At 65.6% G+C, this 55,030-nt stretch carries 57 protein-coding genes, 2 tRNA genes and 2 pseudogenes (2 of these 61 only partly in view); 29 read left to right on the top strand and 32 right to left on the bottom strand.

The features are described 5' to 3' along the window. The 5 genes in view from ACVWWN_RS18515 to ACVWWN_RS18495 are tightly spaced (each overlapping or abutting the next) and all read left to right on the top strand, a layout consistent with a single transcriptional unit that may run on beyond the window. Positions 1-310, top strand: partial view of an APC family permease gene (locus ACVWWN_RS18515; protein WP_457145162.1) — the final stretch only. The gene continues 1,166 nt to the left of window position 1, outside the view; only the last 310 of its 1,476 coding nucleotides appear in the window; its start codon lies beyond the left edge, outside the window; it ends in the stop codon at positions 308-310. After that, positions 310-993 carry an SDR family NAD(P)-dependent oxidoreductase gene (locus tag ACVWWN_RS18510; RefSeq protein ID WP_457145161.1) on the top strand — a complete coding sequence of 228 codons (684 nt, stop codon included), beginning with the start codon at positions 310-312 and terminating at the stop codon, positions 991-993. Before ACVWWN_RS18515 ends, ACVWWN_RS18510 begins: the two co-directional genes overlap by 1 nt. Then, a complete protein-coding gene (locus ACVWWN_RS18505) occupies positions 993-1,754 on the top strand; it encodes an SDR family NAD(P)-dependent oxidoreductase (RefSeq protein WP_457145160.1) in 762 nt (253 codons plus the stop codon). The genes ACVWWN_RS18510 and ACVWWN_RS18505 overlap by 1 nt, the downstream gene beginning before the upstream one ends. Continuing rightward, the gene (gene speB, locus ACVWWN_RS18500) at positions 1,733-2,707 is read left to right on the top strand and encodes an agmatinase (protein WP_457149179.1); all 975 of its coding nucleotides are present in this window, start codon (positions 1,733-1,735) and stop codon (positions 2,705-2,707) included. The genes ACVWWN_RS18505 and speB overlap by 22 nt, the downstream gene beginning before the upstream one ends. Beyond that, positions 2,704-3,588 (top strand): polysaccharide deacetylase family protein, encoded by an 885-nt coding sequence (locus tag ACVWWN_RS18495; RefSeq protein WP_457145159.1) that lies wholly within the window; start codon positions 2,704-2,706, stop codon positions 3,586-3,588. Before speB ends, ACVWWN_RS18495 begins: the two co-directional genes overlap by 4 nt. 700 nt (positions 3,589-4,288) lie before the next feature. On the opposite strand, the pseudogene ACVWWN_RS18490 reads toward ACVWWN_RS18495, so the two are convergent. Continuing rightward, a pseudogene (locus ACVWWN_RS18490) lies at positions 4,289-4,828 on the bottom strand (type 1 glutamine amidotransferase domain-containing protein); the annotation flags it as partial. Between the two features lie 164 nt (positions 4,829-4,992). On the opposite strand from ACVWWN_RS18490, the gene ACVWWN_RS18485 reads away from it, so the two are divergent. From ACVWWN_RS18485 to ACVWWN_RS18470, 4 genes are all read left to right on the top strand, one after another. Next, entirely contained in the window at positions 4,993-5,385 is a 393-nt protein-coding gene (locus ACVWWN_RS18485) for a hypothetical protein (protein WP_457145158.1), read from the top strand. Positions 5,386-5,390: 5 nt separating this feature from the next. After that, positions 5,391-6,083: a hypothetical protein gene (locus ACVWWN_RS18480; protein WP_457145157.1), complete on the top strand. Its 693-nt coding sequence runs from the start codon at positions 5,391-5,393 to the stop codon at positions 6,081-6,083. A 37-nt stretch (positions 6,084-6,120) separates the two neighbouring features. Then, on the top strand, positions 6,121-6,315 hold the full coding sequence (locus ACVWWN_RS18475) for a helix-turn-helix transcriptional regulator (protein WP_457149178.1): 195 nt from the start codon (positions 6,121-6,123) through the stop codon (positions 6,313-6,315). 371 nt (positions 6,316-6,686) lie between these two features. After that, a complete protein-coding gene (locus ACVWWN_RS18470; RefSeq protein ID WP_457145156.1) occupies positions 6,687-6,926 on the top strand; it encodes a hypothetical protein in 240 nt (79 codons plus the stop codon). 425 nt (positions 6,927-7,351) lie between these two features. Here the strand turns inward: ACVWWN_RS18470 and ACVWWN_RS18465 are convergent. After that, a tRNA-Ile gene (locus ACVWWN_RS18465) sits at positions 7,352-7,425 on the bottom strand. A 688-nt stretch (positions 7,426-8,113) separates the two neighbouring features. Here ACVWWN_RS18465 and ACVWWN_RS18460 point away from each other — a divergent pair. Beyond that, positions 8,114-9,043: a hypothetical protein gene (locus tag ACVWWN_RS18460; protein WP_457145155.1), complete on the top strand. Its 930-nt coding sequence runs from the start codon at positions 8,114-8,116 to the stop codon at positions 9,041-9,043. A 264-nt stretch (positions 9,044-9,307) separates the two neighbouring features. Here the strand turns inward: ACVWWN_RS18460 and ACVWWN_RS18455 are convergent, their stop codons facing one another. From ACVWWN_RS18455 to ACVWWN_RS18445, 3 genes are all read right to left on the bottom strand, one after another. Continuing rightward, complete coding sequence (locus tag ACVWWN_RS18455) at positions 9,308-9,586, bottom strand: hypothetical protein (RefSeq protein WP_457145154.1); 279 nt, start codon at positions 9,584-9,586, stop codon at positions 9,308-9,310. A gap of 182 nt (positions 9,587-9,768) precedes the next feature. Then, positions 9,769-11,142 (bottom strand): metallopeptidase TldD-related protein, encoded by a 1,374-nt coding sequence (locus ACVWWN_RS18450; protein WP_457145153.1) that lies wholly within the window; start codon positions 11,140-11,142, stop codon positions 9,769-9,771. Positions 11,143-11,144: 2 nt separating this feature from the next. After that, the gene (locus ACVWWN_RS18445; RefSeq protein WP_457145152.1) at positions 11,145-12,662 is read right to left on the bottom strand and encodes a TldD/PmbA family protein; all 1,518 of its coding nucleotides are present in this window, start codon (positions 12,660-12,662) and stop codon (positions 11,145-11,147) included. Positions 12,663-12,707: 45 nt separating this feature from the next. Here ACVWWN_RS18445 and ACVWWN_RS18440 point away from each other — a divergent pair, with 45 nt between their 5' ends. Together ACVWWN_RS18440 and ACVWWN_RS18435 are read left to right on the top strand one after the other, a co-directional pair. Further along, a complete protein-coding gene (locus tag ACVWWN_RS18440; RefSeq protein ID WP_457145151.1) occupies positions 12,708-13,580 on the top strand; it encodes a carbohydrate ABC transporter permease in 873 nt (290 codons plus the stop codon). A 61-nt stretch (positions 13,581-13,641) separates the two neighbouring features. Beyond that, positions 13,642-13,899, top strand: a complete 258-nt coding sequence (locus ACVWWN_RS18435; RefSeq protein WP_457145150.1) for a hypothetical protein — start codon at positions 13,642-13,644, stop codon at positions 13,897-13,899. Between the two features lie 270 nt (positions 13,900-14,169). Here ACVWWN_RS18435 and ACVWWN_RS18430 read toward each other — a convergent pair whose 3' ends face one another. Then, positions 14,170-14,481 carry a hypothetical protein gene (locus ACVWWN_RS18430; protein ID WP_457145149.1) on the bottom strand — a complete coding sequence of 104 codons (312 nt, stop codon included), beginning with the start codon at positions 14,479-14,481 and terminating at the stop codon, positions 14,170-14,172. A gap of 430 nt (positions 14,482-14,911) precedes the next feature. On the opposite strand from ACVWWN_RS18430, the gene ACVWWN_RS18425 reads away from it, so the two are divergent. Next, complete coding sequence (locus ACVWWN_RS18425; RefSeq protein WP_457145148.1) at positions 14,912-15,472, top strand: hypothetical protein; 561 nt, start codon at positions 14,912-14,914, stop codon at positions 15,470-15,472. Between the two features lie 206 nt (positions 15,473-15,678). Here ACVWWN_RS18425 and ACVWWN_RS18420 read toward each other — a convergent pair whose 3' ends face one another. Further along, entirely contained in the window at positions 15,679-15,861 is a 183-nt protein-coding gene (locus ACVWWN_RS18420; protein WP_457145147.1) for a hypothetical protein, read from the bottom strand. A gap of 151 nt (positions 15,862-16,012) precedes the next feature. Here ACVWWN_RS18420 and ACVWWN_RS18415 point away from each other — a divergent pair, with 151 nt between their 5' ends. After that, on the top strand, positions 16,013-16,708 hold the full coding sequence (locus ACVWWN_RS18415; protein WP_457145146.1) for a GAF and ANTAR domain-containing protein: 696 nt from the start codon (positions 16,013-16,015) through the stop codon (positions 16,706-16,708). A gap of 302 nt (positions 16,709-17,010) precedes the next feature. Here the strand turns inward: ACVWWN_RS18415 and ACVWWN_RS18410 are convergent, their stop codons facing one another. The 8 genes from ACVWWN_RS18410 to ACVWWN_RS18375 all read right to left on the bottom strand — a co-directional run bounded on the left by ACVWWN_RS18410 (position 17,011) and on the right by ACVWWN_RS18375 (position 23,250). Next, the gene (locus ACVWWN_RS18410; RefSeq protein ID WP_457145145.1) at positions 17,011-17,235 is read right to left on the bottom strand and encodes a hypothetical protein; all 225 of its coding nucleotides are present in this window, start codon (positions 17,233-17,235) and stop codon (positions 17,011-17,013) included. Positions 17,236-17,306: 71 nt separating this feature from the next. Further along, positions 17,307-17,552: a hypothetical protein gene (locus ACVWWN_RS18405; protein WP_457145144.1), complete on the bottom strand. Its 246-nt coding sequence runs from the start codon at positions 17,550-17,552 to the stop codon at positions 17,307-17,309. 89 nt (positions 17,553-17,641) lie between these two features. After that, the gene (locus ACVWWN_RS18400) at positions 17,642-18,397 is read right to left on the bottom strand and encodes a hypothetical protein (protein ID WP_457145143.1); all 756 of its coding nucleotides are present in this window, start codon (positions 18,395-18,397) and stop codon (positions 17,642-17,644) included. A gap of 108 nt (positions 18,398-18,505) precedes the next feature. Then, on the bottom strand, positions 18,506-20,035 hold the full coding sequence (locus tag ACVWWN_RS18395; RefSeq protein WP_457145142.1) for a hypothetical protein: 1,530 nt from the start codon (positions 20,033-20,035) through the stop codon (positions 18,506-18,508). A 774-nt stretch (positions 20,036-20,809) separates the two neighbouring features. Further along, complete coding sequence (locus ACVWWN_RS18390) at positions 20,810-21,658, bottom strand: hypothetical protein (RefSeq protein ID WP_457145141.1); 849 nt, start codon at positions 21,656-21,658, stop codon at positions 20,810-20,812. After that, the gene (locus tag ACVWWN_RS18385; RefSeq protein ID WP_457145140.1) at positions 21,655-22,668 is read right to left on the bottom strand and encodes a hypothetical protein; all 1,014 of its coding nucleotides are present in this window, start codon (positions 22,666-22,668) and stop codon (positions 21,655-21,657) included. The genes ACVWWN_RS18390 and ACVWWN_RS18385 overlap by 4 nt, the downstream gene beginning before the upstream one ends. Continuing rightward, on the bottom strand, positions 22,649-22,822 hold the full coding sequence (locus ACVWWN_RS18380; protein WP_457145139.1) for a hypothetical protein: 174 nt from the start codon (positions 22,820-22,822) through the stop codon (positions 22,649-22,651). The genes ACVWWN_RS18385 and ACVWWN_RS18380 overlap by 20 nt, the downstream gene beginning before the upstream one ends. Beyond that, positions 22,819-23,250: a hypothetical protein gene (locus ACVWWN_RS18375; RefSeq protein WP_457145138.1), complete on the bottom strand. Its 432-nt coding sequence runs from the start codon at positions 23,248-23,250 to the stop codon at positions 22,819-22,821. Before ACVWWN_RS18375 ends, ACVWWN_RS18380 begins: the two co-directional genes overlap by 4 nt. A 117-nt stretch (positions 23,251-23,367) precedes the next feature. On the opposite strand from ACVWWN_RS18375, the gene ACVWWN_RS18370 reads away from it, so the two are divergent. The 4 genes and pseudogenes from ACVWWN_RS18370 (at position 23,368) to ACVWWN_RS18355 (ending at position 26,613) form a co-directional block, all read left to right on the top strand. Further along, complete coding sequence (locus ACVWWN_RS18370; protein ID WP_457145137.1) at positions 23,368-23,835, top strand: hypothetical protein; 468 nt, start codon at positions 23,368-23,370, stop codon at positions 23,833-23,835. 153 nt (positions 23,836-23,988) lie between these two features. Then, positions 23,989-25,351 (top strand): annotated as a pseudogene (locus ACVWWN_RS18365) (IS21/IS408/IS1162 family transposase). After that, on the top strand, positions 25,348-26,205 hold the full coding sequence (gene istB / locus ACVWWN_RS18360) for an IS21-like element helper ATPase IstB (RefSeq protein ID WP_457144319.1): 858 nt from the start codon (positions 25,348-25,350) through the stop codon (positions 26,203-26,205). Before ACVWWN_RS18365 ends, istB begins: the two are co-directional and overlap by 4 nt. A gap of 216 nt (positions 26,206-26,421) precedes the next feature. Continuing rightward, a complete protein-coding gene (locus ACVWWN_RS18355; protein ID WP_457145136.1) occupies positions 26,422-26,613 on the top strand; it encodes a hypothetical protein in 192 nt (63 codons plus the stop codon). Here the strand turns inward: ACVWWN_RS18355 and ACVWWN_RS18350 are convergent, their stop codons facing one another. Next, complete coding sequence (locus ACVWWN_RS18350; RefSeq protein ID WP_457145135.1) at positions 26,614-28,218, bottom strand: recombinase family protein; 1,605 nt, start codon at positions 28,216-28,218, stop codon at positions 26,614-26,616. A 46-nt stretch (positions 28,219-28,264) separates the two neighbouring features. Here ACVWWN_RS18350 and ACVWWN_RS18345 point away from each other — a divergent pair, with 46 nt between their 5' ends. Next, positions 28,265-29,092: a carbohydrate ABC transporter permease gene (locus tag ACVWWN_RS18345; protein ID WP_457145134.1), complete on the top strand. Its 828-nt coding sequence runs from the start codon at positions 28,265-28,267 to the stop codon at positions 29,090-29,092. After that, entirely contained in the window at positions 29,089-30,426 is a 1,338-nt protein-coding gene (locus tag ACVWWN_RS18340) for an ABC transporter substrate-binding protein (RefSeq protein WP_457145133.1), read from the top strand. Before ACVWWN_RS18345 ends, ACVWWN_RS18340 begins: the two co-directional genes overlap by 4 nt. A gap of 204 nt (positions 30,427-30,630) precedes the next feature. Here the strand turns inward: ACVWWN_RS18340 and ACVWWN_RS18335 are convergent, their stop codons facing one another. After that, entirely contained in the window at positions 30,631-31,464 is an 834-nt protein-coding gene (locus ACVWWN_RS18335) for a CbiQ family ECF transporter T component (RefSeq protein ID WP_457145132.1), read from the bottom strand. Further along, the gene (locus ACVWWN_RS18330) at positions 31,461-33,509 is read right to left on the bottom strand and encodes an ATP-binding cassette domain-containing protein (RefSeq protein WP_457145131.1); all 2,049 of its coding nucleotides are present in this window, start codon (positions 33,507-33,509) and stop codon (positions 31,461-31,463) included. The genes ACVWWN_RS18335 and ACVWWN_RS18330 overlap by 4 nt, the downstream gene beginning before the upstream one ends. Positions 33,510-33,657: 148 nt before the next feature. Between ACVWWN_RS18330 and ACVWWN_RS18325 the strand changes: the two genes are divergently transcribed. Both ACVWWN_RS18325 and ACVWWN_RS18320 read left to right on the top strand, forming a co-directional pair. Then, positions 33,658-34,098 (top strand): MarR family winged helix-turn-helix transcriptional regulator, encoded by a 441-nt coding sequence (locus ACVWWN_RS18325; RefSeq protein ID WP_457145130.1) that lies wholly within the window; start codon positions 33,658-33,660, stop codon positions 34,096-34,098. 22 nt (positions 34,099-34,120) lie between these two features. Then, complete coding sequence (locus tag ACVWWN_RS18320; RefSeq protein WP_457145129.1) at positions 34,121-35,341, top strand: MFS transporter; 1,221 nt, start codon at positions 34,121-34,123, stop codon at positions 35,339-35,341. A 4-nt stretch (positions 35,342-35,345) separates the two neighbouring features. On the opposite strand, the gene ACVWWN_RS18315 is transcribed toward ACVWWN_RS18320, so the two are convergent. Both ACVWWN_RS18315 and ACVWWN_RS18310 read right to left on the bottom strand, forming a co-directional pair. Further along, positions 35,346-36,458, bottom strand: coding sequence for an esterase-like activity of phytase family protein (locus tag ACVWWN_RS18315; protein ID WP_457145128.1), 1,113 nt, complete (start codon positions 36,456-36,458; stop codon positions 35,346-35,348). Beyond that, complete coding sequence (locus tag ACVWWN_RS18310; RefSeq protein WP_457145127.1) at positions 36,455-37,186, bottom strand: VIT1/CCC1 transporter family protein; 732 nt, start codon at positions 37,184-37,186, stop codon at positions 36,455-36,457. Before ACVWWN_RS18310 ends, ACVWWN_RS18315 begins: the two co-directional genes overlap by 4 nt. A gap of 103 nt (positions 37,187-37,289) precedes the next feature. On the opposite strand from ACVWWN_RS18310, the gene ACVWWN_RS18305 reads away from it, so the two are divergent. Both ACVWWN_RS18305 and ACVWWN_RS18300 read left to right on the top strand, forming a co-directional pair. Continuing rightward, on the top strand, positions 37,290-39,278 hold the full coding sequence (locus ACVWWN_RS18305) for an acyl-CoA dehydrogenase family protein (RefSeq protein ID WP_457145126.1): 1,989 nt from the start codon (positions 37,290-37,292) through the stop codon (positions 39,276-39,278). 45 nt (positions 39,279-39,323) lie between these two features. Further along, positions 39,324-40,097, top strand: coding sequence for an SDR family oxidoreductase (locus ACVWWN_RS18300; protein WP_457145125.1), 774 nt, complete (start codon positions 39,324-39,326; stop codon positions 40,095-40,097). Here the strand turns inward: ACVWWN_RS18300 and ACVWWN_RS18295 are convergent, their stop codons facing one another. From ACVWWN_RS18295 to ACVWWN_RS18280, 4 genes are all read right to left on the bottom strand, one after another. Beyond that, complete coding sequence (locus ACVWWN_RS18295; protein WP_457145124.1) at positions 40,098-40,586, bottom strand: LppP/LprE family lipoprotein; 489 nt, start codon at positions 40,584-40,586, stop codon at positions 40,098-40,100. A gap of 60 nt (positions 40,587-40,646) precedes the next feature. After that, positions 40,647-41,036 (bottom strand): nuclear transport factor 2 family protein, encoded by a 390-nt coding sequence (locus ACVWWN_RS18290; RefSeq protein ID WP_457145123.1) that lies wholly within the window; start codon positions 41,034-41,036, stop codon positions 40,647-40,649. 194 nt (positions 41,037-41,230) lie between these two features. After that, positions 41,231-42,643, bottom strand: coding sequence for an FAD-binding oxidoreductase (locus tag ACVWWN_RS18285; protein WP_457145122.1), 1,413 nt, complete (start codon positions 42,641-42,643; stop codon positions 41,231-41,233). Between the two features lie 320 nt (positions 42,644-42,963). Then, positions 42,964-43,039 (bottom strand) — tRNA-Asn (locus ACVWWN_RS18280). Between the two features lie 146 nt (positions 43,040-43,185). Here ACVWWN_RS18280 and ACVWWN_RS18275 point away from each other — a divergent pair. Next, complete coding sequence (locus ACVWWN_RS18275) at positions 43,186-43,437, top strand: hypothetical protein (RefSeq protein WP_457145121.1); 252 nt, start codon at positions 43,186-43,188, stop codon at positions 43,435-43,437. A gap of 9 nt (positions 43,438-43,446) precedes the next feature. On the opposite strand, the gene ACVWWN_RS18270 is transcribed toward ACVWWN_RS18275, so the two are convergent. The 3 genes from ACVWWN_RS18270 to ACVWWN_RS18260 form a co-directional block, all read right to left on the bottom strand. Then, entirely contained in the window at positions 43,447-43,728 is a 282-nt protein-coding gene (locus ACVWWN_RS18270; protein WP_457145120.1) for a DUF7155 family protein, read from the bottom strand. A 119-nt stretch (positions 43,729-43,847) separates the two neighbouring features. Further along, positions 43,848-45,764 carry a DNA primase gene (dnaG, locus tag ACVWWN_RS18265; RefSeq protein WP_457145119.1) on the bottom strand — a complete coding sequence of 639 codons (1,917 nt, stop codon included), beginning with the start codon at positions 45,762-45,764 and terminating at the stop codon, positions 43,848-43,850. 31 nt (positions 45,765-45,795) lie between these two features. After that, entirely contained in the window at positions 45,796-47,052 is a 1,257-nt protein-coding gene (locus ACVWWN_RS18260; protein WP_457145118.1) for a deoxyguanosinetriphosphate triphosphohydrolase, read from the bottom strand. A gap of 73 nt (positions 47,053-47,125) precedes the next feature. Between ACVWWN_RS18260 and ACVWWN_RS18255 the strand changes: the two genes are divergently transcribed. Continuing rightward, positions 47,126-49,135: a TPM domain-containing protein gene (locus ACVWWN_RS18255; RefSeq protein ID WP_457145117.1), complete on the top strand. Its 2,010-nt coding sequence runs from the start codon at positions 47,126-47,128 to the stop codon at positions 49,133-49,135. A 62-nt stretch (positions 49,136-49,197) separates the two neighbouring features. Here ACVWWN_RS18255 and ACVWWN_RS18250 read toward each other — a convergent pair whose 3' ends face one another. Continuing rightward, positions 49,198-50,085, bottom strand: coding sequence for a DUF559 domain-containing protein (locus ACVWWN_RS18250; RefSeq protein WP_457145116.1), 888 nt, complete (start codon positions 50,083-50,085; stop codon positions 49,198-49,200). Between the two features lie 170 nt (positions 50,086-50,255). Then, complete coding sequence (locus ACVWWN_RS18245) at positions 50,256-51,674, bottom strand: glycine--tRNA ligase (RefSeq protein ID WP_457145115.1); 1,419 nt, start codon at positions 51,672-51,674, stop codon at positions 50,256-50,258. A gap of 30 nt (positions 51,675-51,704) precedes the next feature. Between ACVWWN_RS18245 and ACVWWN_RS18240 the strand changes: the two genes are divergently transcribed. Then, the gene (locus ACVWWN_RS18240) at positions 51,705-52,067 is read left to right on the top strand and encodes an ArsR/SmtB family transcription factor (RefSeq protein ID WP_457145114.1); all 363 of its coding nucleotides are present in this window, start codon (positions 51,705-51,707) and stop codon (positions 52,065-52,067) included. Continuing rightward, on the top strand, positions 52,064-52,468 hold the full coding sequence (locus ACVWWN_RS18235) for a Fur family transcriptional regulator (protein ID WP_457145113.1): 405 nt from the start codon (positions 52,064-52,066) through the stop codon (positions 52,466-52,468). Before ACVWWN_RS18240 ends, ACVWWN_RS18235 begins: the two co-directional genes overlap by 4 nt. Here ACVWWN_RS18235 and ACVWWN_RS18230 read toward each other — a convergent pair. From ACVWWN_RS18230 to recO, 3 genes are read right to left on the bottom strand one after another with little or no spacing between them, the layout of a single operon-like run. Further along, the gene (locus tag ACVWWN_RS18230; RefSeq protein WP_457145112.1) at positions 52,465-52,881 is read right to left on the bottom strand and encodes a hypothetical protein; all 417 of its coding nucleotides are present in this window, start codon (positions 52,879-52,881) and stop codon (positions 52,465-52,467) included. The genes ACVWWN_RS18235 and ACVWWN_RS18230 overlap by 4 nt on opposite strands. A 23-nt stretch (positions 52,882-52,904) precedes the next feature. Continuing rightward, a complete protein-coding gene (locus ACVWWN_RS18225) occupies positions 52,905-53,819 on the bottom strand; it encodes a decaprenyl diphosphate synthase (RefSeq protein WP_457145111.1) in 915 nt (304 codons plus the stop codon). Continuing rightward, positions 53,737-54,609: a DNA repair protein RecO gene (gene recO, locus ACVWWN_RS18220; RefSeq protein WP_457145110.1), complete on the bottom strand. Its 873-nt coding sequence runs from the start codon at positions 54,607-54,609 to the stop codon at positions 53,737-53,739. Before recO ends, ACVWWN_RS18225 begins: the two co-directional genes overlap by 83 nt. A 62-nt stretch (positions 54,610-54,671) precedes the next feature. Here recO and ACVWWN_RS18215 point away from each other — a divergent pair, with 62 nt between their 5' ends. Beyond that, positions 54,672-55,030, top strand: partial view of an amidase gene (locus ACVWWN_RS18215; protein WP_457145109.1) — the beginning only. 1,189 nt of this gene lie beyond the right edge of the window; the window shows 359 of its 1,548 coding nt (coding positions 1-359); it begins with the start codon at positions 54,672-54,674; its stop codon lies beyond the right edge, outside the window.

The raw sequence follows: 55,030 nt of genomic DNA, 5'->3' as shown, positions 1-55,030 counted from the left end.
CGTGCCGGTGATCGGCGCCGCCATCGCGCGGCTGACCGGCAAGTGGAAGCCGGGGCCGTTCACCCTCGGAAAATGGGGCGGCCCGGTCACCTATATCGCGTCGGTGTGGGTCATCTTCGAGACGGTGAACGTGGCGTGGCCGCGCACCCAGCCCGACCAGCCCTGGTACATCAACTGGGCGAGTGTGCTGACCACCGTCGTGCTGGCCGTCGTCGGCATCGTCGTCTTTCTGTCGGTGCGCCGCGGTATCCAGGCGCCGATCGGCGACCGGTTCGCCGACGAAGGACGCATCACGGAACCCCGGAATTGATGTCGCGCAACGTAGTTGTCACCGGGGCGGCCTCCGGTATCGGCGCCGCGGTGGCGGACTCACTCCGCGCGGACGGCTGGACTGTGGCGGGAATCGACATGGCCGACGGCGCCGACCACATCGCCGACGTGTCGGACCGCGCCGCCGTCGACGCGGCCTTTGCGGCGATCACCGCCGAGGTCGGCCCGGTCGACGCCCTGATCTCCGCGGCGGGGCACTACGCCATGACACCGGTCGCCGAGATCACCGCTGACGCACTGCACCGCATGCTGCGCGTCCACCTGGGCGGCTTGCGCAACACCAGCAGCGCGGTACTGCCGTCGATGCTGGCGCGGGGCGCGGGCGCGATCGTCGCCGTCACGTCGGAACTGGCCATCGGCGGCGGCGACACCGACGCCCACTACGCGGCGGCCAAGGGCGCCGTGATCGGCCTGGTGCGCAGCCTGGCCGCCGAGGTCGCCGCCGCCGGGGTGCGGGTCAACGCGGTGGCACCCGGGCCGACCGACACGCCCTTGCTCGATGTCGACTCGCCTTGGCGGTCAACGGAATTCCTGGCGACGGTACCGAACCGTCGGCTCACCCGGCCGGACGAGATCGCACAGGTGGTGCGGTTCCTGCTCGCCGACGACGCGGGCTTCTGCACCGGCGAAGTGATATCGCCCAACGGCGGGGTGGTGATCTGATGAAACCACAGGCCGGCCGGCTGGCGCTGGTCACCGGGGCCACCCAGGGTATCGGCGCGGCGATCGCACGCCGGCTCGCCGCCGAGGGCGCGACCGTCGGCATCAACGGCCCGGCCGACGATCCGCGGATGGCCCAGGTGGTCGCCGACACCACTGGATTTTCTGCAGTGGCCGATGTTTCGAGTCGTGACGCGGTCTTCGCGTTGGCGGCGGATATCGAGCGTGACCACGGCCCCGTGGACGTGCTGGTCTGCAACGCCGCCTACATGACCATGGCCCGTTTTCTCGACCACGATGACGACGACTGGTGGAAGATCGTCGACACCAATCTCACCGGCACGTTCCACCTCATCCAGGCCGTGCTGCCGGGCATGCGTCGGCGCGGTGGCGGCAACATCGTGGTGATCGCGTCCGAATGGGGTGTCATCGGCTGGCCCGAGGCGTCGGCGTACTCGGCGTCCAAGGCCGGGCTGATCGCGTTGACCAAGACGCTGGGCCGCGAGTTGGCGCGCGAGAACATCAGCGTCAATGCGGTGGCGCCCGGGGTAACCGACACGCCCCAACTCGAGGTGGATGCCGGCGCCGCGGGGCTCGGCCTCGACGAAATGCACCGGCGCTACGGCGAAGCCATCCCCATCGGGCGGATCGGCAGGCCCGAGGAGATCGCCGCGGCGGTCGCGCTGCTGGCCCGCCGCGATCTGGCCGCCATGGTGGGTCAGACACTGCAGATCAACGGAGGATCGACACGGTGCCGAGTTTGACCAGCGACGACGACATCCGCGGACCGGTGGACGGCCAGGTGGTCCCGCGCTACGCGGGGCTGACGACGTTCGCGCGGCTGCCCCGACGTGAGGACGTCACGCGTTGCGACGTGGCCGTCGTCGGGATTCCCTTCGACACGGGCGTCACGTACCGGCCCGGTGCCCGGTTCGGGCCGGCCCACATCCGGCAAGCGTCGCGGCTGCTGCGCCCGTACAACCCCGAGCTCGCGGTGTCACCGTTCGCGGGCCAGCAGGTCGTGGATGCAGGCGATTTCATCGTCAACCCGTTCGACATCACCACCGCCGTCGCGCAGATCGAGGAGCAGGCGACCGAACTCATCGACGCCGGCGCGCGAATCATCTCGCTGGGCGGCGATCACACGATCGCCTACCCGCTGCTGCGGGCACATCACCGCAAGTACGGTCCGGTGGCACTGGTGCACTTCGACGCCCACCTCGACACCTGGGACACCTATTTCAACGAACCCGTCACACACGGTAGCCCGTTCCGCCGCGCCGGCGAGGAAGGATTGTTCGTCCCCGGGCACAGCGCCCATGTAGGCATCCGCGGATCGCTCTACGCCGCAAAAGATCTCGATGACGACGCCGAGCTCGGTTTCACCATCGTGCACTGTCGTGCGTTCCAGCACCGCAGCGTCAGCGACGTCGTCGAGCAGCTTCGCAACGCGATCGGCGACCGCCCCCTTTATGTGTCGATCGACGTCGACGTGATGGACCCCGCTCACGCGCCAGCCACCGGCACCCCCGAGGCCGGCGGCATGACGAGCCGCGAACTGCTGGAGGTGTTGCGGGGCTTTGACGGCCTGCAACTGGTCGGAGCCGATATCGTCGAGGTCGCGCCCGCCTACGACCATGCCGAGATCACCGGGGTGGCCGCGGCCAACCTGGCATACGAGTTCGTATCCCTCTTCGCGCGAAACAGGAACCCATGAACCATGATTCGGCGGTACCCGCCACGGGTGTGCAATGGCCGGGCAATGCCGTCTGCGCCGCGTCGTTCAGCTTCGACGTCGACGCCGAATCGGCGATGCTGGCGGTGTCGCACGCCAGCGCAAACCGGATGTCGGCGATCAGCCACCAGGCCTACGGTCCGCTGGTCGGCGTGCCGCGGATCCTGAACATCCTGGCATCACACGACATCACGTCGACGTTCTTCGTCCCGGGCTACACCGCTCTGCGCTACCCGGATGTCGTTCGCGCCATCGCCGCCGCCGGCCACGAGATAGCCCACCACGGATATCTGCACGAGGCGATGGCGGGTCTGACCGCCGAGCAGGAGGCCGCGATCCTCGACCGCGGATCAGCGGTTCTCGAGCAGGTTACGGGTGCTTGCCCGACCGGCTACCGCGCGCCCATGTGGGAGCTGAACTGGCATTCCCCGACGTTGCTGCGCGACAGGGGGTTTCTGTACGACAGCTCGCTGATGGATGCAGACCATCCCTACGAGCTGGCGGTCGACGGTGGTGGCCCGCTGGTGGAGATCCCCATCCAGTGGGCGCTCGACGACTGGGAGCAGTACTGCTTCGTGCCGGACTTCTCGGGCAGCGGGCTCATCGAGAGCCCGCTGAAGGCCACCGAGATGTGGCGTCTGGAGTTCGACGCGATGCGCGCAGCGGGCGGCTGCTGGGTGTTGACCAACCACCCGTTCCTTTCGGGTCGCCCCTCGCGGGCGGCCGCGCTGGACGCGCTGATCGACTACGTGTGTTCGCATGACGACGTCTGGGTGACGAACCTCGGGGCGATCGCCGAGCATGTCCGCGGCCTCGGGCTGAAGCCGCGATCGGTGGCCCGGCCTGATCCGAAAGACTTCTGACCGTTCCGGTTATGTCGCGTGTTGTGCCAACAACTCTTGGGCCCGCGCGCGTTCGGGGGCTCCCCCGCCGCTCATCGAGATTGCCTGGCCGACAGCCCCTGATGGCAGTACACGAAAGTGTGCGGCCATGAAACCTCGCACAACTAGTGCAAATGTGCCATAGCAGAATTAGGACACCTATAACCAGTTGCTTTAAGCAGGAGCAGGTTTGGCTTGATGTATCGAGATTCGTTGGGATCTATGGGAATCAGTCAGATGCTAACGGTAATGATTACGTGTTGGCGGGCCTGTATGCCGGACTGGCAAGCCCGGAAGTCGCGATGGAGTCGAAGGGGCCGCCTCAGCCAAGCGGATGCGCGTCCCGAGTCGGCTGCCGCGCACGTCGACAGGGCGGCGCGGAGTGCGACCGAGCGCGGTGGGGTCCAACGTCAAAGCGATTCGGCTGCAATGCCGCCAACAAAAGGCCCAGCACCGCTCGTACGCCTGAATGTAAGCGCGGCGTCAGGCCGATTCAGGAGAAGACTTTTAGCAGCGGCGGTTTTGGTGACAAGCGCACACCGGCCATCAGACCGGCGAGGGCGCCAGGTATCGATGGCTTGGGGGCCCAGCGCAGGACGGTGACGGCCCAACCGACGGGTGAGTTCAGTTGCGGATCGGACTGCTGGGCCGGCGCCGCGGCGGGTGCCTCCGGCGCGGTGTCCGCGAAGTGGTCAAGGATGGCGGGAACGAAGGACGTCATGTCCTGGGGCCCGCGGCTGGTGAGCAGGTTTCCGTCCTTGACGACGTCGCGGTCGAGCCAGGTGGCGCCGGAGTTCACCAGATCGTCGCGGATGCCGGGCCATGAGGTGAGAGTTCGCCCGTTGAGCAGTCCCGCCGAAGCGAGCACCCACGGGCCGTGACACAGCGTGGCAATCGGCTTCTCACTGTCAGCGAACTCGCGCACGAACTGCCGTGCTTCGGCGGACTGCCGCAAAAGGTCGGGATTGATAAATCCGCCCGGCAGCAACAGACCGTCGTAGTCGCTCGAGTCGGCCTCACTGATCGTCTTGTCCACACCGATCCGCGTGGCCGGAATGTGCAGGTTCACTCCCCGTATCCGTCCGTGCCGCAGAGAAATGACATCGACCTTCGCGCCCGCAACTTGCAACGCGCGCATCGGTATCGTCAACTCGACCTTCTCGAAGCCGTCGGCCGCCAGGGCGGCGATTCTGCGGCCGTGTAGCCGTCGCATATTGGGCATGGGTTCCTCCCGTTGCTCGTTGGCGCCTCAAGCGGGCTGACTGGCTGGTCAGCCGACAATCGCGTACCCGGATACGACGTGTGCACACATGGTTCCGATGCAGTAGTCGAGTCAATCCCGTGGTGTCAACGTTTGGCCGTGTGGGGTGCGGGTACGCGATTCCGATGCCAGGCGAACCATCATCAATCCTGCTTATCGCCGATCCCGGCGCTCCTGCGGTGATCGCCGAGCGTCTGTCTGATTCGCTACCGGAGGCGCTCATCGAATGGGCTCCCGCAGATGACAACTGGAACGTGTCGGTGCGACGTCACGCCTATCCGATCGATGAGCATGCCGAGGTTTCAGAGGTGGTCAGCACGATTGACCCGAGTGGTGAGACAAAGGACATCGTCATCTACCTAACGGATTTGCCCCGACGTCAGGGGACGACGCCGGTGATAGCCGACATCAGCGTGCCTGACCGACTTGGAGTGATTTCGATCCCCGGGGTCGGCGGTGTCTTCATCGACCGCCGAGTGAGGAGTTTGGCGGCGGTGTCTTCATCGACCGCCGAGTGAGGAGTTTGGCGCAGACCGTCGTAGCCGAAGTCACGGACCAGTCGGACAAGCACAACCCGTCGGTGAAGCGGCTGACGCGAACGCAGGACGATGACGTCGTCCGCTACGTCGCTCCGTCAGCCCTTTCACGCCTGCGACTGCTGGCGGGCATGGTCTACGCCAACCGACCGTGGCGATTGGTTACCGGCATGTCCAAGGTGATGATGGCGGCGTTCGCCACTGGTGCAGTAAGCCTTGCATATCCGACGATTTGGCAGTTGTCCGCCAGTATGGGCCCCTGGCGATTGGGCACGGCAACGATCCTGTCGATCGCAGCGCTGATCGCGTGGCTCATCATTGAACACAAATTATGGGAACGCCCGCATTCGGCCGACGAACGTGAACGCGCGGTGTTGTACAACGCTTCGACTGTCGTCACCATGCTAATCGGCGTCATCATTTTTCACGCTGGGCTGTTTATCCTGCTGCTGCTGACCGCCTGGTGGACGCTTCCTCCACAAATGGTTGCGAAAAACATCGGGCAAGCCGTCGGCCTCTCTACCTTGTTGTTGATGGCCTGGCTGGTGGCTGCGGTCGCCACCTTGGGCGGTGCGCTGGGCTCGGGGATGGAGGACGACGAGGCGGTGAAGTCGGCGACATACGGAGCTCGACAACGCGAGCGATTCGACAAGCGAACTGACGCACAGCCCCATGGGTGAGTCGGCCTCTTAGCCCGACATCAGTGGCGCCGTGGAGATGCCAATTAGGATCACCCGCCAAGAGCTCGCTGATCGTTATGGTGTGCCGGTGAAGACGCCGGCCGAATGGGCGCTGAGGAGTACCGGCCCGCCGTATGCCAAGTTCGGCCGTCACGTTCGGTACCGGCTGCGCGATGTCGTCGCCTGGAAGGCAAAACAGCTCGACGACCACAACAGCCGCGACTCCGCATAGGCGCCCTCTTGTCGGATACAAGGGGAACTCTCCGAGTACCTAGCTCGACTCATGGCCATGGAATCGCTTCAGATGGAACTTCTTTCGCTGCAGGACAGACCTCTCACCGCTGATCCGCGGGGTTGTGGAGATGGCCGGCAGACCGCAGCTCTGGATCGCCACCCACGGCAAGACCAAACGCATCGACCAGGCCGGCGGCGTCTGCTCGCCCGGTGTCGGTACCGGGACACCGACGGAGTCAGCCCCATTGTCAAAGCTCGGTCCCGGACGAATAAGACAAGTCCGGCAAGCTGGCCGAGGATGCGCTGATTGCCGTCCTCGCAGAACGGAAACGCGCCGGATCCACGGCGAGATCCGGGCCCGACACCAAGGTGGCCGAATTTGTCGAGCAGCACCTTGCGCAGCTTGAAGCGGACGGTCGTTCACCCGTCGAGATGTCGACCTACCGCTTCACCAATACCAAGCTGAAGAAGTTCGTCGGCGGCTTACGGGTGCGAGAGGCGGCGCCCGCGCGCATGGACGCCGCGCTGCGATCCATGCGAAACGCTCACGCCGCCGCGATGGCCGTCAATCCAAGTCGCTCCTGCGTGGCGCCCTACAGCCTGCGGTGATGGTCAGTGTGATCAACGCCAATCCGGTACGGGACGTGCGGCCCGTGCCGGTCCAAGAGCCAACCCGAAGGCGCCGTCAGCGCCGGTCGTCGCACCATTGCCCTGCCCCGGTTCGCCGTCGAGATGCTCAACGAGCGTCGGCACCTGCCCTACCTCGGCGAGCAGACGGTCATCTTCCCGTCTACTCCCGGCACCCTCCGCGACCCCAACAACTCCCTAAGTTGTGGCGCTCGGTAAGAGAGGAACTCGGCGTCCCGGACGCAACCACTCATGGCTTCCGCAAGACCGTCGCGACCCTCATCAACGACGAAAGGACTATCAGCGAAGATCGGCGCCGACCAGCTCGGCCACAGTCACGTCAGCATGCCCCAGGACCGCTGTATGACCCGCGGCCGCATCCACATACGGGAGGCGGACCTCTGAAGTGGGGCGGGCGGGGCTCGAACCCGCGACCAACGGATTATGAGTCCGCAGCTCTAACCGACTGAGCTACCGCCCCGCTCGCAGGAATGCGGCACCAATCGTCGCACACCCTCTACCGGCTGAAACCTCGGCGGCAGGTGTGCCGACGCTGACCGGCCACGCCGATATGATCGCGCCGGCAATTTTCGTCGGCACATTCCCTGAAGCGTTTGCTGCTATTCATCTTGCGCAGGATTCTTCCGTGAAATGGAGATAGCTACTACTCGGTCTATGCAAGAATGGCGGATAACTGTAATGTTCCGGTGAGGTCTCTTGCGGGACGGGGGGCGATCATCTCTACATCAAATCTGCGCATCGCCGCTGGTGCTTGCGCCATTTCTGCTGGTCTTCTCATCGCCAGCAGCGGGGGCGCGATCGCCACGGCCGAACCCGACGCAGGCGCGTCGGCGGGCGCCACCTCGGGGTCGGACGGATCGGGCCCGGGCGCAGCCTCTTCGGGCGCCGACGGTAGCGCAACCTCTGCGGGCGCGGCTCAAGGCGCGGCTGGGGCCGCCAGCCCCGACCCGACCGCACCTATTCGTCAAGCGCTTCGGGACACCATCTGGACGATAAGCGGAACGCTCAAACACCTTGGACAGCCACTCCAGCAGTCCAGGATCCCGCGCCCCAAGACCACGGTCAGTGCCACCGAGGTGAAAGGCACCCTCTCGACCGTCTCTGATCCGGCCCCAGCGCCCGTTGATCCGGTTGCGGACGCTCCGGCCGTGAGCCCCCCGGCACCCCAGCCCGATCCCGCGCCGGCGTCCGACACCGTCATGGCGCTGACGAACGCCGTCGCACCGGCGTCGAATCCGGCCCCACCGACCGGCCCCATCGTCACCGTCACCAACAAACCCGCGCCGATCAAAGATCCGCTGTCGGTGGTCATGCAGCCCGTCAGCAACGCGGTCGCAACGGTCGCAACCGTCATCGGGTCGGTGCCGGGCACCCTCATCGCGCTACCGGCCTCCCAGACACCGGTCACAGATGCCATCGCCGCCGTTCAGCAGATGCTGACCACGGTCTACTACGGCGCGCTGGTCCCGCTGGTAGCGATGCCGTCGGACATCTTGTCGTTGATCGCCGCGTCAGGAGCCACTCCCGGGATGATCGCTCCCACGGTCACCGCAGGCACTTCGCTTTCCGCCGCGGGTGCGCCCCTTCTCGGGCCACCGCTCCCATCGCCGCCGGCGGTCCTGCCGCCCACGACCGACGTCTTCAACCTGCCACTGCTCACCACAGGCGCTGCCCTTCCGGTGCTGGGTGGAACCGCAGCCGCCGGCCCGACTCATGAGCTGTCGCTTTCCGGGCTGGCACCCGCTGCCCCCGAGGCCGTCAGTTCGTCAACCGCTCTGACCTTCCTCGAGCATGCCGTGCGGGCCGTCGTGGTACCCGCCTCGCTGTCGGCGCTGGCGGCCCTGGCGCTGCCGGGCGTCGGCGCCCTCCTGATCGTGTGCGCAGCCGGGGTGCGATTCGGCTACCGCCAGGCCAAGGCGGGTCTGGCGCTGCGCGTGGCGGGAATCGCACGCTTCGCGGGCGCGGGCCCACTGGGTGTGGTCCGCTCGGGCTCCCTGATTGCGCTGCGGCCGCGCGGCCCGCATGCCGTCCAGTCTGAGGTGCCGCACGCGACAGGCCTCGTGGATCAAGTCGCCTAGCCGGCGAAGATCGTCTGCCCTCGGCGTCGATCGAATACTCCTCGGTGCCGTCACTGGCCCGCGGCTTATCGGCGGCCAGCGACACCGCGATCTTGTTGGCGGCGTGCGCATCACGTCGTACGTCAGTTCGACCGCCTCGGCTTCAGAGAAATTCGCCCACACTCCGGCGGCGACCCGCGGATCGATTCGCGATGGCGACCAGATCAGTGCATCGACATACCGCAGCGCCGCCTTGTGCCGGTCGGACAACTCGGTCGACGTCTCCTAATCCTCGATTCCGCCGTACAAGGATTCCGAACCGCCCGCTTGCAATGCGGCGCTGTCCCGCAGCGACCTGCACAGCCGGCAGTTGTGCTGCGTCGCCCCGCGCAACCGGACCACCTCCGTCGTCACGGCATCGAGCCGGCGCATCCGGGCCACCGCCGGGACGAAACCGTTGAGCAGTGCATCCGCCGGGTCGGTGTCGTGGTCCCAGTCGACCACCGGCCGGTGGCCAGCCTTCCCCAGCCCCAGCGCCTCGAACCCGGCCCACACCCTGGGCACGAAGTCGGCGATGAAGATTGCAGCCGCTACGCGAAAGCGTTGTCGCCCATGGTCGAGAGGAATTGCTTGCGCTGATGCTGCCCGATCCCCGACACGTCGACAGCGAACTGTTCGGCGAACCGGAGGACATCACGACGAGTCGGGCCAGGCGTTCGGGCACTCCTTCAGCGGTCACCCCAGGATTATTGCGCCTGGCTCACCGAGGACATGTGAAAGTCGGGTATCCGCAGCGACGGCATGGCAGCGCGGGTAGCCCAGTCGCCCCATTCGCGCGGCAGTGTCACCTCGCTGACCCCGGCCTCCGTGGCTCGCCGCAGCAGGTCCAGTGGGCTCTCGTTGAACCGGAAATTGTTGACGGCCGCCGTCACCGCACCGTCTTCGACCAGGTAGACGCCGTCACGGGTCAGCCCCGTCAGCAGGAGGACGGCAGGGTCGACCTCGCGGATGTACCAGAAGGTGGTCAACAGCAATCCCCGCTCGGTGCCCGCGATCATGTCCGCCAAGCTCCCCGACCCTCCAGTCATCACCAGGTTGTCGGCCGACACCGCGACGGGTGCCCCGAACTCCGCGGCGGCGGCGCGCGGATACGCCAGCGCGTTCACGGTGCCGTTGCGGATCCAATCCACCCGCCCGATGTCCATGCCGTTGTCGAACACCGACATCCGTTCCGTCGAATTCGGCACCGCGACGAAAGGCGTGCAGGCCAAGCCCGCGGTGGCCGGATCGGAGTACAGCGTCAGCGGCAGATCGGTGAGTTTCTCCCCCACCCGCGTGCCGCCTCCTGGTGCCGAGAGCGCTGTCCGTCCTTCTTGCGCGCCACGGCCATCCATCGTCCAACTCAGGTAGATCATCAGGTCGGCCACCGTCGACGGCGGCAGGATCGTCTCGTAGCGGCCTGCCGGCAGCAACACGCTGCGTTGTGCCCACCCGAGCCGTGTCGAAAGCTGGTGGAGCAGCGATTCCATGGGTACGTCGATGAAATCGGGCGTGCTGATTCCGGCCCACGCGCTGGCCCCGTCGCGTTTGGCATTGACCTCGACCGAACCGGTCGGCTGGGTATACCGCCGCCGCAGACCGCCGGACGTGGCCACAAACGTGGTCTCGACAATGTGCCGGGCGTAGCCATAGAGCTGATCAGCACCGCGGAACCCTCGCGACAGGCCGTCCGCCAGACCCGTGAAGACCTGTGCGCCGGTCGCCGGGACCGGCGCGTCCCAATCCGGCGGTGGGTCCGCGCCGGGCAAGGACGGCGCAGCGTCGCCCGCCTCGGGCGCGGAGCGCGCGGCGTCCTGGGACGCCGCGACGAGATCGGCGATCACCGTCGGTTCCACGTCACTGGATCGAACCGATCCGACCTGCGCTTTATCCCCTTGGCGCACAATCGAAATCACGGTCGTATAGCGGCTCACCGATTCGCCGTTGGTGGTCATCGAATTGCCCGCCCAGCGCAATGCGGCGTCGGCACGCTCGGTGACGAGCACGATTGTCTCGTCGGCCTTACCCAGCGTGCGGGCCTCCGTCAGCGCCAGATCGACGACCTTCTGTGCCCCGATCATCGTCAGCGTCCCGCCTCGGTCCTCGTGTTGAGCACGGTGATGCCGCGGAAGAGCGCCGACGGGCAGCCGTGACTCACTGCCGCGACCTGGCCGGGCTGCGCCTTACCGCAGTTGAACGCTCCGCCTAGCCGCCACGTCGACGGGCCGCCGACCGCCTCCATCGCGCCCCAGAAGTCGGTGGTCGTGGCCTGATAGGCGACGTCGCGCAGTTGACCGTCGAGGCGTCCGTCGCGGATCCGGAAGAACCGCTGACCGGTGAACTGAAAGTTGTAACGCTGCATGTCGATCGACCATGATTTGTCGCCGACGATGTAGATGCCGTTCTCCACTCGGGCGATCAGGTCCTCGGTGCTCAGGTCATCGGGCCCGGGTTGCAGAGACACGTTGGCCATCCGCTGGATCGGCACATGATGCGGCGAGTCGGCGTAGGAGCAGCCGTTGGAGCGCGGCACTCCGAGCCTCGGCGCGAACACCCGATCCAGCTGGTAGCCGACGAACATTCCGTTGCGCACCAGATCCCAGCTCTGGGCGCGCACACCCTCGTCGTCGAAACCCACCGTCGCCAGGCCGTGGCTCACGGTGCGGTCGGCCGTCACGTTCATCACCGGCGAGCCGTAGTGCATGGTGCCCAACTTGTCCGGCGTCGCGAACGACGTCCCCGCGTAGGCCGCCTCGTAGCCGATCGCCCGGTCGTATTCGGTGGCGTGCCCGACGGATTCGTGAATCGTCAGCCACAGGTTGGACGGGTCGATCACCAGGTCGGTCGGACCCGGCGTCACGCTGGGCGCCTTGGCCTTCTGCGCCAGCAGCGACGGCAGCGCCGCCAATTCCTCCGACCAGTTCCACACGTCATCGCCGCCGACCGCCTCCCAGCCTCGCCCGGTCGGCGGGGCCAGCGTACGCATCGTCTCGAACGATCCGGCGGCGGCGTCCACGGTCACCGCTTCGAGCCGCGGCAACACCCGGACCCGCTGCTGCGTGATCGTCGAGCCGAACGAGTCGGCGTAGAACGTCTGCTCTTTCGCCGCATGCAATCCCGCCGAGACGTGGTCGATGCCGTCGGACGCCAGCAGGCGGTTCGAGTACTCCCCCAGCACGGCGATCTTCTCGGTCTGCGGGACCGCGAACGGATCGATCTCGTAGTCCGACACCCAGCTCACCCCCGAATAGACTGGTTCGGGGGCCAGCTCGATGCGCTCGGCGTTCAGCGCAGCCAGCGCCGTCGCCACCTGCACCGCCCGTCGCGCGGTTTCGGCCGCCACGGCGGTGTCGAGTTCGGCGTGCGAGGCAAAACCCCAGGTGCCGTCGACGATCACCCGCACCGCCAAGCCGATCTCCCGGTCCAGCATCGCGGTTTCGAGCTCACCGTCGCGCAGCTGTACGAGCTCACTGGTGATCGCGTGAATGCGCAGGTCGGCATAGCTCGCCCCGGCCTCCATCGCGGCGGACAGCGCCGCCTCGGCGAGCCGGGATCGCGCCAGCGAAAGGAAGTCGGCATCGACCCGTCGGAGCGCTGTCACGCCACCACCGTAACGGCAGCGCGCCCGGCCAGCTTTAATGACTCGATGGCCGCCAATCGTGTCCGGTCCGCGGTGCTGGGGTACGTCCTGCTCGCTCCCAGCTTGTTCGGGGTGGTCACGTTCCTGCTGCTACCGATGCTGGTGGTGCTCTGGCTGAGCCTGCACCGCTGGGATCTGCTGGGCCCCATTCGGTTTGTCGGACTGGACAATTGGCAGTCGGTGCTGACCGATCCGTCATTCGGCACCTCACTGCTGGTCACGCTGCTGTTCATCGCCATCGTGGTGCCCGTACAGACCGTGCTGGGCCTGTGCGCCGCGGCCATGCTGGCCCGCGGACTGCCCGGGACCGGGTTCTTCCGCACGCTGTACGTGCTGCCGTGGATCTGCGCGCCGCTGGCGATCGCCGTGCTGTGGCGCTGGATCCTGGCACCCTCCGACGGCGCGGTCAGTACCCTGCTCGGGCACCGCATCGAATGGCTGACCGATCCCGGACTGGCGCTGCCGGTCGTCTCGGCGGTGGTGGTGTGGACCAACGTCGGCTACGTGACGTTGTTCTTCCTGGCGGGCATCCTGGCCATCCCCGAAGACATTCACAACGCCGCCCGAACCGACGGCGCGAACGCATGGCAGCGGTTCCGCCGCATCACCCTGCCGATGCTGCGGCCGACGTTGTCTTTCGTGCTGGTCACCGGAATCGTCAGCGCGGCGCAGATATTCGACACCGTGTACGCGTTGACCGGCGGAGGACCGCAGGACCGGACCAATCTGGTCGCCCACCGCATCTATCAGGAGGCGTTCGGTGCTGCGGCCGTCGGTCGGGCGGCAGTGATGGCGGTGGTGCTGTTCGTCATCCTGATCGGTGTGACCATCGCGCAGCACCTGTACTTTAGGAGACGTAGTACATACGACGTGGTCTGACTGATCTTGGTACTTGACATTGAACAAACACGCAGGTCAGAAGCTGCGCTACGGTCGGCTCATGAAAACCCAAGAGCAGTTCATTGCACAGGCGCTCTCCATCCCGGGAGACGGGTTCAAACATAAAAACGGGATCATCACCGATGAGGCCGGCGCAATGGAGTGGGCCGCCAACAAGGCAGCGGAGATGCGCCGCGATGCCTCAGCCTCTCCTATCCGATGGGTAAGGGTACGTAGGTGGTACGACCGGCCCGTTTGGGACCCTAAGCAAGACAAGCTCGTCTACCTGTATCCGCCCATCTTCGAGGCTCTTGCATGACTCAGGGCGTCTAAGAACCCCTGACGCACCTTGTCGCGCTCCTCTGTGTCATCGAGTAGGCCTTTGACGTTCGTGCACCCTTCTGGGTGCTCGTTGTTGTACTGGCAAGCCCGTGCCTGCATCCTGAGCACCTCGTCCGGGGAAACGCGGCGCGGCAAGTCTCCGCTTCTCCGCGGATGCGGATACAGATAGACAGCCCCTTCACCGAAGGTGCAGAACGTATCTCGGTGCTGAACCATCTCGGCCAGCTCGGCCCCGACACGGTAGGCATCAGCGGCCACGGGTCACCACCAGTCCACGAGACCTAAGGTCACGGCGACGGGAGATCGCTAGCCATGTCTCGGGGTTGTTGTCTCTCCATCGCTTCTGACGGCCGGCTTGCTTGTCCGGTGTCTGCTTCTGGCGTTCTAGGTTGTCGTCGTTACGGCATCCACGGCAAGCTCCGTACAGGCCCATGTAGCCGTCTGGCCTGGGCGCGAATTCGTCCAGCGGTAACGCCTGGTCGCAGCGCGTGCATTGCTTCACGCCGTACACGTACAGCCGATCGCGGCGCTCGCGCTCGGCCTGCGGAATTCCTGCCATTTGTTGCATCCTCTTTCCTGCGAAAATAGCCCCTGACCAGGGGAAAGTATGTGTGGTATAGACCAGATCGACTTCCAAACCCGTACAGAGAGGGGTAGACGGATTACGTGCCGATCCCGCAGGCGCCCCGTGGGCACCCTCCCCTGGGTACCCGGGCACGCCTGCCGGCATCCGAACCCGCAGGCCAGCGGCTAAAGCCCTGCCCTGCGCACCCTGCCTGGCCCTGCCCGAGGGCAGTGCCCTGCCTGTGCCTACCCCTGCGCCCTGCCCTACCTCTGCACCCCTAGCTACCCAGTGCCCCTCCCCACCCAGGCGGGGAGTGGGCTGTGCACCCACACCCGCTGTGCTGCAACGCAACCCAGCACACCGACGAAAACACAACCAATCAGGCGTACTGTCCGCTCCATCCGCTTCGGAAAGAAGAGCCGACATGACTGTGACCGATCAGACCTGGACCCATCCCGCCGCCATGGCGATCCCGAAGGAGGGTTACTTCGAAGAAGAGCGGGGGCGGTACGGGCCGGTTTTCCCGCGCACTCCGGCGTGCTACGGCTTCACGATCATCGCGAAGGTCATACCGGGCCGCGAAGAGGCGATCCGCGAGCACGGAAGAACTATTCAGGCTGCCGTCGAGAAGGATCCCCGGGTTTTGGATCCGCTGAAGCTTCACTATTTACGGTGGCAGCTATTCAACATCGGCGACGACTTGTACTTCCAGTACCAGGGCATCTTCGACACCGACTTCGACAAGTACACAGAAGATGCCGTGCAGTTGTTCAGCCAGAGCGGCATCGCGACCACCTTTGAGAACCTTGAAGGTTTCCCCGAGGACTGGCGAGAGCGTCCCGAAGGGTTCGTCCAGTTCGTCCGCGAGCACCACGTACCAAGCTTTCTGGAGTACGGCGAGTACCCCTACGTCACTTCAATCGAGATCAAGAAGGCGCTGCGGCTAAAGTCTGCGTTCTCCGACATGCTTGACCAGATGCAGTAACTGCAGTCGCGGTGTCGGGGCGGCAGGCCACGGAGGGGCTAGGCCACGGAATAGCGAGATCGCCCTCGGCAGCACGGTTCAAGACTGCCGGGGGCTAAGCGAAACGAGGGTCCGGACTCCCGCATCACCTGAATCACGGCTACCCCGCCGTCTCCGCGATAATCCTGCACAACCGTCAATATGCCGGCTGGTGGCTGGCAGCCACCTCACTCGTCCGAACGACCCCTGAGCTTTTCGATGTGCTCAAGTTCCTGCTGTAGCTCCCTGACCGCCTCGGCCAGGTGCGTGAGCTCCTCGGCCAACACCTTTGTGGTCGGGTTCTCGGTTGTCCTCGCCACCTCGCGGAACTTGTTACCCGCCGACACGGCCCAGTGTGCTGCGTTACTCATGGACGGTGACGGTAGCGGGCAACGCCGACAACCCGGTCGAGGTTGGACCAGGCAGGCAAGCCGCCACGTCGCCGTGGGGTACGGCGTAATCTGGCGCTCGGGCGCGGCCATTCAATTCTCTCAATCCCCCTCGTCCGGGAAGAAGCCTTCGGTGGCGACGGACGAGCGATTAAACGAGTCCATTCGTTCGGCGATGTTGGCATTGAGCCAGAACTACATCACCGCCAGCGAAGACGTGGCTGCCACCTTTGGCAGGGTGACCGAATCGGCGGTTGATCTCATTGACGGCGTGGACTATGCGGACGTCATGCTCATCCAAGACGGTCAACATTGGTCCGTCGCAGCGACCGACCCAGTCGTCACCCACCTTGACGAATTGCAAATGGAGTTTAAAGAGGGGCCCTGCCTGCAGGCAGCAGTCGAAGACGCGCTCATCAGGTGCAGCGACCTTCAGCACGACGAGCGCTGGCCCACGTTCGCCGGTGCCGCGCTGGCAGCCGGCATCCGCAGCGTCCTGTCGTTCCAGCTGTACACGAACCGCGGCGGAGCTGGGGCTCTCAATCTCTTGAGTCGTGAACCTAACACTGTTGATTCAGAAGGCGAAGTGATTGGTGCGATGCTCGCCACGCATGCCGCAGGGTTGATGGTAATGGTCAATAGACGTAAAGAATTCGACTCAGCTCTCGCAAGCCGCGACCTTATAGGCCAAGCCAAAGGCATTCTTATGCATAAGTTTTCGATTGACTCTGTGCGCGCCTTCGAATTGATGGTGCGCCAGTCGCAAAACAGCAACACACCGGTCCGGACCATCGCTCAGCAGATTATCGACGCATACACCCGCCGATAGCGTCGGGAGAGGCGGGCCACGGAAGCGGTGACTCTGAAGGCGTTGGTAGTCCTCGCTCCACGATGTCTTTGAACAACGCGCTTCTGGCCCCAACGAACTCGGTCCACTGCTGGTTCAGATCGACCAGTGCCATCCACGAAGTCCGATTGAGCGATGGATCACCCGCCGTCTCGTACAGCTCTTGCAACCGCGAGAACTCAATGTCGATAACGTGGCACATAGGAAAGCAATACGTGCGGCGCCGACTGGTGCCACGAGGGCAGCCGTCTCTCGCACACGGTTTCCGTTTCCGTCGCCTTCCCTCAGCCACGGGCGTAGGTTCCCCGGACCTCGGCCAGCGTCAGGGCCGGCATGCTGGCGGGTGGTTCTGGTCGGGTGTATCGGCGGTAGAACAGCTCACGTCGTGCTTCGAGATCGCCTTTGTGCCACGGCTCGTCGCCTGTAGCCTCGATGGCCTCGAAGTAGTTGACTGTCGAGGCCAGATACCGCTGGAACGCGGCTTCGCGTTCAGCTTCGGTGAGTCGCATTAGTTTCTCCTATGGGCATGAAAAAAGGCCCGGACGTGGCGGGGACGTCCGGGCCTTCGGGTGTGTGGCTGTCAGCCGTCGATAACGGCTCCTGGGAACATCGACTGAAGACTTCCGCCGAGCTGGTTCAACCCCGTTTCGGAAACCGAACCTGACGACGATCGGAGTTCCTGCTCCATCTGTCGGGCAATATCGCTCCGGCCCTTGATATGTGACCGATAGTCCTCAAGCTCGATGTTGCGGGCCTTAGCGATCTGGCCTGCTTCATCGTCGGGTATCTCGGTGTCCAACAGCGCGGACCTGGCGAGGTCGGCCAACTCAGCCCGCGACCCTTTCATGTGGCGGGGATTCAACCGCGACTGAAGGGCCTGCGGCTTCGGACCCTGGTTCCGTATCTGCTCAGCCATCAGGCACCGAACTTGGCGAGACGGGGGCTATTCAGGCCCTTGACCTGACCTGGAATCTCCATGGCGTCGATCTCGGCTTTACGGTCCGACGCCTGCTGAGGCGTCCGCATCTCGAACCCGATTCCTTCTTGGGCGGCGATCAACCATGCGCCGCCAGCGGTCTTTACTAGCTGGTTGGTGTCCTTGGCGATGGTGCTGTATTCGGCTTTGTCCTGCGGGTCAAGCACCCGCAGCAGGTGAGCGGCGTGGTCGCCTCCGAGGATGTCGGACAAGCTGGCCAACCACGTGTCCAAGGCACTTAGTAGCGCCGCTGCTTCCTGGGCCTGCGCGTACGCCTGTACAGCCGGACCGCCGGCGTTGATTAGGGTTTCGTGCGTAAGCCGGGAATGATTCGGCAGCAGATCGGCAGCGCCCTTGAGCTGTTCGACCGCAGAATCAAACGTCGGCCGCAACTGCTTCAGCATGTCGTCAACCGATCCGCGTGCCAAGACAATAACCTCAGAAGCTAGCGCGTGCACGACCCGGTTCCTGGCTTCGAGGAACCTGTGGTTACACGTCAGGACTTGTGAGAGTCGACTAATCGTCTCCTCAACGTTGCCCACGGTGAGATCGAGTCGATTGAATGCCTCGGACGGAGGTGGGACTTCGCGGGCTGCGCGAAAAACCGCAATCGCGCTCGTAATCGACTTCGGCAGGGTCAGACCTAGATCGGGCCATCTAGCGATCTTGTCGGCTATTTGAGCAGCATCGAACATGGTGGTGATTCCTTCTGGTTGGTTGATCCCGGGCAACGTTCCAAGGCATAAAAAAAGACCCTCTGAGAGGGCCGCTAAGGGACTTTCGTGGCTTCCGTGGGTAGTTGGTTACCCTGCGTAGTCGGTGAGATTGAAGTTGTCGATCTGGCCGGAGTTGATACCGGAAGCCCGTTCGATCCGCATACCGCCGAAGCGGTACCGAGCCCCGTGCGATACGGCTGAGCCAACCGAAGTCCACTGCAGGCCGAACGGCACGCCACCTTTCAGGCCGACGTACTTGTCGTTGACGATGTCGTAGTACAGCGAGTACAAATCGGTGCCACCGGTTGAAACGGTGGCCCGCTGTGTCTTCGTGCCGTTGACGTACGAGTAGATCTTGCAGTCGGTAGCGGTAGCGCTTATCTCTACGGACTGCGTCCCTTCGCGGTCGCAGTGCAGTCGGAAAGCCGATCGCTGCGTAGTAGCAGTGGATCCGACGTAGATGTTGCCGGACACAATGGAGTCGTCCCGGGTGGTTCTGCGGAGGTAGTAGCCGGACTGCTCCCCGTTGGTGGCCCCGCCGTAGGCCAGCTGGAAGTTGTCGATGGCGAGTCCGTCAGTACGCCAATCGGGTCCGAGGAACTGGCGGTTGAAGTCGTCGGAGTAGGAAACCTCCGGCTCCTCCGGATTCTTAGCGGCCAAGAGAGCCCACGGGATGGTCGACCCGTCCGCCAGCGCCGTCGCAGCCTCCGCTGCCGTGTAGGACGACTTATTCGTGACGGAGGCTGTCAGGGTCTTGCTGCCGATGTCCAGCGCACCTCTCAACGGCACCGTGCCGATAAAGGCCACAGGCATGTTCACCGCTCCGGCGTTCCGCACCCTGACCATGTATCGCTCGCCCGCCATGGCTACGATCCCGCCCGGTATCGCATACTCCGTATAGGTGCTGCCAGTGCCGTCGAGGGGGATGAAGGCGGATATGTCTTTCGTGAACAACTGTGCCAACGAACCGTCGTCTCCCTCTCGGAAGACCTCTAAAAATATGTTGCTGATAGTCGTGGCAGTCGTCTTGACGATGCAACAACCTACTGTGTCGTAGGCGGTGGTGTTGGTAGTGGTTATGTACCCACCCCAGCCTTGACCAGGCTGGGTGGACCACTGCGCCGTGTTGGCTTGTCCGACGTTCGCATTAGAGGTGTTGAACACCTGCCACTGTACGAACATCGACTCGGGGAACGTCACGTCACCTATCGCGTATCGGCACTGGTGGCTCGGGTTCCTCGTACCGTTGGCTAACGCAGAGATCGTGAAGTTCTGCTGCTGAACCTGTTGCTTCTGAACGGTTCCCGTCAGTTCGGACAAGAAGTTCGCGATAGACCCACCGACGAACGGGATTCCCCGAATGCCGCTGATGATCGCGGCGACAACGCTTTTGATGAACGAGTCGGCAGCTGAGATAGCGGTTCCCAGCGCGGGAATCTGGGTTTGGATCCCGACCCACCAGTCCTTTACGGCTTGGATGCCGGCGTTTATCGGGGTGACTACAGCGCCGCCGATGATGTCGATGATCTGTTGCAGCTCAGCCACAGCGATGTTGAACTGGTCCGCCAGAAAGTCGGTGAACTCAGACAGCTTCAAGAACAACTCACGCGGGTTCAACCACGTCAAGATGTTGTTCACCGCACCAGAGACGGTCAGCCACGTGTCGTGGGCAGCGTCGGTGATGAACTGCTGGAAGAACTGCAACGCTTCCAATGGGAGTCGAAAGAGCAACTCCGCCAAGCTTCCGAGTGGATCGGCAGGGTTGATGGACGGAACGCCCATCGCGCGTATTTGGCCCTCGTTCAACGTCTGTCCCCACGCGTTGTCGTACGCCCCGCCTGTTGGCTGGCCACCGATCACGTATGCGCCGTCAACGGGTTGTCCACCGGGTGTAGTCATGTGTTTCCTTGCTTTTGGGCATAAAAAAGGCCCCCTGCTCGATGCAGAGGGCCGAACGGTTTGGTGTGGGGTTTAGTGGTCGATCACGATGCGGTCAGTAACTCTTGGTAAGCGGCAAGCTTTTCCCTGCGCCGCTGGCGCGACCGAGCGCCGGCAAGGCGGTCGCAGAATCGGCAGCCGCCCGACGACTTAAACCGGTCATGTGGCCCCCGGATTGAGTGGCCATTTCGGCAGTGACTTTCCATCGGGGTCCCTCCTTTCGTGCATCCAAGTGCACTTGGCATTTCGCGCGTAAAAAGGAGCCCCGGCATCGCGCCAGGGCTTGAGTTGTGGAGCTGGGTGCAGAGACGAGAAACCCCGCGCGCCCAGGAGGCATAACGCGGGGTTCTCGGAGCCAGGTGGTGTAGACCCGTCTCTACTGAGAGGAGAGCTGGCCCCACCAACGGGGAGTCAGGGCCTCACCCCTCTACCTATTACGGAATACTTCATCGGTCATGCCTGCGGCACCCCCACGGGCAGTCCGGTGGCCATGCTGGCGACATACCGATGGCCGTTGCCTTCGGAGCTGGACCGCAACCCCCGCACCGGCAGGAACTTCAACCCTTTGTCCTCCGGCTCCGGTGGCGGTTCCTCGCCGCGCTTCTCGGCGCTGACGACTGCACGCTTCCACGCGTTGCGCGCCGTGTTGGCCCACTTCGCGCAGTTGTCGCCGCAGTACTTGCGCGGGTTCCCAACTCCGCGCTCGTTACCCGTCTTGACCAACCATCGGAGCCGGCACCCCGAGCACTGGCATCCACGGGTGAAACACCCGCACGCACCCAAGTGCCTACATTTCGACTCCAAGCCCCAGAGTTTGTTGGGCCGGTCCTCTTTGCCTTGGTCGGAACCGATCAGCGCCAGCTCGACATCACTGGCGTTCGGCTCGAACTCGCACTTGAACTTCCCGACGTTCTGCTCCAGTGGTCCACCGCAGTGGGCGCAATTAGTCCGTCGAGCCGTCTTCCACGGACGGCTCCGCGGATCGTTGACGATGAACCCGTGCCCGTCAGCGACCATCTCACCCGCCGGATTGCCGTCGGGTTTCGGTTCCACCGGATAGACGATGTCCTCGGGCTTCGTGATGTCCTTGTCGCCCAGCTTGTCCGTAACGATCTTCTGTTTGGGCCGCGCGTACCCGGGGTTGTCGTCTCCGTCGTTGCCCATCGTCGGGCCGTGCTCGGACTCGAACGGGCTGCGGCCCGTGTCGGCGAAGTCTCTACGCTCATCCTCGGTCTCGTCGGTCAGCTGCTCCAGCAGCTTCTCGAAATCAACCGGTGTCCGCCGTCGCCGCTTCGTGGTCATGTTCGGTCGTCGCTTTCTTGTGAGGGTTGGGTGTAGTTCGCCGGATAGCCAAGCCGGTTGGCCTGTTGTCGGCGTTCGGTTTTGGCGATGACGTGCTCTACGTATCCGGTGCAGCCCAACGAGTCCTCGATGACACCTAGGGGTGTCTCGACCTTGAAGTACCGGACGGGCCTGCCGGGCATCAGCCCGGCTAGGCAGTGATCTGCAAGCTTTTCGGCGGCACGCCGTGCGGACTGCTCTGACAGTCCGGCTTTCGCGCTAAGCTCCCTGACAGTCGCAGGTTCATCCGCCAGGGCTTGGTAGACCCTGCCAGCGGTCTCACCAAGCCCGCGATACGACCACAGATCCCGGTTACTCCGTAACGGAGTCAATGAGTATTTGCTGGTACTCCTTGAATCGTTTACGGAGTTGGTAATCTCCGGGTCAGCGCCCCCAAGGCGCTCTGGTTTCCAGTAGAAGTTGATCTGATACCGGGTGGTCGAACGACTGCTCGTTCGCTTGTCAGTCCGATCTTCAAGAGACAACAGCTTCATCTCGACCAACGCATCGAGTCCCTTGCCGACAGTGTTGGGTGACATCCCGGCTGTGTGCTTCGACAACTCGTATCGGGACATGGTTCTGGTGAAACAGTTGTGGTCTCGACAGAACCCGACGAACGCTAGGGCTACGGCACGGTTCCGGCTGCCAGAGCGGCCGGTCCAGTAACCCCGGCTGATCCGATCCTCAAGATTGGTCAGCGCGTCTTCTAGATCGAATGGCTTTGACCGCTCGGACTTGTCCCACGCGCTCGCCAGATGGCGGCGCTGGTCGCTGGCTGAATCGGAGGTGCTTCCGGTGTACGAACACCACAGATTCGACACTTTGACCCAGTGCATGAAGTCATCTTCTGACCCGCCGGCATTCCGTATCCGGTTAGCGATCGGCAGCAGTTCCTTGCCGACCCACACCCCGTTCTGGTGCTCGGCTTGCAACAGCCGCAGCGTGGTCGAATCAGGGTCGAAGTCGGTCAATTTGGGTGCCTCCCAGCACATGCTGAATCTGAGTGCCGAGGGCGGCTAGTTCCTCTGCGTTGAAAATGAGTCGTTTGGAGTTGGTCGGCATCGAGACGCGGTAAAGCGTCTTGCCGTGGTCTCGCGACCAGAACGCCTCTAAGCGCGGCGTCATACGTCCTCCTCGTCGTCTTCATCGAAAGCGTCGGCCTCGGGGCCGAAAGGCCAGTGCGCCCTTACGAACTCCAGCGCAGACTGCGCCAAGAGTGAGACATTGGTGCCAGCGAAACCGTCGATCGTCGGCAGCAGCTCGAAGCCGTGCAGCGCGTTCCGCAGCGCAGGCGTCACGTACACCTCCCCATCGACCCCGCCGCCCATGAAGTGGGGATGGTCGAACGATTCCCGCGCCAGCAGCACCAGGCCGTGTTCCCAGACGTAAGCGTCAGCTTGTAGCGGCTCAGGCTCGTCTCCGTGGAGTCCGTGACTGCGGAGAACCTCTACTCGTTCGGCGTTACCGCACGCGAACAGCCAGTGCGGCCTGCCGATGTTGAGCCCGTCAACGTTGTCAACGCCTGCGCGAGTGTCGATGGTTGGCGTGGTCATGTTCTTCTCCTGGGTGATTAGTTCCGTCGTTGTTAGCGACTGCGACAGTATCAGGCTGTCGCACTGTCGCACAACTGTGGCTAGTGTCGCACTGTCTTGGTCCGGTACGATGGCCATATGAGAGAGACCGAGAAGATTGGACCGCCCTGGGAGGTCCAGCTGGTCCGAGACGGTGGCCGACTCGTGGAGTTGACAATCAAGAGCATCGGAGCCGCCGAGCTTGGTCACGACGAGATACGGGAGGCAACGAACGCTGCGCTGGCGAAGCTGAAGCGCACCCGTCCGTACACCACCTCGGTCATCTTCACGCAGGAGTCGACAGAGTCGCTGCGGAAGGCATACGAGCTAGCGGACGGCAGGATGACGCCGGAGTACCTAGCCAACCTTGCGGTGTCGTATGAGGAGATCGCGGCCAAGACTCGCAATGTGATTACGATCTTGGCCGATATCATCGGCAAGCCCGCAGCCACGGTAAAGCGGCACGTAAGCCAGGCGCGCGAGAAGGGCTATCTCACGGCTGCAACAGCCGGCCGAGAAGGCGGCCAGGCGACTAGCAAAGCCCACGATCTAGTCAGCAAGAAGTGACACAAAACACTGCTAATGACCGCGCTCGCTGAATTTCCCCATTGACGCTCATCGAAATTCCCCGCCCGTGTGGCTCCGCCGAGAAGGGCGGGCCTCCCTCGATGCTGCTGGTGTCTGACGCCAGTAGCTCCGTTGAAGGAGGCCCGCTTTCTCATGCTCACATGGGAGGACGACATGGAAGTACACCATCTACGCAAACGTGGTTGGACGATCTCAGCGATCGCTCGCCACACCGGCTTCGACCGTAAGACGGTCCGCAAGTATCTGGCCGGCGACGGCAAGCCTGGAGAGCGGGCACGGCCGGGTCCGGATCCGTTCGACCCGTTCGTCGACTACATCACCGCCCGGCTGATTGAGGACCCGCACCTGTGGGCCCGCACCCTGTTCGACGAGTTGGAGGAGCTCGGCTTCGACCTGTCGTATCCGAGTTTGACCCGTAACATCCGTGCTCGGAATCTGCGCCCGGTGTGTGAGGCTTGCCGGACCGCCACTGAGCGTCCGAACGCGGTGATCGCGCATCCGCCAGGGGATGAAACCCAGTGGGACTGGCTGGAATTGCCCGATCCGCCGGCATCGTGGGGCTGGGGCAAGAAGGCCTTGCTGTTGGTGGGGTCGTTGGCGCATTCCGGGAAAGTGGCGGGCGGTGTTGTCGCCCTCGGCCGATCAGCCTCATCTGGTCGCCGCGATCGACCGCATCGTGCGCGGCCTGGGAGGGGTGAGCAGGGTGTGGCGTTTCGATCGGATGGCCACGGTGTGTGATCCCGGCAGTGGTCGGGTGACTGCGTCGTTCGCCGGGGTGGCCAAGCACTATGGCGTCTCGGTGGCGATCTGCCCGCCGCGGCGCGGCAACCGCAAGGGTGTGGTGGAGAAGGTCAACCACACCGCCGCGCAACGCTGGTGGCGCACCCTGGCCGACGACGTGACCGTCGAGGCGGCCCAGGCCAGTATGGACCGCTTCGCCCGCGTACGCGGCGACACCCGTATCCGCGCCACCGCTAACGGCCGGTCCTCGGTCGCGGTCGTCGCCAAGTCTGAGCCGCTCGGCCCTCTGCCAGCGGCGCCGTATCCGGTCATCGTGTCCGAGACCCGTACCGCCTCGCGGCAAGCGCTGGTGTCCTACCGCGGCAACCGCTACTCGGTGCCACCAGAGTTGGCCGCCGCCCAAGTCACGGTCAGCCACCCGGTCGGCGGTGAATACCTCGACATCGCCACCACGAGCGGCATCGTGGTCGCCCGCCACCGCATGGCCGCCGACGGGTTGGGGGTGATGGTCCGCGACACCGGTCATGTCATCGCCTTGGATGCTGTGGCGATGGCCACCGCATCGACCGCGCGGCCGCACCGCCGCAAGGAACGTATCCCACCCGGTCCGACGGCCAAAGCTGCTGCAGTACAACTACTCACGCTACGTGGCAACCCGCGACCTGAATCTCAATCCTCAACTCCGTCACTCGATTCCACTGTCATCGACTTGTCCGTCTACGAGCGGGCCGCCCAGAAAAGGACCTTGCAATGACGCCCACGACCCGCACTCCGAAAACCACCACCCGCCCCGCTGAGAACGAGGCACCATCGGCTGCAGCGAGCCGCTATCAGCAACTGCGCTCCCACCTGAGCGAGCTCAAACTCGCCGCCGCTGCCGAAGCCCTGCCCGCCGTGCTGGACCAGGCCACCGCCGAGGGGCTGTCGCTGACGGTGGCGTTGGAGCGGCTGTTGGCTGTCGAGGTCGACGCCAGCACCGCCCGCCGGCTGGCCGGCCGACTGCGGTTCGCCTGCCTACCCACCCCGGCCACTCTGGCCGATTTCGATGTCGATGCAGCCGCCGGTATCGACCGCGCCTTGATCGATGAGCTGGGCACCTGCCACTACCTCGAGTCGGCGACCAACATTTTGCTCATCGGGCCGCCGGGGACTGGCAAGACTCACTTATCGGTCGGATTGGCAAGGGCAGCAGCCCATGCCGGATATCGCACCTACTTCACCACCGCTGCCGACCTGGCTGCCCGCTGCCACCGCGCCGCGATCGAGGGTCGCTGGGCCACCACCATGCGGTTCTACGCCGGCCCCACACTCCTGGTGATTGATGAGCTTGGATATCTGCCCCTGCCTGCTGAGGCTGCTTCGGCGTTGTTTCAGGTTGTGTCCCAACGCTATTTGAAGACCTCGATCGTGATGACCACCAACCGTGGCGTCGGAGCCTGGGGCGACATCCTCGGTGACGCCACTGTGGCCGCCGCCATGCTCGACCGACTCCTGCATCGCTCCGTGGTCATCAACCTCGACGGCGAGTCCTACCGACTCCGCGACCACCACGCCGCCGCCGACACCCTCCGCCGAGCCGCCACCGGAACCCGCCAACCACTACACTGACCACTGCTCACAGGTGAGGAATTTCAACGAGCACACCTGAGGACTTTCGATGAGCGCAGTCACTAAGAGTTTGCTAAGCCACCGGCGCGTCAGATTGAGCGGCCAGACCTTCGAACTAACAATCGATTTATGACAATCATTCATAGACAAGACGGCTGGGCCGTCGAGCAGGTACGAATTGACGCGATAGGCCGTGGGGACACAGTCATCACAAAGATGGCTGACGGAAGGGGGTACTCGTTCGTTGTCGAGGAGATTGGCTGGGTCAAGAAAGACGGCGAGCCCGGACTGATCGAGCTGCAAAGCGCACGCGAGACGGATATCTACGGCACGGGCAAGGTATCCACCACCCGGGTGCCGGTTGGAGGGATGATCCAGCGGGTCATCAAGGATCCCGACCAGCCGTAGCTAGTCAGGGACCCCGTAGTGGGCTCGCTCTGCTCTCCCCGCGGCCTCGACCGCTTCGAAAAGTTCCCTGCCCCGAGGCCCTGCACCAAGCACCTTGTCGTAGTCGGTGCTGACGGTCCAGTCATTCGGGCGACGGACGACGAGTAGCACATGCGCGTCCAAGAGCAGTTTCCTCCGCTCCTCCGGCGTGGCCGTCGGCCAGACCTCGGAGTAGGTTTTGTCCGTCTCGACTTCGACCCAGCCAGCTTGGACAACAGGCATACCGGCCAGTGCTTCGCGCTTCGTGATAAGTGTGGTCATCTGTTGCCGAAACGTCTTCTCGTCACCAGGCGTGACGAATAGACCCATCGCACGGTCCTCGCGGAGAGACTCAATCGTCCGGTTGGTCTGCTCCAGTTCGCGGGTGTGGTCGGATCCCTCTCGCCATTCGCGGACCGTGACATGCCGGTCGGCGTGGTCGCGCAGGAAGTCGGCTCCCACGATCTCCTCCGCTTGCCAAGCGACGATCGATACTCCCTTGCACGCTGTCGGGGACTTCCCGCAGATGTAGTAGCGGTGTGTGACACCTGCCGGGGTGGTCTTCGACTGCTGCCGCATGTTCTTGCCGCACAGCCCGCACTTGGCAACGCCGAGAAGCGGATTGGTCGAATGTCGGCGCTGGCGGGGGTTTTGTGTCCGCTGCGCCAGCTCAGTCTGAATGCGCTTCCAAGTCTCAGGGTCAAACGACCGTGGGCCGACCATGACGGGCTCCCCATCAGCGTCGAGTATCGGCTTCCCCGGTGCTCTCTTGACACTCCGATCGATGCCGGCGGTCTTGATGCCCTGGGTAGTAGGGTTGTGCAAGATCCATTTCAGGTTTTCCACCGTCCACAGCGCCCCCTGGGCCGGCTTGCCCGACCTAACTCGGTACCAGTCTCGGGGGCTGAGAACCCCGGACTCGTTGAAGCTTGAGACGATCCGGGTCAGCGAGTCACCCGCCAATAGCCGCGATGCGGCGTCATGCAAGACGCACTGAGCGTCTGCGTCATGGTCCAAGGCTTTGCCCTTGCCGGATGGGTGATCAACAATCTCGAACCCGAACGGCGCCAGGCCGTACCCCCACCTATCGGTGTTGCGGAGGTACGTGACGCGGTCCCGTGCTCGCTGTACGAACCGCTGCCCCTCGATCTCGGCGAATACCGATGCGAGTATCAAGAACACCTTGCTCATCGCCCCGGCGAAGGCGTCCTTCGCCTCCTCGGGGTGGTAATAGTCCAACCGGATCCCGTCGTCCACAAGGACGAGGATCTTGTGGTGCTGCCGACACCACTCCGCGAGCTTCACGCAGTCAGCCGCAGATCGGAACACTCGATCAGTCTTGGCGAAGATCAAGGCGTCCCATTCCTCGGCGCGGTCGGTTAGCCACGTCTTCAGGTCTGGTCGATCCCACGGCGACAGCTTGATTGCGCTGACATCGAGATCCTCGAAGGCGCCAACTACAGTCCAACCTTGTGACTCGGCGTATGCCTCGCCCTTGCCCCGCTGCGTGATGTGCGATGTCTTCTCATCGCCCTGAACATTCGACACCCGCGCCCCTACCAGGGCGCGTACGTTGCTGTCGGTCATGTACGGAGTGTCTCATAGCACCTGTACTTCCGCCGGCGGATCACCTATGACCTCACCTAGTCGCGTCGCCGGCGGCGCAGGAATCTACACCGGGCTCGCCGTCGGCGCGGTCATCACCCTGGCCCCGTTCCTGCTGGGACTGCTGACCTCGTTCACGTCGGCCCGGCAGTTCACCACCGAATCGCCGCTGTCATGGCCCAGGCCGCCGACCCTGGAGAACTACTCCGGACTCGCCGGCGCAGGGTTCGGGCGGGCCGCGGTGGTGACCGCACTCATGACCGCGGTCATCCTGCTCGGACAGATCGTCTTCTCGGTGCTCGCGGCCTACGCGTTCGCTCGCGTCCGCTTCGCCGGCCGCGACGTGCTGTTCTGGGTCTACCTCGCGACGCTGATGGTGCCTGCGACGGTGACCGTCGTCCCCCTGTATCTGATGATGGCCGAGGCCGGCTTGCGCAACACCTTCTGGGCGCTGGTGCTGCCGTTCCTGTTCGGCTCGCCGTACGCGATCTTTTTGCTGCGCGAGTACTTTCGCGCCATCCCGGCAGAGCTGATCAACGCTGCCCGGATGGACGGCGCGAACACGCTCGATGTGATCGCCCATGTGGTGGTGCCCGCCAGCCGACCGATCCTGGTGACGCTGGCCCTGATCACCGTCGTCTCGCAATGGAACAACTTCATGTGGCCGCTGGTGATCACCAGTGGCGACAAGTGGCAGGTGCTGACCGTCGCGACAGCCGGGCTGCAGTCGCAGTACAACGCGCAGTGGACATTGGTGATGGCGGCCACCACGGTGGCAATCGTGCCGCTGATCGTGTTGTTCGTGGCGCTGGGCCGTCACATCGTCCGCTCCATCGTGGTGACGGGAATCAAGTGAGCGCCAGACCCAGATTTTCCACGCTGGCGGCCGCCGGGATCGCGCTCACCGGGGCCGTGCTGCTTGTCGCGGCCATGCTGCTCGGCCGCTCCGACGAGGCCGCCGACCGTACCACGGTGACCGTGCGGGTGTGGGACGCTCAGGTGGCCGCGGCGTACCGGGAATCCTTCGCCGAGTTCACCCGCGAACATCCCGACATCGATGTACGTGTCAACGTGGTGGCGTATTCGACCTACTTCGACACGCTGCGCACCGACGTCGCGGGCGGCGGCGCCGACGACATCTTCTGGTTGTCGAACGCCTACTTCGCCGGCTACGCCGACAACGGCCGGTTGATGAATATCGGTGATGCGCTGGGCCGCAACGCGTTTCGGGACTGGGAGCCGTCGGTGGTCGACCAGTTCACCCGCAACGGCGCGCTGTGGGGGGTGCCGCAGCTGACCGACGCCGGCATCGCGCTCTATTTCAACGCCGACCTGCTCGAGGCCGCGGGCGTGTCGGTGGACGACCTCGAATCGCTGCGATGGTCGCCCGGCGAGGACGACACGCTGCGGCCATTGCTGGCCAGACTCACGCTCGATTCCGACGGACGCTCCGCCGCCACACCGGGATTCGACCCCCGCCGCGTCAGGCAGTGGGGCTATAACGCCGCCAACGATCTGCAGGGCATCTACCTCAACTACATCGGATCGGCGGGCGGGGTGTTTTCGGTCGGCGACCGGTTCGCCTTCGACAACCCGCAGGCGGCTGAGGCGTTCGAATACCTGGTGCGGCTGATCAACACCGATCACGTCGCCCCGCCCGCGTCGGACACCAACGACAACGGCGACTTCTCCCGCAACCAGTTCCTGCAGGGCCGGATGGCGCTGTTCCAGTCCGGCACCTACAACCTCGCCACCATTGCCGACGGCGCCCGTTTCCGCTGGGGGGTGGCGATGATGCCCGCCGGCCCCAAGTCCAGGGTCAGCGTCACCAACGGCATCGCCGCTGCCGGCAACCCGGCGAGCCCCCACCCCGATGCCGTGCGGCAGGTGCTCGCCTGGATGGGCAGCCGCCGCGGCAACGAGTACGTCGGCGCCGACGGGGCCGCCATTCCGGCGGTGCTCGCCGCCCAACCCGCCTACCACCGGTACTGGGCGTCGCGTGGCGTCGACGTCGGTCCGTTCTTCGGAGTGCTCGACGGTCCCCGGATCGCCGCGCCCGGTGGTGCCGGCTTCGCCGCCGGGTTCGACGCACTCAAACCCTACTTCGCCGAGATGTTCCTCGGTCGCCGCGATGTCGCCGGCAGCCTGGCCGACGCCCAACGGGCCGCCAACTCCGCGGCGGCGCGCTAGCTGCGGCGCGGGCTCGAGAGCGAAAGGGATCGCAGCCGAGCCTGGCACTGCTCGAGCACATGGAGATCTACGTCTGCGATCACGCCGACGACGAGGATAGTCGGTGCGAGTGGTCCGATGTAGTCACCTTACGAGGGCGGCGCGATGTGGTTCCGATGACAGGCAATTGACAGAATTGGCCGTCCGGTGCCCACGTCCCGAGGGCTAGCCGCTGGTTCCCAGCACCGTCAACTCAAGCGCCAACGCCACCCCGCACACGGCGATCACGATCGAAAGTGCCAGCCAGTCGGCCTTCTTCGGTCGCGATGGCACCGCGGAGATCTGACCGGCGCCGCCGCGGGCGGTGATCGCGTCTCCCATCTCGTCGGCGCGCCGCAGCGCCACGGTCAGGGCCGCCGCGATCAGGTCGATCACCTCGAGCGCCCAGCGGCGACGGCGCGCCCGGCGAGTCGGGGGTACCTCTCTGGGCCGCAGCCGGCGCGCCGCGTAGAGCACCGTGAATTCCTCGATCAGCATCGGGAACGCCCGCAACGCCAAGGCCAGCGCCACGGCCCACTCGTCGACGGGAATCCGCAGCCATTTCAGAGGGCGCCCCAAAGTGGATACGGCCGGAGCGATTTCGGCGACGTTCGTCGTCCAGGACACGAGTGCACCAAGGCCGAGCAGCACGATCGACAGCGTGGTGATGCGCAGGAAGTTGAACAGACCGCCGAGGCCGACATCGATCGAGCCGAGGTCGATGACCGGGCTGCCCCCCGAGAAGGTGGCGGTGACACCACCGAGGATCAGCAGAACCCACATCCACCGCGGAATCGATGGCAGCACACCGCGCGGAATCCGCGCCAGCACCGCCGTCACCAGCGCCAACCCGGCCACCAAACCGATCGGTAACCAGCCGGGATAGAAGGTGAGCAGCACACCGATACCGGCCACCACGACGAGCTTGGTGCCGGCCCACAGTTCGTGGATGACGCTGCGGCCGGGCACCGGCCGCAGCAAGACGACCCGCTTGCGTTGACGCCGGGTGGCGGCCGTCACGACATTCCCCCCGCGGCCGTCGACGCCGGTGCCAGCAGACCGTCCTGCAGATGCAGTGTGCGCGAGCACAGGTCCTCTAGACCGGAGAAATCGTGGGAGATCACCACGACGGTCAAACCGGCGTTGCGGCGCAGATCTTCCAATAGACGCAGCAGCCCCCGCTGGCTCGCGGCATCCAGACCGGCCAACGGCTCGTCGAGGATGAGGGCGCGCGGCGAGCGGGCCAGCAGCCCGGCCAGCACGACACGGCGCATCTGCCCACCGCTGAGCTGATCGATGCGGCGCTTCGCCAACCCCGGGTCGAGGCCGACGGTGGCCAGCGCCGCAGCCACGCGGTCGCGATCGCGGACCGAAAACCCGGCTGCCGAGGCGACTTCGATGTCGACCCGGCTACGCATCAACTGCAAGCGGGCGGCCTGAAACGAAATCGCCACCGCGCCGACCTGCTCCGACGATGGCGCACCGTCGAGCAGGCAGGTGCCGACGGTCGGAACGGTGAGGCCCGCCATGATCCACGCCAGCGTCGACTTGCCCGAACCGTTCAGGCCGTGGATCAGCACCCCGTCGCCCTCATGAACGGAGAAGGTGATGTCGCGTAAAGCGGTGCTGGCCCATGGTGTTCCGCTGCCGTACTCGTGGCCGACTCCAGTCAGCTCCAGCACCGGCACCTCGGTCTGGTGACCCACCGGCACCGTTGCGGTGGGCGCGGCTGCGGTCTCCACCATCCTCATGTTGTCGGCGGCCCCGCCGTTTCCTGTCAGATTGATCGTGCGATCGGCCGCATCCGCCTCGTCGTTGTAGTGCGTGATGTGGACCAACGACATGTCGTGCCGCTTGGTCACACCCGACAACACCGACATCAACGCCTCGCGGCCGTCCTGGTCGACCATGCTGGTGACTTCATCGGCGATGAGCAGGGCCGGTTCCCGGGCCAGCGCCGCGGCCACGGCCAGACGCTGCAACTCACCGCCCGACAATCCGCCGGTGTCGCGTTCAGCCAGACCGTCGAGGCCGACCTCGGTGAGCAACTGTGCGACGTCGGTGGTCTTGCCCGCCGGCAGTCCCCAGACAACATCGTCGGCGACGCGTGTGCCGAGCACCTGACTCTCCGGGTGCTGCAGGATCACGGCGGTACCGGCCAGCCGGCCCAGTCCGACGGAGCCCGGCCGCTCGATGGTGCCCGCGGTCGGTTCGCGTCCCGCCAGCACCCGCATCAGCGTCGTCTTGCCCGAGCCGTTGGCCCCGGTCACCGCGAGATGCTCCCCCGGCTCGACGGTCATCGAGATCGGACCGAGAGCATCGTGGTCGTACTTCGGATAACGGAAGCAGACGTCCTGCAGTCGCGCCGGGACCGGGGCAACCGGCCCCGCGTCGGCCGACGACTCCAGCTGGTGCACGTCGGGTACGCCCAGCAGCCGGGCCATCACCCGCGACAGCGCCCACCAGCCGATCAGGCTGACCATGACGATGGACAGCACCGACCCGCTGAAGAACAGATACGGCCAGTATCCCAGCGCGGCGGCGAAGTCATGCTTGAGCCGGGGGGCGGCCCCGTCCAGTCCGGGGATGCGGGCCAGGATCGCGGCCAGCCCGTTCACGTTCGCGGTCACCGAGTCGAAGATCAGATGGCGCAACCTCGAGAAGACCGTCAGCGCCAGGACGTTGGCCAGGCCGAACAATGAACCGGCCACCAGCGAGGCGAGGAAGACGGTCGGGGCGCCGCGACCGCGGCGCTTCACGATGCCGGTCAACCCGCCGATGTAGGCGCAGTTGAAGACCGTCATGTACCCGCCCATACCGGCGATCAGAAACGCGATGATGCCGCCCGCGACGGTCGCGGCGATCATCACCCGCAGGCGGTAGCGATAGGCGAGCAGTCCCATCGGCACCGTGCCGAGCAGCGAAAGCCCGGCGGCAAACGGAACGATCACGGAGATGATCGCCGTCGCCGCGCACAGCGCTGCCATCACCGAGGCCTGGGCCAATTCGACCGGTTTCAGAGAGCCCACCCTGTGCGGCTTGCTCACCTGCCCGGTCGTGGTCATTTCACGATTCTGCCAGTCGCGCTCCGCCGGCCCCCGAGACCACGCGCGACCGGCGGTGCATCGGCTACCTTGATGACCCGGGCCATGCACCATCGTGGTCCGTGCCCCACATGTTGATATGCATAGTTAACCTATGTAATCTATAGGCATGTCCCCAACCCACGGTGCGGATCTACTGGCGGTAGTGGCAAGGCTCAATCGACTCGCCACCCAGCGGGTCCGGATGCCCCTGCCCTACGGCCAGGCCCGCCTGCTGTCGACCGTCGAAGACCAGGGTTCGGCCCGCATCTCCGATCTCGCCGCCCTCGATCATTGCTCGCAGCCGACGATGACCACTCAGGTCCGCCGCCTCGAGGACGCCGGCCTGGTGTCTCGCACAGTCGACCCGGAGGATGCGCGCGCCGTGCTGATCCGCATCACTCCGAAGGGGGTGGACACGCTGCGGCAGGTGCGCATCGACCGGGCCGCGGCCATCGATCCCTACCTGGAGCGTCTCGACCCCGAGGATCGGGAAACGCTCCGCGACGCCGTCCGAGTACTGCGCCGCCTCCTCGAGGATGCCGCCGCGCCGTCCACCACCGTCAAATAACCGCAAAGGAGTGTCTCGCAGTATGTGGCGCCAACCCAAGGCTGTCTGGGCCGTCGCCTTCGCGTCCGTCGTCGCTTTCATGGGCATCGGACTCGTCGACCCGATTCTCAAACCGATCGCCGACCACCTCGATGCGTCACCATCACAGGTGTCGCTGCTGTTCACCAGCTACATGGCCGTGATGGGCGTGGCGATGCTCGTCACCGGCGTGGTGTCCAGCCGGATCGGCCCCAAGCGCACACTGCTGCTGGGCCTGGTGGTGATCATCGCGGGAGCCGGGCTGGCCGGCATGTCGGACACGGTGGCCGAAATCGTTGGCTGGCGGGCACTCTGGGGTCTCGGCAACGCGTTGTTCATCGCCACTGCGCTGGCCACGATCGTCGGCTCGGCGCGTGGATCGGTGGCCCAGGCGATCGTCCTCTACGAAGCTGCGCTCGGCCTCGGCATCGCCGTCGGCCCGCTGGTCGGCGGCGTGCTCGGCTCCATCTCGTGGCGGGGGCCGTTTTTCGGGGTGTCGGCGTTGATGGCGTTCGCCCTCCTTGTCACGGCGTTTCTGTTGCCATCGACTCCGCGGGCAGCACACGCCACCACGCTGGCTGACCCGTTCCGCGCGTTGCGGCACCACGGTCTGCTCGGCGTCGCGGTCACCGCGCTGCTGTACAACTTCGGCTTCTTCACCCTGCTGGCCTTCACGCCGTTCCCACTCGACATGAGCGCACACCAGATCGGGCTGATCTTCTTCGGCTGGGGCCTGGCACTGGCGTTCACCTCCGTGGTCGTCGCGCCGCGGCTGCAGCGCCGCTTCGGCACCGTGCCCACCCTGCTGGTGAATCTGCTGGCGATGACCGCGACGCTGGCGGCCATGGCCCTGGGCACCGATAACCGGGCGGTGCTCGCGTCGTGTGTGGTGGTCGCGGGACTCTTCATCGGGATCAACAACACGCTCATCACCGAGACCGTGATGAAGGCCGCGCCGGTTGAGCGCGGAGTGGCTTCGGCCGCCTACAGTTTCGTGCGCTTCTCCGGTGCCGCGCTGGCACCGTGGCTGGCCGGTGTGCTCGGCGAAGAGATCAACGTGCACGTCCCGTTCTGGGTGGGCGCGGCCGCGGTGCTGATGGGCGCCGGTGTGCTGGCGGCCACCCGCAGGCACCTGGCCGGCATCGACGCCGAAGAGGCTGAGGAGTCTGCACTCGACGAGATCACCGACGAGGCGGCGGCTGTCACCGTCGGTAGCGAGACTTGAGAAGTCATACAGCGAAGGCGTAGAACTGCGTGATCTGCTGTTGGGAGAAGTTGTCGTCGGTGACCAGCACGACGGTCTGCCTGCCGTCGGACAGCTTGGGGCCCAGCGTGATTCCCTCGACATTGTCGAGGTTGCGGATTTCGGGCACGTGGGACAGGTCCACGACCAGATCCTTGATCATCGGCGTGGCAGGCGCGTCCCACAACGACGCTCGGCCCAGAATGTCGTCAGCCTCGGCGATGCTGGCGCGATAGATCCGTGCGACGTTGTGCGACCCGTGCGACCGCTCGATCACCAGGAAGTTCCCGTCGTCCAGCGCGACCAGGTCGGACAGCCCGTTGGCTTCGCCGTCAGGTGCGGTGATCGGGTCGAGTGGGTAGGCATATTGCGCCGACGGGGTACCGGTGGCGACGTCGAACCGGGTGATGCGGGTCAGCGCACCGGAATCGGCTGTCGGCAGGCTGCCGTCGTTGAAACCGGGATCCTCCATCCCGGCGTAGAGGTATTTGCCGCTCGGCGTCACGGTCAGGCCCTCGAGCGCCATGTTCTGGCGTGGACCCGTGGGCTGCGCCGACATCGCGAGGCCGGGCGGAAGCGAGTACTGGGCGCGGAACGAGCCGTCGAGGCCGGCCACCCGTACCCACGGGTCCAGCAGCACCGGATGCGCGGGGTCCGTGGTGATTCGCTCACCCTCACTGGACCAGTACAGCTGTTGGCGGCGTTCGTCGAACGCGATACCCTCCGGGTCGGGCGGAACCGTCGGTCGGGCGGCATCATCGGACCGCGGCGGAAACGGCGCGCCGGAACGATCGAGCAGCGACGTGGTGGACATCCATTCCACGCTGCTCAATTTGTTGTCCGGGAACGTGATTCGCGCGGTGTAGAACCTGGCCGGGTTCTTCGCCGACCTGTCGTCGCTGATGACGTAGTACACCTGACGTCCCGGGTCGTAGCTGATCGCCGACAGCCCACCGACCGTCGTCGCGTCGAAGAGGTAGCCGTCGGGCACGTCGACCTCGCCGAGGAACGCGAACGACGACTCAGGCTGCGGAGCAGAATCACAGCCGACGGTCAGCAGACAACATGTCAACGCACAGCCCGACAGCAAACGACTCACGTGGCGACTGTACCGACCAGGGTGCCCACCGCGTAGGTGGCCCCGATCGCGATGGCGCCAAAGACCAACTGTCGCAGCGACGCCCACACAAGCGACTTCCTGGTGAAGCGAGAGGCGACGCCACCGGCGACCACCAGCCCAATGCCGCCCAGAATCAGACCGGCCCACAATGACTGGAAGCCAAGCAGATACGGGATGAGCGGGGTGATCGCCCCGATCCCGAACGTCACGAACGAGGAGATCGCCGCGACCCACGGTGAGGGCTTCTCCCGCGGATCGACGCCCAACTCCTGTACCAGATGGAAATTGACCGCCTTGTTCTCGTCGCGGTGGATCTCTTCGGTCGCCTTGACGGCGGTGTCGCGGGTCATGCCCATGTTGACCAACATCTCGGCCAGTTCCGCCGCCTCGGCCTGCGGGTGCATCTTGAATGCCCGCCGCTCGACCATGACCTCGGAGTCGAGTTGCTCGTTGGCGGTGCTGACCGACGTGAACTCGCCGAGCGCCATCGAGAATGCGCCCGCCGCCAGGCCGGCGAACCCGCTCAGCAGCACGGTGTGCGCCTCGGCCGCCGCCCCGACGCCGGCAATCAGCGCCGTGTTGCTGACAAGACCGTCCATCGCGCCGAATGTCGATGCCCGCAACCAGCCGCCGCTGACATCACCGTGACGGTGATCGAATTCGTGTGGCCGCCATGCCGCGGGGCCGACCCGCTCTGCCTCGGTCATGGTTGTTGATTCAACGCCACGAGTTTCTACTGGTCCAGCCAGGTTTGCCTACGTTTGCCACATCACAGTTTCCGCGCGCCTCAGAAGGGTTACCGTCGTTGGTATGACCACCACTGCGGAGCATCTACGCAACACGCTGGACGGCCGTTGGCGCGACGTGAAGAACCGGATGCGAGAGGAACTCTCCACCGAGGTCTTCCGGCCGCATTACACCCCGAACACCGTCATCGCCCGGACCAAGGTCGGCGAGCAGATGAGGATCATGGCCGCCCACGGGGCCGCCGAGGACGGGTTCAAGAAGGAACACGGCGGCAACGGTGACGTCGGGGCGGCGGTCACACAGATCGAGATGCTCGCGATGTCGGATCTCTCGCTGATGGTGAAGGCCGGCGTGCAGTGGGGACTTTTCGGCGGGGCGATCGAGAACCTCGGCACCGAACGCCACCACAAGGCCTATGTGCAGCGCCTCATCGACCTCGACCTGCTGGGCTGCTTTGCGATGACCGAGACCGGCCACGGCAGCGATGTGCAGGCGCTGGAGACGACAGCGACCTACGACCCGGAGACGCAGGAGTTCGTCATCGACTCCCCCACCCGCACGGCGCGCAAGGATTACATCGGTGGTGCAGCCGAAACCGCTCGGGTGGCAGCAGTTTTCGCACAACTCATCACACCCGACGGCGAAGGCCACGGCGTGCACTGTTTCGTGGTGCCCATCCGCGACGACCAGGGCAACGACCTGCCGGGCGTCACCACCTCCGACTGCCACTACAAGGGTGGGCTGCCCGGCGTGGACAACGGCCGCATCCAGTTCGACCACGTTCGCATCCCCCGGGAGAACCTGCTCAACAAATACGCCGACGTCGCCGAGGACGGTAGCTACAGCTCGCCGATCGACAATCCGGGCCGCCGGTTCTTCACCATGCTCGGCACACTGATCCGCGGCCGGGTGACGGTGGGTGGCAGCGCCGGCGCGGCAGCGCGGGTCGCACTCGACATCGCGACGCGGTACGCACTCGAACGCCGCCAATTCGCGGCTCCCGGCGAGGAGAACGAGGTCCTGCTGATGGACTATCTGGTGCATCAGCGCAGGCTCTTTCCCCTCATCGCACGGTCGTATGCTTTGCAGTTCGCGCAGAACGAACTCGTCGCGAAGACCCACGAACTGCAGACCGCCGACAATCCCGATGTCGAGGAGCAGCGCGAGCTGGAGTCCCGCGCTGCCGGGCTGAAGGCCGCCAACACGTGGCACGCGAGCCGCGCAATCCAAGAAGCGCGCGAAGCATGTGGCGGCGCAGGCTATCTCGCCGAAAACCGGCTGATCGCGCTGCGCGCCGACACCGACGTGTTCACCACCTTCGAGGGTGACAACCATGTCCTCACCCAGTTGGTCGCCAAGGAATTGCTCACCGCCTACGCCGACGACATCAAGGGCATGAGCCCGGTGGAGTGGGTGCGGTTCGCCGCCAACTTCGCCGGCGAACGGGTGCTGAAACGTACTGCGGCCGAGACGATCATCCAAACCATCCTCGACACCAGGCAGGACAACGAGGAAGAGGGCAGCCTGTTCAACCGCGGCACCCAGGTCAAGATGTTCGAGGACCGCGAGGAGTACATGCTCGCCACGGTAGCTCGCCGGCTGCAGGGTAAGTCGAAGGAGGTGAGCGCGTTCGAGGCGTTCAACGCGGTGCAGGATCACGTGCTGCACACGGCGCGGGCCCACATCGATCGCATCATCCTCGAGGCGTTCGTCGCCGGCATCGACTCCTGCGAATCCACCTCTGTTGAAGGGCAAGAGGCGCGCGAGATCCTCAACATGGTGTGCGACCTCTACGCGCTGTCGGTGATCGAGGAGGACAGAGGCTGGTTCGTCGAACACCGCTTCCTGTCCACGGAGCGCGCGAAGGCGGTGACGCGCGCGATCAACGAGCGGTGCCGCAATCTGCGGCCGTACGCCGAACTGCTGGTGGACGGTTTCGGGATACCCGAGCAGTTGCGCTACGCGGAGATGCTGCACCCGGAGAACATCCCCGACGCCGACGAACACCAAGAGAAGGACGCGATCAGCGCCGGCACCATAGAGCCCAGTTGACGCCTGCGTCGCCGACGTGTCGGTGGCGGGTGACACACTCGCCGGATGACTGATCTCGACGAGTTCTCCGGCCGGTCCGCGCTGGTCACCGGCGGCACGCGCGGCATCGGCAAGGGCATCGTCGACCGTCTGCGCGCCGGTGGCGCGAGGGTGCTGGTGGCCGCGCGCAGCGTGCCGTCCGACGGGCCCGACGACGTCATCGCAGCCGACGTGAGCACAGCTGAGGGGGTGGCTGCCCTCGCGTCCGAGGTGCTGAGCAGGGTCGGTCGGCTCGACATCGTCGTCCACAACGTCGGCGGCTCGGGGCAATACGACGGTGGCGCCGCATCGCTGACCGAGGAGGACTGGCACACCGCGCTGAGCGCCAACCTGCTGGCGGCTGTTCGGCTGGACCGCGCGGTGATTCCGGGCATGGTCGAGCGCGGTGCCGGGGCGATCATCCACATCACATCCATTCAGCGACGGGCGCCGCTGCCGACGTCGATCCCCTACGCGTCGGCCAAGGCCGCACTGGCGAACTACAGCAAGGCGTTGGCGAACGAGTTGGCCCCCAGCGGAATCCGGGTCAACGCGGTGTGTCCGGGCTACATCGAAACGGAGTCGGCGTATCGGATGGCCGAGGAGATCGGCCAGATCAACGACATCAGCATCGACGAGGCGCGCACGCAGATCATGGAGTCGATCGGCGGCATTCCGCTGGGCGCACCGGGACGGCCGGCGGACGTCGGCGAGTTGGTGGCGTTCCTCGTCTCGGACCGTGCCGGCTATATCGCCGGGGCCGAGTACGTCATCGACGGCGGTAGTGTGCGCGGGGTCTGATCAGGGGTTCGGGATCGGGTCTAGCGCCTTGAGCTTGCCGGCTGCGATCGTGAAACGGACGGTCGCGATGCCCGTCGGGCAGCAGGCCGGATCCTGGCCCTTGCGCCACTGATACTGCACCGTCGCGATGTCATCAGCGGTCGGGATGACCGTGATGTACGGCCGTGGGTCGGGCGTCGGGGCGCCGACGGAGGCGTTGTTGTCGAAGAACAGCACCTGCTGGGGACTGTCGGACGCGTCACCCGAGGTCACCACTACCCAGTGCAACCCGCAGTCGGCGGTGTGACCGCGCACGGTCTCCCGCCAGCGCTGTCCCACCGGCAGTTCGGGAAGCTGTCCGGTCTCGTAGGCGACCATATCCGCCGTGGGACCGTCGGTTCGGGTGTAGGTGGCCGACGCGGTCGGCGGCGCGCCGGGTGGACTCCATCCGCAACCCGCTGCGAACAGGCCCGTGCTCAGAAAAGCCGCCATCAGCCGGGTAAGCCGCATGTCCAGAGCCTACGGGCGGGCGGCTTTCTCCCGTCGCAGGTCCCTCTTGGTCAGGCCGGCTCAGCCCGCCGCGAGTTGCTTCTTGCCGTACACGCGCTCCATCATCGCGGTGTCACCGTGGATCTCGACCCGGACGGTCTTGCCGTCGCGCAGAGTGAATACATCGGCGTCGCGGCCACTTTCGTCACCCATGGTGATGTGGGTGAGGGCGACCACCGTATCTCCGTCGGCGAGAAGACGGTCAAGCTTCACCGTTACCGATTTCTCTGCCAACCGACCGAGGTACTCCATCACTTCGCTCTTGCCGCGATAGGTGCCGCTGATCGCGCTCTCGCCCGGTTGGATCCATTCGACTTCGTCGTCGAACGAGTTCATCACTGCCTCAACGTCACCTGCGGCGAAGGCTTCGTAGCCCCTCTTGATGACCTCGACGTTGTCCTGCTCTGACATTTCGCGCCCCCTTCGGGCAATCCGACATTCCGGCGCCGCGAGGCCGGCGGGTCTGGGGAGCCGCGAAACGCAGTCCCGGATCAACAGACCGTTCGCCGCCGGACTCAGTATCTGCCGCCCACGAGCGACATGATCGAGATCGGCAGAAATATTATGACGCCCTTGCCAATTCAAGGATTCTGTCGACGGCCGACCTACTCGAAGATCTTGCCGGGATTGAGAATGCCCGCAGGGTCGAAGGCCTTCTTGATTGCCCGGTGCAGTCCCAGCACTGTGGGCGATAGTTCGTGCACCAGACCGCCGCGCTTGAGGAGGCCGACTCCGTGCTCGCCGGTTATGGTGCCGCCCAGGGACAGTGCGGCGTCGAGAATGCCGTCGAAGGCGGCGTGGATCCGCCGCCAGAAGTCGGCATCGTCGTCTGACGGGCCGATGATCAACGGGTGCAGATTGCCGTCACCGGCGTGCGCGATATTGGCGATATGCACACGGTGTTGGCTCGCCAGCGCCTCGATGCGGGCGAGCATCTCTGGGACGTGTTCCTTGGGCACGCACACATCCTCGGTGATCACCGGTCCGAGCCGCTCGAGCGCCGGGTAGGCCAATCGGCGGGCCGCGAACAGGGCATCGGCTTCATCGAGATCGCTGGACCGCTCGGCCCAGGATGCGCCGCTGTCGCGGAAAAGCTCGACGATGGCATCGGCGAGCGTGGTACCGGTGGGCTCGGCATCATCGACCCGCGCCAGCAGAAGAACCTCGCCCGCGGCCGTCAGTCCCATCCGCTTCCAATCATCGACGGCCTGTAGGCAGAATCGGTCCATGAGCTCGAGTGCCGACGGCGTGATGCCCGCCGCACCGACCGCGCGCACGGCGGCTCCGGCGGTCACCAGTGACGGGAAGAAGCCGGCCACCGTGATTGGTGCGCTGGGCAGGCTACGCAGCCGGACGGTGATCTCCGTGACGATGCCCAGTGTTCCCTCGGATCCGACGAGCAGGCCGACCAAGTCGTAGCCGGCGACCCCTTTGGCGGTCCGGCGCCCAATGCGCACCACCTCCGCCGAGCCCGTCACCATCTCGAGCTCGAGCACGTATTCGCGGGTGACGCCGTACTTCACACAACACACCCCGCCGGCGTTGGTGGCGACGTTGCCGCCGAGGGTTGACCACGGCGAGCTCGCAGGATCCGGCGGATACCACAGCCCGTGCTCCGCGACCGCCGCGCGAAGGTCGTCATTGACCACGCCCGGCTGGATGACGGCCAGCCGCTCCAGTGGGTTGATCGAAAGGATCTCCGACATCCCCTCCAGGGAAAGCACCACGCAGCCGTCGATCGCGTTTGCGCCGCCCGACAAGCCGGTGCCCGCTCCGCGCGCCACCACCGGCGCGCGATGCCGCAGACAGATCTCGACGACCCGGCGCACCTCCTCGGTGCTGCGGGCACGGACGACGGCGGCGGGCTCGCCTGCCGGAGCGCCGGCCGCCTGATCGCGGCTGAGGCTGCGTGCCACGTCGGGATCGATGATCACCCGTCCCTCGGGCAGTGCAGCCTGCAGGTCGCCGATGACGGCATTGCCGGTGGCACTTCTCGCCGCGTTCACCGGTGTCGTCATCGTGTGCCCTCCTCGACCAGTTCAAGCGATATCGGCAGGTCAAGGTGGGGCGCGCCCAAGGCGCACAACGTGGAGGCGGTCAGCACCCCTTCATCATCCCGCTGCCTCAGGGCTTCCAGTGCATGGCGCCCCGGCGACGCTGCGTCCTGTCACACAGCAGAAAAGCGACAACGGCCAGTCTGATGCTGGCTGCTTAACACCACAGTTGCACCAACGGTCATCTAGCAGCGGAACACGAACGCAACCGGCCCAAAATCCGTCGCTACCCACTACGGTATCTCTCCCGCGCGAACCCCAAAAGGGGGCATTGCGGGGAATTGTGGCTCCCCCGGGTGGACTCGAACCACCAACCCTTCGGTTAACAGCCGAATGCTCTGCCAATTGAGCTACAGGGGACTGATGTCTGGACGCGGTCGGGCCGCGAGCCAAGAGAAGACTTTAGCCTACGTGCCAGCCGGCCCGCCAATACGACGTCGCCACGCGCCCATACAGGTTGGTGAGGCAGGATGGAACGTATTGCACCGTCGTCTGGGAGGGGTCCTGTGATCCGGTATCTCGTCATATTGAGTGTCGGCTACGTCCTGGGTTCGAAGGCCGGCAGACGCCGATATGAGCAGATCGCCGGGACCTACAAGGCGGTGACCGAAAGCCCGGCGGCGAAGGCCGTCATCGACGCGGGACGTCGCAAGATCGCCGACCGGGTCTCGCCGGATCCGGCGATGGTGAGGCTGACGCAAATCGACTCCGACACCCACGTGCTGGAGCCGGAGTCGACCGCGAACAACGAGCGCTAGGCGGCTGGATTACCCGATACCGTTCTGGATGCTGGTGCCGGGAAGCAACGGTCCGGTGCTGACACCGAGGCCGCCGCCGGGCATGCTGCCGCTGTTGGGCCCGAAGACGCCGAAGTCGGGTGTGCCCGCGTAGATCGGCTGGCCGTTGGAGTAGCCGGCGCACTGGTCGGGTTGGCCCTGCACACTGACGGTCGCCAGGCACTTCGGCTGCGCGCTGACCTGCGCGTCTGTCGACGCCGTCGCGGCATAGAGGGGGGCGGCCACGGCGGCGGCCACGAAGGCGCCGACCACGATCCGCCGCGTTGGGTTGGACAGACTTCTCGCTGTTCTCGCTGATATCCCTGATCGCACGAAATTGCCTCCCCACATCGGTCCCCGACAGCATCTACACCATATCCCGGACGGTGTGATCACGCAGTAAGGTCGTCGCCGCTGGCCTGCTCGAGCAGGCTTCGGCGATACGCCTCCATTGCGACCAGATCGCCGAACAACGCGTGGTACTCGTCGCCCTGCTCCACAGGTGACATCCGCTGCAGCTTGGACTTGACCTCGGCGATCTGGCGACCGATCCACACTTCCTGCAAGCGCGCCAGCACCCCGCCGATATAGCGCGGCAACCTTTCGTCGTCATCGACGTTGATGGCCTCCACGCCCAGCTCGTTGACCAGGCTGGCCGCCGGCGCCGACAGGGTCTGCTCGCGCACAGCCTCGATCCACTGCGCCCCGGACATTCCCGCGGACGTGCCGCCGGCCGCGACGATCGCGGTCTGTACCGCGCCGTAGCCGGGGTGGGTGAAGGTTTCGACGGTCAACGAGTCGAACACCGGGCCGGCCAGCGCCGGGTATTGCAGGGCTGATTTGAGCGCTTCGCGCTGCGGCCACAGTGTGGGGTCCGCGGGATTGGGCCGCGGCACGTCCTGGCTGCGACGCGCGGCCCGCTCACGCTGGACTGCCTCGGAGTCGGGTCGCCGGTGCTCCCGCCTGCCGCCACCGGACTTGGCTTCCTCCCGGACCCGACCGATGACCTGCGCCACGTCGGCCCAGCCGACCCAGCCCGCCAGCCGCCGGGCGTATTCGTCGCGCAGCATCGGCTCCTTGATCCGCGCGACCATCGGCACGCAACGCCGCAGTGACGACACCCGGCCCTCGGCACTGTCCAGGTCATGCTCGGCCAGCGCGGTCCGAATCGCAAACTCGAACAACGGCGTTCGGCGTGCGACGAGGTCACGTAGTGCGCCGTCTCCCGACTTGAGCCGCAGGTCGCACGGATCCATGCCGTCGTCGGCCACCGCGACGTAGGACTGACCGGCCAGGTTCTGTTCGCCTTCGAAGGCCTTCACGGCGGCCGCCCGCCCGGCGGCATCACCGTCGAACACGTAGATCAGCTCGCCGCGAAAGAAGTTGTCGTCCATCATGAGTCGCCGCAGCATGGACAGGTGCTCATCGCCGAAGGCGGTGCCGCACGAGGCCACGGCAGTCGTCACGCCGGCCAGGTACATGGCCATCACGTCGGTGTATCCCTCGACGACGACGGCCTGATGCCCCTTGGCGATATTGCGTTTGGCGAGATCTAGCCCGAACAGCACCGAGGACTTCTTGTACAGCACCGTCTCGGGAGTGTTGACGTACTTGGCCTGATTCTGATCATCATCGAACAGCCGGCGGGCACCGAAGCCGATCACCTCGCCGCCGCTGGCCCGGATCGGCCACAACAGCCTGCGGTGGAAGCGGTCCATCGGCCCGCGACGGCCCTCCCGCGAGAGTCCGGCGGCCTCGAGCTCCTTGAACTCGAAGCCCTTGCGCAGCAGATGCTTTGTCAGCGAGTCCCAGCCCGACGGCGCGAATCCGCAGCCGAACAGCGTGGCGGCCTCGGCATCGAAGTTGCGCTCGATCAGGTACTGGCGTGCCGGCACCGCCTCATCGGACTGCAGCGCGGCGGCGTAGAACTCCTGTGCTGCCGAGTTGGCGGCCAGCAGCCGGCTGCGGCTGCCCCGGTCGCGCTGCACGTTGGTGGTGGTGGCGCCGGTGTAGGTGACGGTGTAGCCGACCCGGTCGGCGAGCAGCTCGACCGCCTCGACAAAACTGACGTGCTCGATCTTCTGCAGAAACGCATAGACGTCGCCGCCTTCTCCGCATCCGAAGCAGTGGAAATGGCCGTGGTTGGGCCGGACGTGAAACGACGGCGACTTCTCGTCGTGGAACGGGCACAGGCCCTTCAGAGAGTCCGCACCTGCCCGGCGCAGCTGCACGTAGTCGGCGACGATGTCCTCGATCCGGATGCGCTCACGTATGGCCGCGATATCGCGATCAGGGATGCGGCCGGCCATCGGGTCAGTCTATGCGCGCGCCTCACGACGGCTACGCGGGTTCGAGGCGCTCCAGCCGGCCCTCGGTGAACGACGCGATCTGGTCGACGACCACCCTCACCCGGGCACCGTCGTCGACGGCGGCGTTGAACGCGGGCACGAAGATCGGGTCGAGGGTGGCGGGAGCGCCGGCCAGCAGCCAGTGGGCGACGCGGTGCACGCGATCGCGTTGGCTGGCCTGCAGGTCGAGGTGCCGGGGATCGGACATGATGAACTGCAGCGCGAGGATCTTCAGCACCGCGACCTCGGCCCGGACCAGGTCGGGCACCCTCAGGTCGGCGGCGTACCGGACGAGCGGTCCCGCTCCGGCGGCCTCCCGGGTGGCGGCGATGGCGGCCGACGCGAACCGGCCGACGAGTGCGCTGGTCAACTGCTTCAGCGCCACGGAGGCGGCCAGTGTCGCGTCGTACTTGCCGACAGCCTCGATCACCGGCAGGTTCGACAGCCGCTGCGCGGCGGCGACCAGGTCATCGGCGTTCAGACCCGCGCCCATGCCGTGGGATTCACCGAGGCGGCCCAGCACCGCGGCGGCGTCATCGTCGGCCAGCACCCGCATGTCGATCCGGCCGGAGACTACGCCGTCCTCGACATCGTGCACCGAGTACGCGACGTCATCGGCCCAGTCCATGACCTGGGCTTCCAGACATGGGCGGTTCCGGGGGGCCGTGGAGCGCACCCAGTCCGCGGCGGCCTTGTCGTCGGGGTAGAAGCCGAACTTGCGTTTCGTCCCGCCGCGCTCCCAGGGGTATTTCGTCACCGCGTCTAGGCCCGCGCGGGTGAGGTTCAGCCCGGCGCTCCGCCCCTGAGCGTCAAGGACTTTGGGTTCGAGGCGGGTGAGGATGCGGAAGTTCTGCGCGTTGCCCTCGAAGCCACCGTAAGCACTTGCGAACTCGTCGAGAGCCCGTTCACCGTTGTGACCGTAGGGCGGATGCCCGATGTCGTGGGCCAGCCCGGCCATGTCGACGAGGTCGGGGTCGCAGCCCAGCCCAATGGCCATCCCCCGCCCGATCTGGGCCACCTCCAGCGAATGGGTCAGCCGCGTGCGGGGGGTCTCGCTGTGCCGGGGCCCGACCACCTGGGTTTTGTCGGCCAGCCGACGCAGCGCGGCACTGTGCAGCACCCGGGCCCGGTCGCGGGCGAAATCTGTCCGATGTTCAGTGTCGGTGCCCGGCAGTGCGGCACCCTTAGGGGGCTCGACCGCCAGCCGCTGCCGATCGAACTCCCCGTATACGTCATCGATAATCGCCACCGACGCACAGTCTGCCAGCACTGTTCGCCGGTACCGCGTGGTCGGGGGCATGGGCGGCACTACATTGACCTCCATGCGCATTGCCCGTTTGCTCGGCCTCGTGCTCGCGGTGCTCGCAGGCAGCGTCCTGCTGGCACCGACTGCGTCCGCCCAGCCGCCGTTCCGGCTGCCCGGATATGTGACCGACGATGCCCGCGCGCTCAGCGGCTCAGACGTCGACGATGTTCAGCAGGCCGTCGACAAGCTGTACAACGACCGGCGGATCCGACTGTGGGTGGTCTACGTCGACACCTTCTCCGGGCAGGGCGCGGTCCAATGGACCGAACAGACAAGGCGTCTGAGCGATATCGACGCAACCGACGCCATTCTCGCGATCGCCACCGGAGATCGCGCGTACGCGCTGCTGCCTCCCACAGCGGGCTCGGGTGACATCAGCGAGTTGCGCCGCAATGACGTCGAACCTCAACTGCGCCAATCGAACTGGGCGGGCGCCGCGATAGCCGCGGCTAACGGATTCAACACGGCATCGTCTCCGACGTCGACGGGTTCGGGATTCACCTGGGTCGGCGTGCTGGTCGTCCTGGTGATCATCGCCGTGGCGGTGCTGGTGCTGGTGCTGTGGCGGCGGCGCCGTCGCAGCAAGCGGCGGGAGGCCGAATTCGCCGCGGCCCGCCATGTCGACCCCGCCGATCCCGGGGCGTTGGCCGCGGTGCCGCTCGACGCGCTCGACGACCTGTCCAAGTCGATCGTCGTGGACGTCGACAACGCGGTCCGCACCAGCGACAACGAATTGACTTTGGCGGTAGAGGAATTCGGCGGCGGGGACACGGCGCCGTTCCAGCGGGCGGTGGCCAACGCCAAGACTACCCTGGCGCAGGCGTTCAACGTACGCCAGATCCTCGACGACGCGGTACCCGAGTCGGCCCAGCAGCGACGCGACCTGCTGACCCGCGTTGTCGTCGCCGCGGCCAAGGCCGACCGTGAGTTGGACGATCAGCGCGAAGCCTTCGAGCGGATGCGCGACCTCGTGATCAACGCCCCGTCGCGGCTGGACGCGCTCACCCAGCAGCTGGTCGACGTGACCGCGAGGGTGGAGCCATCCGCACAGGTGCTCGTGGCGTTGCACAAGCAATACTCCGACACCGCGCTGGCCTCGGTGGCCGGCAACGTCGAAACGGCCAAGCAGCGACTGACTTTCGCCGAGCAGAACATCACCAACGCCCGCACTCTGATATCCCGGCCGGCGGGCAGCCAATCCGGGCTGGTCGACTCGATCCGTGCGGCGGAGTCGGCGCTCGGGCAGGCCCGGACCCTGCTGGATGCGGTCGACAGCGCCGCCACCGACATCAACCGGGCGGTCGCGACGTTGCCCGCGGCCATCGCCGACCTCCAGAACGGCATCACCCAGGCCGGCGGGCAACTGGCGCAGGGCAATACCACGAAGGCCGCAGAACTCGGCGCCGCTCGTGACGCCGCGGTGAAAGCCGTCGCCGAGGCGCAGAACACCGGTACCGCAGATCCGCTCGGCGCGTTCACCAAACTGACGCAGGCCGACGCCGAGCTGGACCGGCTGCTGGCCACCGTCGCCGAGGAGCGTGAAGCGAACGAACGCCTCAGCCGCATCTTCGATCAGGCCCTGTTCACCGCGCAGTCGCGGGTCCGCGGTGTGTCCGACTTCATCGACACGCGGCGCGGCAGCATCGGTCCGGAAGCCCGCACCCGGCTGGCCGAAGCCGTGCGCCAGCTCCAGGCGGCACAGGACAGGAAGGCGACGAATCTCAGCGAGGCCATCGCGCACGCGAACGGCGCGGCGATGCTCGCCGGGCAGGCCCAGGCCATGGCGAACGCCGATGTGCAGGCCGCGCAGCGCTCGTACACCGGCCGCTACGGCGGTGGCGGCGGATCCGATATGGGCGCGGTCCTCGGCGGCATCATCATCGGCAACATCCTGAGCGGAGGATTCAGCGGCGGCGGCCTCGGCGGTGGCGGCGGCTTCGGTGGAGGCGGCGGCTGGAGTTCGACGTCGTTCGGCGGCTCGGGATCCTCTGGCGGCTGGAGTGGCGGCGGCGGCGGCCGCTTCTGATTTGGCGCGAGCGAGCGTGTCTGCGGCCGACACGCCGCAAGAATTCACGAGTCCACGCACCCTCACGCTGCGCGGGAGCGCTGCAGCTCGACCTCGATGCGGCGCAGCATGTCCCACGGGGTCCGTCTGACGTCGTCGGCCACGATGGACAGCACGGCCCAGCCGATCTCCTGTAACGCCGCCCGCTTTTGGCGATCCCTGCGGAACTTGTCGGTGTCGCTGTGCCAGTCACACCCGTCGTACTCGACGGCCACCCTGCGGTCCGGCCACGCGAAATCCACGCGCCACGTCCGTCGATTGCGATCGACGATGCCGTATTGCAACACGGGCAGCGGCAGGCCTCCGTCGATCATCACCAGCCGCGCCTCGCTCTCCATCGGGGATTCGGATTGCGGCGCGGCGAGTGGAATCAGCGCACGGACGTTCACAATTCCCCGTCTGCCGGCCTGACGCGCCGCCGCCGCGCGAATCTGGCCACGGTCGCAGGCCCCGCTTCGCAGCGCGGCGTCGAGTGTCGCCAGCGCACGCGGGCGCCACAACGCCCGAGCCACCTCGACAGCAGTCCACGCCGGTGTGGTTGCCGGCCGGCCCTCGACGTCGATGATCGGTGCACCGTCGCGACGGTGGACGGATAAACCGTCTCCGCTTCGCAATTGGTGACCATCAGGATTGAGAATGTGTAGGTCGACAGCTTCTTCGGTGTCGAAGCCGTACAACTTGGCTGCGGTGCTCAGACAGACCGCCACTCGCTGCCCCGCACGCAGGTCGACTCCATGCAGCCGAGTCAGGCCGTCGGGCTCGTCGCGGCTGTACACGCCGGGCCAGACCTTGATCAACTCGCCGTGTCGGATGCGATTGTCGAGCTGGGTTCTGCTGAACACGGTGAGCAGTTGAGCGGTGCTGGCCACCCCGCCCTGCGCGGTGAGAAGACGGTCGAGATCGCTGGACATGGCCACGATCGTCAGGCAATCGACGCGCGCGCCCCGGCCGCGGCGACCAAGATGTGGATGAAACCCGGATTGGGCATATTGGGCATGCCGCCATGACCCCGCGAGCGTGCGAGAACTCGTTAAAATTCCCGGCGTGTCGGCCGCAGACACGCACGCTCGGCAGGAGGGTGTCAGCAGCCCTTGAGGCGCACCGCGAGGTAGTCGCTGACCGCGTCGATCGCGATGCGGTCCTGGGTCATGGCATCGCGCTCGCGGATTGTCACCGCCTGGTCCTCAAGCGAGTCGAAGTCGACGGTGATGCAGTACGGGGTGCCGATCTCGTCCTGTCGCCGGTACCGACGGCCGATGGCGCCCGCATCGTCGAAGTCCACATTCCACGACTTGCGCAGTTCGGCGGCCAGATCGCGGGCCTTCGGCGAGAGGTCGGCGTGCCGCGACAGCGGCAGCACCGCCGCCTTGACCGGCGCGAGCCGCGGGTCGAGGCGCAACACCGTGCGCTTGTCGATGCCGCCCTTGGCGTTGGGCGCCTCGTCCTCGGCGTACGCGTCGATGAGGAACGCCATGAACGAACGGGTCAGGCCGGCCGCCGGCTCGATCACGTACGGCACGTAACGGGTGTCTGCGGCCTGGTCGTAGAACGACAGGTCGGCGCCGGAATGCTTCGAGTGGGTGGACAAGTCGAAGTCGGTGCGGTTGGCAACCCCCTCCAGCTCACCCCACGGATTTCCCTGGAAGCCGAACTTGTACTCGATGTCGACGGTGCGGTCGGAATAGTGCGAGAGCTTGTCCTTCGGATGCTCGTACAGCCGCAGGTTGTCGCGATCGATACCGAGGTCGACGTACCACTGCACGCGCGCGTCGATCCAGTATTGGTGCCACTCCTTCGCGGTCGACGGCTCGACGAAGAACTCCATCTCCATCTGTTCGAACTCGCGGGTCCGGAAGATGAAGTTTCCCGGCGTGATCTCGTTGCGGAAGCTCTTGCCTATCTGGCCGATTCCGAACGGCGGTTTGCGCCGCGCCGTGGTGACCACATTGGCGAAGTTGACGAAGATGCCCTGTGCGGTCTCGGGCCGCAGATAGTGCAGGCCCTCCTCGGTTTCGATCGGGCCGAGGTGCGTCTTGAGCATCATGTTGAATTCGCGTGGCTCGGTCCACTGTCCGGGCTCACCGGTGTCGGGATCACTAATGTCGGCCAGCCCGTTCGGCGGTGGATGACCGTGCTTGGCCTCATAGGCTTCGATCAGGTGGTCTGCGCGGTAGCGCTTGTGGGTGATCAGCGATTCGACCAGCGGATCGTGGAAGACCTCGACGTGGCCGGAGGCGACCCACACCTCGCGGGGCAGGATGATCGCACTGTCCAGGCCGACGACATCGTCACGGCCGGTGACGACCGTGCGCCACCACTGGCGTTTGATGTTCTCTTTGAGTTCCACGCCGAGCGGTCCGTAGTCCCACGCCGATTTTGTTCCGCCGTAGATCTCGCCGGACTGGAACACGAATCCGCGACGCTTGGCCACGTTTGCAACGGTGTCGATGATGGACGCCACGGGTGAACAGCGTAGCGACCGATGCGGCGGCGTTGACATGCGCGAGTGCGCATGTATTCTGACGCCATAATGAAAACGGTTTCCACTATGGCTGCGCAGGCAGAGTCGCACGACCACGGCGGCTCTCCGTTCCCCGACCTTCCGTCGCGCGACGTCCTCGACACCGCGGGTGATCTGCTGCGTGCGCTGGCCGCGCCGGTGCGCATCGCGATCGTGCTGCAGTTGCGGGGGGCGGCCCGGTGCGTGCACGAGCTCGTCGATGCGCTCGCGGTACCGCAGCCGCTGGTCAGCCAGCACCTGCGGATTCTGAAGGCGGCCGGGGTGGTCGCCGGCGAGCGGTCAGGGCGGGAAGTGATGTACCGCCTGGTGGATCACCACCTCGCCGACATCGTCGTCGCCGCAGTCACCCACGCCGCCGAGGGCGGCGAGTGACCGCCACCGGCGTGCGGGCCACCCGCCAGCGCGCCGCCATCTCCGCACTGCTGGAGAACCTCGACGAGTTTCGCTCCGCCCAGGAGTTGCACGACGAACTACGCCGCCGTGGCGAGGGCATCGGCTTGACCACCGTCTACCGGACCCTGCAGTCGATGGCCACCAATGGGCTCGTCGACACCCTGCGCACCGACACCGGCGAGAGCGTCTACCGGCGCTGCTCGGACGACCACCACCACCACCTGGTGTGCCGTGTCTGTGGCTCCACCGTCGAGGTGCAGGGCCGTCAGGTCGAAGTGTGGGCCGCTGAGATCGCCCGCGAGCACGGGTTCTCCGACGTCAGCCACACCATCGAGATCTTCGGCGTCTGCGGCGACTGCGCGGCCGCAAACCGCGGCTAGCCGGAGGCGTCGATGAGGTCGCGACGAATGTCGCCGCCCGTGCCCAGCACCAGGAGGATCAGGGTGCGCAGCGCCTCGTCGGTCAGTCCGGCGGCCGGAAAGTTGTACCGCAGCAGCACGTCGCCGACCTTTTTCGAGTTGCGTTTGGCTCCTGCGCTCTTCTCCACCAGGGACACCGTGCCCAGCAGGGTCTCGCGGGCATGCCGGGCGATCTTGGTGCGAACCGTGCTGTCCACCGGCAGATCCCACACCAGGATCTGCGTCAGCGACACCATTTCCAGGCCCTCGGCGATTGTCACGGCCCGCAGCGACGCGAGTGTCTCGTCGTGGTGCACGGTGACCGCACCGTCGTCCTCCCGCTCCAGCGGCAGGATGTCGTCGAGGATCGCGACGAGTCGCTCCCCGAGTTCCATCTAGGCCCGCCCGCTGAGGTACATCATTCGGCTCTGCCGAAGCGGCGGTTGCGGTTGACGTACTCCTCGCACGCCTCCCACAGGTCGCGGCGGTCGTAGTCGGGCCAGAGCTTGTCCTGGAACACGTATTCGGCGTAGGCCGCCTGCCACAGCAGGAAATTGCTCGCCCGCTGCTCCCCCGACGTGCGGATGAACAGGTCGACGTCGGGGATGTCGGCTCGGTGCAGATGTTTGGCGAAAGCCGCCTCGTTGATCCGGCCCGGGTTGAGCCTGCCGTCCGCAGCCTCCTGCGCGAGTTCGCGTGCCGCCTCGACGATTTCGGTGCGGCCGCCGTAGTTCACGCAGTAGTTGATGGTGATGACGTCATTGTCGACGGTCATCTGCTCGGCGATGTCGAACTCCTTGATCACGCTGCGCCACATCCGCGGGCGCGAACCCACCCATCGCATCCGCACGCCCATGTCGTTGAGGTTCTCCCTGCGACGGCGGACCACCTCGCGGTTGAACCCCATCAGGAAGCGGACCTCCTCGGTGCTGCGCTTCCAGTTCTCCGTGGAGAACGCGTACACCGTCAGGTGTTTGACGCCGATTTCGATGGCGCCGCAGGTGATGTCGATCAGCACCGCCTCGCCCATCTTGTGGCCCTCGGTGCGGTGCAGGCCGCGCTGGGTGGCCCAACGGCCGTTGCCGTCCATCACGACGGCGACGTGGTTGGGCACCTGGTCGGCGGGAATCTGGGGTGCGGCGGCCTTCGACGTGTGCTGGGGCGGCCGGGCGAATTTGCCGTTGGTCCGCGCCGGCAGGTCCGGGAAGATCACGGGCCACGTCGACGTGTCGGGAAAGGTCGGATAGTCGTCAGGCGCCGGGGACAGCTGCGGGTAGGTCTCCTTGCCCCTCTTCAATATCTTTCCCGCCCCTCCGGTCCCGCCCGACGCCATGGCTGACATCCTGCCCGAATAGCGAAACGCGTTGGTCAGCGACTGTGCGATCGACCCGGTAAACCCGCTCGACCAGCGGCAATGTCCGCAGTTGGCGTTCCAGATGCCACTGTAGATGCGCGGCGACCAATCCACTGGCCTGGCTGCGATACGACGGTGACGACTCCTGAGCATGTTCCCAGTCGCCCTCGTAGAGCGCGGCCAGCAGGTCAAGCACGCCCTGCGGCGGTGTCACCGAACCGGACGGTCTGCAGTGCACGCACACGCTGCCGCCCGCCGCGACGTGGAACGCTCGATGCGGTCCGGGTGCGGCGCAGCGGGCACATTCGATCAGTGCCGGCGCCCACCCCGCGATTCCCATGGCACGCAACAAATAAGCGTCGAGCACGAGTTCCCGCGGGCGGCCGCCGTCGGCGACCGCCCGCAACGCCGAGACGGTGAGCCGGTGCAGCGCGGGCACGGGGGCCCGTTCCTCCCCGGCCAGCCGTTCGGCGGTCTCCAGAATCGCGCACGCAGAGGTGTACCGGCCGTAGTCGTTGACGATGTCGGTGGCGAACGCGTCGATGGCCTGCACCTGGGTGACGATGTCGAGGTTCCGGCCGGGATACAGCTGAACGTCGATGTGCGCGAACGGCTCAAGCCTGGCCCCGAACTTGCTGCGGGTGCGCCGCACCCCCTTGGCCACCGCACGCACCAGACCGTGCTCACGGGTGAGCAGCGTGACGATCCGGTCGGCCTCGCCGAGTTTGTGCTGGCGCAGCACGACCGCTCGGTCCCGGTACAGCCGCATCGGTACAGTCTCCCACTTGGATCGGACAGCTACCCGTTGGCAGCGCCGTATTCTTTTAACCGATGGTCGAGTTTTCGCGAAAAGGCGTCCGATACGGCGCTCTATTTCCTACCCTCACCCACCAGCTTTACCAGCTCGCCAGCGGCACCGTGACGTCCGTCGAACTGGTACGGCGGTCACTTGACGCGATCGCCGCCAGCCAGCCGACACTCAATGCGTTCCGGGTCGTCCTGACCGAGCAGGCAATGGCCGACGCCGCCCGGTCCGACCGCAAACGCGCGGCAGCCGGGAACATTTCGCTGCCTCCGTTGCTCGGGATTCCGATCGCCGTCAAGGACGACGTCGATGTCGCGGGCGTGCCGACCAGGTTCGGCACCGGCGGGGACGTCAACCCGGCGCGGGAGGACGCCGAAGTCGTGCG

This window comes from Mycobacterium sp. URHB0021 (genome assembly GCF_054057895.1).
Note: the sequence above shows the minus strand (reverse complement) of the source record. Positions and strands in the feature narration are given on the sequence as shown.

What these genes read in the sequence shown, in the direction of transcription:
- ACVWWN_RS18510 (WP_457145161.1), top strand. Translation starts at nt 310, where the DNA reads ATGTCGCGCAACGTAGTTGTCACCGGGGCGGCCTCCGGTATCGGCGCC.
- ACVWWN_RS18505 (WP_457145160.1), top strand. Translation starts at nt 993, where the DNA reads ATGAAACCACAGGCCGGCCGGCTGGCGCTGGTCACCGGGGCCACCCAG.
- ACVWWN_RS18495 (WP_457145159.1), top strand. Translation starts at nt 2,704, where the DNA reads ATGAACCATGATTCGGCGGTACCCGCCACGGGTGTGCAATGGCCGGGC.
- ACVWWN_RS18485 (WP_457145158.1), top strand. Translation starts at nt 4,993, where the DNA reads ATGCCAGGCGAACCATCATCAATCCTGCTTATCGCCGATCCCGGCGCT.
- ACVWWN_RS18475 (WP_457149178.1), top strand. Translation starts at nt 6,121, where the DNA reads ATGCCAATTAGGATCACCCGCCAAGAGCTCGCTGATCGTTATGGTGTG.
- ACVWWN_RS18450 (WP_457145153.1), bottom strand. Translation starts at nt 11,142, where the DNA reads ATGATCGGGGCACAGAAGGTCGTCGATCTGGCGCTGACGGAGGCCCGC.
- ACVWWN_RS18440 (WP_457145151.1), top strand. Translation starts at nt 12,708, where the DNA reads ATGGCCGCCAATCGTGTCCGGTCCGCGGTGCTGGGGTACGTCCTGCTC.
- ACVWWN_RS18435 (WP_457145150.1), top strand. Translation starts at nt 13,642, where the DNA reads ATGAAAACCCAAGAGCAGTTCATTGCACAGGCGCTCTCCATCCCGGGA.
- ACVWWN_RS18430 (WP_457145149.1), bottom strand. Translation starts at nt 14,481, where the DNA reads ATGGCAGGAATTCCGCAGGCCGAGCGCGAGCGCCGCGATCGGCTGTAC.
- ACVWWN_RS18425 (WP_457145148.1), top strand. Translation starts at nt 14,912, where the DNA reads ATGACTGTGACCGATCAGACCTGGACCCATCCCGCCGCCATGGCGATC.
- ACVWWN_RS18420 (WP_457145147.1), bottom strand. Translation starts at nt 15,861, where the DNA reads ATGAGTAACGCAGCACACTGGGCCGTGTCGGCGGGTAACAAGTTCCGC.
- ACVWWN_RS18410 (WP_457145145.1), bottom strand. Translation starts at nt 17,235, where the DNA reads ATGCGACTCACCGAAGCTGAACGCGAAGCCGCGTTCCAGCGGTATCTG.
- ACVWWN_RS18400 (WP_457145143.1), bottom strand. Translation starts at nt 18,397, where the DNA reads ATGTTCGATGCTGCTCAAATAGCCGACAAGATCGCTAGATGGCCCGAT.
- ACVWWN_RS18390 (WP_457145141.1), bottom strand. Translation starts at nt 21,658, where the DNA reads ATGACCACGAAGCGGCGACGGCGGACACCGGTTGATTTCGAGAAGCTG.
- ACVWWN_RS18380 (WP_457145139.1), bottom strand. Translation starts at nt 22,822, where the DNA reads ATGACGCCGCGCTTAGAGGCGTTCTGGTCGCGAGACCACGGCAAGACG.
- ACVWWN_RS18375 (WP_457145138.1), bottom strand. Translation starts at nt 23,250, where the DNA reads ATGACCACGCCAACCATCGACACTCGCGCAGGCGTTGACAACGTTGAC.
- ACVWWN_RS18370 (WP_457145137.1), top strand. Translation starts at nt 23,368, where the DNA reads ATGAGAGAGACCGAGAAGATTGGACCGCCCTGGGAGGTCCAGCTGGTC.
- istB (WP_457144319.1), top strand. Translation starts at nt 25,348, where the DNA reads ATGACGCCCACGACCCGCACTCCGAAAACCACCACCCGCCCCGCTGAG.
- ACVWWN_RS18355 (WP_457145136.1), top strand. Translation starts at nt 26,422, where the DNA reads ATGGCTGACGGAAGGGGGTACTCGTTCGTTGTCGAGGAGATTGGCTGG.
- ACVWWN_RS18350 (WP_457145135.1), bottom strand. Translation starts at nt 28,218, where the DNA reads ATGACCGACAGCAACGTACGCGCCCTGGTAGGGGCGCGGGTGTCGAAT.
- ACVWWN_RS18345 (WP_457145134.1), top strand. Translation starts at nt 28,265, where the DNA reads ATGACCTCACCTAGTCGCGTCGCCGGCGGCGCAGGAATCTACACCGGG.
- ACVWWN_RS18330 (WP_457145131.1), bottom strand. Translation starts at nt 33,509, where the DNA reads ATGACCACGACCGGGCAGGTGAGCAAGCCGCACAGGGTGGGCTCTCTG.
- ACVWWN_RS18325 (WP_457145130.1), top strand. Translation starts at nt 33,658, where the DNA reads ATGTCCCCAACCCACGGTGCGGATCTACTGGCGGTAGTGGCAAGGCTC.
- ACVWWN_RS18320 (WP_457145129.1), top strand. Translation starts at nt 34,121, where the DNA reads ATGTGGCGCCAACCCAAGGCTGTCTGGGCCGTCGCCTTCGCGTCCGTC.
- ACVWWN_RS18310 (WP_457145127.1), bottom strand. Translation starts at nt 37,186, where the DNA reads ATGACCGAGGCAGAGCGGGTCGGCCCCGCGGCATGGCGGCCACACGAA.
- ACVWWN_RS18305 (WP_457145126.1), top strand. Translation starts at nt 37,290, where the DNA reads ATGACCACCACTGCGGAGCATCTACGCAACACGCTGGACGGCCGTTGG.
- ACVWWN_RS18300 (WP_457145125.1), top strand. Translation starts at nt 39,324, where the DNA reads ATGACTGATCTCGACGAGTTCTCCGGCCGGTCCGCGCTGGTCACCGGC.
- ACVWWN_RS18295 (WP_457145124.1), bottom strand. Translation starts at nt 40,586, where the DNA reads ATGCGGCTTACCCGGCTGATGGCGGCTTTTCTGAGCACGGGCCTGTTC.
- ACVWWN_RS18290 (WP_457145123.1), bottom strand. Translation starts at nt 41,036, where the DNA reads ATGTCAGAGCAGGACAACGTCGAGGTCATCAAGAGGGGCTACGAAGCC.
- ACVWWN_RS18285 (WP_457145122.1), bottom strand. Translation starts at nt 42,643, where the DNA reads ATGACGACACCGGTGAACGCGGCGAGAAGTGCCACCGGCAATGCCGTC.
- dnaG (WP_457145119.1), bottom strand. Translation starts at nt 45,764, where the DNA reads ATGGCCGGCCGCATCCCTGATCGCGATATCGCGGCCATACGTGAGCGC.
- ACVWWN_RS18255 (WP_457145117.1), top strand. Translation starts at nt 47,126, where the DNA reads ATGCGCATTGCCCGTTTGCTCGGCCTCGTGCTCGCGGTGCTCGCAGGC.
- ACVWWN_RS18250 (WP_457145116.1), bottom strand. Translation starts at nt 50,085, where the DNA reads ATGTCCAGCGATCTCGACCGTCTTCTCACCGCGCAGGGCGGGGTGGCC.
- ACVWWN_RS18245 (WP_457145115.1), bottom strand. Translation starts at nt 51,674, where the DNA reads ATGTCAACGCCGCCGCATCGGTCGCTACGCTGTTCACCCGTGGCGTCC.
- ACVWWN_RS18240 (WP_457145114.1), top strand. Translation starts at nt 51,705, where the DNA reads ATGAAAACGGTTTCCACTATGGCTGCGCAGGCAGAGTCGCACGACCAC.
- ACVWWN_RS18230 (WP_457145112.1), bottom strand. Translation starts at nt 52,881, where the DNA reads ATGGAACTCGGGGAGCGACTCGTCGCGATCCTCGACGACATCCTGCCG.
- ACVWWN_RS18225 (WP_457145111.1), bottom strand. Translation starts at nt 53,819, where the DNA reads ATGGCGTCGGGCGGGACCGGAGGGGCGGGAAAGATATTGAAGAGGGGC.
- recO (WP_457145110.1), bottom strand. Translation starts at nt 54,609, where the DNA reads ATGCGGCTGTACCGGGACCGAGCGGTCGTGCTGCGCCAGCACAAACTC.